General features: G+C 42.4%; 26 protein-coding genes and 2 pseudogenes. 10 read left to right on the top strand and 18 right to left on the bottom strand.

What is annotated here, in order from left to right; genetic code table 11:
- Positions 1 to 581: 581 nt before the first annotated feature.
- From V7K40_RS01445 to V7K40_RS01505, 13 genes and pseudogenes are all read right to left on the bottom strand, one after another.
- Positions 582 to 4,877 carry an amino acid adenylation domain-containing protein gene (locus tag V7K40_RS01445; protein WP_334956046.1) on the bottom strand — a complete coding sequence of 1,432 codons (4,296 nt, stop codon included), beginning with the start codon at positions 4,875 to 4,877 and terminating at the stop codon, positions 582 to 584.
- A complete protein-coding gene (locus tag V7K40_RS01450; protein ID WP_334956047.1) occupies positions 4,874 to 8,140 on the bottom strand; it encodes an amino acid adenylation domain-containing protein in 3,267 nt (1,088 codons plus the stop codon). Before V7K40_RS01450 ends, V7K40_RS01445 begins: the two co-directional genes overlap by 4 nt.
- 544 nt (positions 8,141 to 8,684) lie before the next feature.
- The gene (locus V7K40_RS01455) at positions 8,685 to 9,344 is read right to left on the bottom strand and encodes an acyltransferase (protein ID WP_334956048.1); all 660 of its coding nucleotides are present in this window, start codon (positions 9,342 to 9,344) and stop codon (positions 8,685 to 8,687) included.
- Between the two features lie 310 nt (positions 9,345 to 9,654).
- Positions 9,655 to 10,614 (bottom strand): TIGR04325 family methyltransferase, encoded by a 960-nt coding sequence (locus V7K40_RS01460; protein WP_334956049.1) that lies wholly within the window; start codon positions 10,612 to 10,614, stop codon positions 9,655 to 9,657.
- A gap of 59 nt (positions 10,615 to 10,673) precedes the next feature.
- Positions 10,674 to 11,645, bottom strand: a complete 972-nt coding sequence (locus tag V7K40_RS01465) for a hypothetical protein (RefSeq protein ID WP_334956050.1) — start codon at positions 11,643 to 11,645, stop codon at positions 10,674 to 10,676.
- Between the two features lie 56 nt (positions 11,646 to 11,701).
- A complete protein-coding gene (locus tag V7K40_RS01470) occupies positions 11,702 to 16,612 on the bottom strand; it encodes an aminotransferase class III-fold pyridoxal phosphate-dependent enzyme (protein ID WP_334956051.1) in 4,911 nt (1,636 codons plus the stop codon).
- Positions 16,613 to 16,624: 12 nt separating this feature from the next.
- Positions 16,625 to 18,715: a non-ribosomal peptide synthetase gene (locus tag V7K40_RS01475; RefSeq protein ID WP_334956052.1), complete on the bottom strand. Its 2,091-nt coding sequence runs from the start codon at positions 18,713 to 18,715 to the stop codon at positions 16,625 to 16,627.
- An 872-nt stretch (positions 18,716 to 19,587) separates the two neighbouring features.
- On the bottom strand, positions 19,588 to 22,263 hold the full coding sequence (locus V7K40_RS01480) for an alkaline phosphatase family protein (protein ID WP_334956053.1): 2,676 nt from the start codon (positions 22,261 to 22,263) through the stop codon (positions 19,588 to 19,590).
- Positions 22,264 to 22,692: 429 nt separating this feature from the next.
- Positions 22,693 to 25,794 carry an esterase-like activity of phytase family protein gene (locus V7K40_RS01485; protein ID WP_334956086.1) on the bottom strand — a complete coding sequence of 1,034 codons (3,102 nt, stop codon included), beginning with the start codon at positions 25,792 to 25,794 and terminating at the stop codon, positions 22,693 to 22,695.
- A gap of 1,020 nt (positions 25,795 to 26,814) precedes the next feature.
- Positions 26,815 to 32,253 (bottom strand): phytase, encoded by a 5,439-nt coding sequence (locus V7K40_RS01490; protein WP_334956055.1) that lies wholly within the window; start codon positions 32,251 to 32,253, stop codon positions 26,815 to 26,817.
- Positions 32,254 to 32,957: 704 nt separating this feature from the next.
- Positions 32,958 to 33,734, bottom strand: coding sequence for a COP23 domain-containing protein (locus V7K40_RS01495; RefSeq protein WP_334956057.1), 777 nt, complete (start codon positions 33,732 to 33,734; stop codon positions 32,958 to 32,960).
- A 124-nt stretch (positions 33,735 to 33,858) separates the two neighbouring features.
- Positions 33,859 to 34,155, bottom strand: a pseudogene (locus tag V7K40_RS01500) (M48 family metalloprotease); the annotation flags it as partial.
- Positions 34,156 to 34,417: 262 nt separating this feature from the next.
- Positions 34,418 to 35,296, bottom strand: coding sequence for a phosphodiester glycosidase family protein (locus V7K40_RS01505; RefSeq protein ID WP_334956059.1), 879 nt, complete (start codon positions 35,294 to 35,296; stop codon positions 34,418 to 34,420).
- A gap of 285 nt (positions 35,297 to 35,581) precedes the next feature.
- On the opposite strand from V7K40_RS01505, the gene V7K40_RS01510 reads away from it, so the two are divergent.
- Positions 35,582 to 35,905, top strand: coding sequence for a hypothetical protein (locus V7K40_RS01510; protein WP_334956061.1), 324 nt, complete (start codon positions 35,582 to 35,584; stop codon positions 35,903 to 35,905).
- Between the two features lie 282 nt (positions 35,906 to 36,187).
- Here the strand turns inward: V7K40_RS01510 and V7K40_RS01515 are convergent, their stop codons facing one another.
- Positions 36,188 to 38,356 carry a PAS domain S-box protein gene (locus V7K40_RS01515; protein WP_334956063.1) on the bottom strand — a complete coding sequence of 723 codons (2,169 nt, stop codon included), beginning with the start codon at positions 38,354 to 38,356 and terminating at the stop codon, positions 36,188 to 36,190.
- A gap of 297 nt (positions 38,357 to 38,653) precedes the next feature.
- Positions 38,654 to 39,213, bottom strand: a pseudogene (locus V7K40_RS01520) (Uma2 family endonuclease).
- A 595-nt stretch (positions 39,214 to 39,808) separates the two neighbouring features.
- Here V7K40_RS01520 and V7K40_RS01525 point away from each other — a divergent pair.
- The 6 genes from V7K40_RS01525 (at position 39,809) to V7K40_RS01550 (ending at position 45,570) form a co-directional block, all read left to right on the top strand.
- Entirely contained in the window at positions 39,809 to 41,152 is a 1,344-nt protein-coding gene (locus V7K40_RS01525) for an adenylosuccinate synthase (RefSeq protein ID WP_334956065.1), read from the top strand.
- Positions 41,153 to 41,366: 214 nt separating this feature from the next.
- Complete coding sequence (locus V7K40_RS01530) at positions 41,367 to 41,984, top strand: 50S ribosomal protein L25/general stress protein Ctc (protein WP_334956067.1); 618 nt, start codon at positions 41,367 to 41,369, stop codon at positions 41,982 to 41,984.
- Between the two features lie 74 nt (positions 41,985 to 42,058).
- Positions 42,059 to 43,603, top strand: a complete 1,545-nt coding sequence (locus V7K40_RS01535; RefSeq protein ID WP_334956069.1) for an AAA family ATPase — start codon at positions 42,059 to 42,061, stop codon at positions 43,601 to 43,603.
- A 13-nt stretch (positions 43,604 to 43,616) separates the two neighbouring features.
- Complete coding sequence (locus tag V7K40_RS01540; RefSeq protein ID WP_334956071.1) at positions 43,617 to 44,123, top strand: hypothetical protein; 507 nt, start codon at positions 43,617 to 43,619, stop codon at positions 44,121 to 44,123.
- Between the two features lie 306 nt (positions 44,124 to 44,429).
- Positions 44,430 to 45,221, top strand: a complete 792-nt coding sequence (locus V7K40_RS01545; protein WP_334956073.1) for a YdcF family protein — start codon at positions 44,430 to 44,432, stop codon at positions 45,219 to 45,221.
- A gap of 127 nt (positions 45,222 to 45,348) precedes the next feature.
- Positions 45,349 to 45,570: a hypothetical protein gene (locus V7K40_RS01550; protein ID WP_094329446.1), complete on the top strand. Its 222-nt coding sequence runs from the start codon at positions 45,349 to 45,351 to the stop codon at positions 45,568 to 45,570.
- Positions 45,571 to 45,575: 5 nt separating this feature from the next.
- On the opposite strand, the gene V7K40_RS01555 is transcribed toward V7K40_RS01550, so the two are convergent.
- Positions 45,576 to 45,818, bottom strand: coding sequence for a ferredoxin-thioredoxin reductase variable chain (locus V7K40_RS01555; protein WP_334956075.1), 243 nt, complete (start codon positions 45,816 to 45,818; stop codon positions 45,576 to 45,578).
- A 790-nt stretch (positions 45,819 to 46,608) separates the two neighbouring features.
- Here V7K40_RS01555 and V7K40_RS01560 point away from each other — a divergent pair.
- Complete coding sequence (locus V7K40_RS01560; protein ID WP_334956077.1) at positions 46,609 to 46,731, top strand: hypothetical protein; 123 nt, start codon at positions 46,609 to 46,611, stop codon at positions 46,729 to 46,731.
- Positions 46,732 to 46,773: 42 nt separating this feature from the next.
- Here the strand turns inward: V7K40_RS01560 and V7K40_RS01565 are convergent, their stop codons facing one another.
- Positions 46,774 to 47,070, bottom strand: a complete 297-nt coding sequence (locus V7K40_RS01565; protein ID WP_334956078.1) for a hypothetical protein — start codon at positions 47,068 to 47,070, stop codon at positions 46,774 to 46,776.
- A gap of 168 nt (positions 47,071 to 47,238) precedes the next feature.
- Entirely contained in the window at positions 47,239 to 48,363 is a 1,125-nt protein-coding gene (gene bchI / locus V7K40_RS01570) for a magnesium chelatase ATPase subunit I (protein ID WP_334956080.1), read from the bottom strand.
- A 459-nt stretch (positions 48,364 to 48,822) separates the two neighbouring features.
- Between bchI and V7K40_RS01575 the strand changes: the two genes are divergently transcribed.
- The gene (locus V7K40_RS01575; protein WP_334956082.1) at positions 48,823 to 50,046 is read left to right on the top strand and encodes a glycoside hydrolase family 10 protein; all 1,224 of its coding nucleotides are present in this window, start codon (positions 48,823 to 48,825) and stop codon (positions 50,044 to 50,046) included.
- A gap of 220 nt (positions 50,047 to 50,266) precedes the next feature.
- Positions 50,267 to 50,548 (top strand): NB-ARC domain-containing protein, encoded by a 282-nt coding sequence (locus tag V7K40_RS01580; protein WP_334956084.1) that lies wholly within the window; start codon positions 50,267 to 50,269, stop codon positions 50,546 to 50,548.
- Positions 50,549 to 50,790: the final 242 nt, after the last annotated feature.

Consider the following 50,790-nt stretch of genomic DNA (forward strand, 5'->3'; position numbering starts at 1 on the left):
TTGGATGCGGCAACGTTGGCATGAATTTAATCGCTTTCGTGATTGTGTCGATGCCGCATTCAAACAATGTCCTAACGTATTTGCGTAGGGCTATAGCACCCAAGAATGCAAAGTAAACCTTCGGATCATTATTGGCATTACTATTAATAATCGCATCGGGCATCAAATGTATATTATTAATCAAATTTATAGTGAGCTTTCAGTAAATACACTAGGTGAAAGCCAGTTTAGGATTTATGCAAAGGCTTGATTAGCGATCGCATTTACATATATATCAAGGTGTCAGTGGAAATTATAGCGGTTCTCACTTCGATGCAATACATTCTGAACCTCACCCCGTATTTGAGGCATGCAAACATTACCCTCTCCCAACTCACAAAGAGGGGTTGGGGATGAGGTTTAAAAAGTAGTACTTGATGCAAACGAGAACCGCTATATTACTCGTGAATAAAACAACCCCATCCCGCAAGCGAGATGAGGTTGCAAAGCTTTAACTACAGCATAATTCAGGATTCAAAGGTGAGAAGCAAAATGTTATAATCTTTGTGCCTGAATTACATTTCCTATAAGTCTAGAAATATTTAGGTTTTTGCAATAGTTTGATCTATGCAAGCTTTGATTTTTTCGGACACAGATTGTATATGGGGTTCTTTAAAAATGGAATTATGAATCCCAGAAATATCATAGATATCCACTCCCCCTAATGCCAATTCACTCCAACCCATTTTGGGATCAGCCTCCTGTTGGGCAATTACAAGACCATCTTCTGTTCGGAATACGGTTGCTCGACCTGAGTAAACTTGTAGAACATATTTTCTTAGCGCTTGTATGGTGGCCTCTTGTACCATAAATTTCCGGTAGGAGTAAGCTAAGGGGCGTCCAAAAGTCAGGTGAAACTGAAAGACAAACCGCCAGATCATCTCTTTGATCTGATACTTAAGCCGCTCTCTATTTCTTTCTACCTGCTTAATAACATAGTTAGATGCAATTGCTAAAAGACTCTTCCAATGGCGAGAGGCTGGCTTTTGCAAGGGCACAGATTCGCTTTTTCTAGAACCGTAAGTATCAAATAAAACTAGCAAAGCTACTTTCTTACCTTGCATAACCAATTGCCGAGCCATCTCATAAGCAATTATACCCCCAGAGGAGTATCCACCGATAAAATAAGGCTCATGGGGCTGAATAGTCTGGATTTGTTGAATGTAGTGCGCTGCCATGTCTTCAATCCGGGTATAAGGAAGCTGTTTTCCATCTAACCCTTGTGGCTGTAGTCCATAAAATGGTTGATCTGATCCTAAATGCAATGCCAATTCACGGAAACGTAGAACTTCTCCACCCAAACCATGTACACAGAAGAAAGGAGGCTTAGAACCGTTGGGTTGAATAGCTACCAAAGATGACCAAGGAATTGATGTTTCAGACTTTAGATCAGCTGTTGCCGTCGCTGCAACCCCAGGTTTTGAGCATCTTTCTTGCTCAACAATATTAGCTAATTGCTCAATAGTTGGGGCTTGCAAGAGGATAGATAGAGGTAGATTTTTGCCCACTATCTTTTCAATATAAGAAAACAGACGTACTGCCAGCAGTGAGTGTCCACCCAAATCAAAAAAATTATCTGTTATTCCAATCGGATGAATTCCTAAAATATTTTCCCAGATTTCTGTTAATTGAAGTTGTAATGGATTTTCTGCTGTGGCAAATATTTTTTCTATTTTAGAATTAGTTGGATTAAGCGCAGATAATGCTTTGCGATCAACTTGGCCATTAGCATTCAATGGCAGAGAATCTACTATGACAAAGGCAGAAGGCAACAAATGCTCAGGCAGCTTTTGCTGGAGAAAACTCAGCACTTGCTCACTCCCTAAAGTCTCTCCTTGTTTGGGAACAAGATAAGCAACTAAATGTTTATCTCCAGGAACATCTTTTTTAGTAATCACCACAGTTTTTTGCACACCTGGATATTGACCCAAAATTGTTTCAATTTCAGCCAACTCAATGCGAAAACCGGAAATTTTTACCTGATTGTCTAGGCGGCCCAGAAACTCAATATTGCCGTCACTTAAGTAGCGTCCTAAGTCGCCACTTCTGTAAAGGTATGCCCCAGATTCGCTGCTAAAGGGGTTAGGGATAAATTTCTCAGATGTTAAGTCTGGACGGTTAAAGTAGCCTTGTGCAACACCGATACCGCTAATGTAGATTTCGCCAGTAACGCCAATTGGCAGGGGTTGCGATCGCCGATCAAGAATGTAAATTTGGGTATTGGCGATCGCTTTTCCTATGGGAATTTCTGAACGAGTGTTACTGGCTTCAGTGGCAGTTTCCGGATCGTAAACCGTGGCGGTTAAAGTTGTTTCTAGTGATCCATAGGCATTAAGCCAGCGTACTTGCTTGCCAACTTTTTCTACCCAAGTTAAATAAGCATTACGTGAAACTTTTTCACCACCAACCATGACTAAGCGCAAGATGGCTGGCAAGGTTTGTAAAGACACAGATGGCTCTTTAACTAACTCATACCAAAAAGAAGTAGGTATATTAACAAGGGTAATCTTTTGTTGAGCAATGAATGGGAAAAACTGCGCCGCCGAGTTTTGTAGCTCTTGAGACTGGAGAATTGTGGTAGCACCAGTAATCCAACTGGGGAACAGTGATTCAATGAAAGTATCAGTTGTGATCCTAGATATCAGTAGTAGGCGATCGCTCTGGGTCAACTCCCAAGTTTCGCAAATTGCCAAGCTGTGGGTGACAAGATTACGGTGGGTAATGCCTATACCGTTGGGTTTTCCATTGTAACCGGACACATACATCACACAGGCGAGAGTCTGCTCTGTGGTATAATAGCCTGTATTTTCAGTAGCGTGTAGAGCGATAACTTCCCAATCACTATCCAAACAGATAACTTGTGCCTGATGCTCAGAGAGCTTCTCAATTAATGAGCTTTGGGTTAATACTAAGGATATTTGGGCATCTTCTAAAATGAAAGCCAGACCATCTTGCCCAGATGTCAGAGCTATGGATACGTAAGTTCCCCCAACTTTCAAAATACCCAACAGCCCCACAATCATCTCTAAGGAAGGCTCTATATAAAGACCGACGAGTACCCCTGATCCTACCCCTAGAGTTTGCAAATAGTGGGCTAGTTGATTTGCACGGTGGTTGAGTTCTTGATAGGTTAATTGCTGATTTTCAAAACTTACTGCAATATTATTTGGAGTTTGCTTGACTTGATTTTCAAACCACTGATGGATACAAGTATTCTGGGGATAATCAGCCTGATTGCCGTTCCAATCAACCAACAATTGATGTTCTTCACCTGCTGTCAACAAGGGTAATTCAGCAATCGGCTGATCGGGATTAGCGACAATACCTTCGAGTAAAGTTTTGAAGTGTCCCAACATCCGCTCTATGGTACTGGCATCAAACATCTCGGCATTGTAATCAAATACCATGCCCAGACCATTATCCTGTTCCCGCAAGACTAATATCAGATCGTATTTGGTTTTACCATGATAGATGTAGCCAAATAGAGAAGTGATAGTCAAATCAGGTAGTTCCACTGATGCCATACCACGACCATTCGACCAAGGAGGATTGAGGGAGAACTTTACCTGAAATAAAGGCGAACGGTTCCGGCTTTGTTGTTCTGGTCTAAGTTCTTCAATTAGTCTCTCAAAGGGTAGGTCTTGATGGGTATAAGCTTGTAAGCAATCCTTACGCACTCGGTCTAACAATTCTCGGAAAGTTGGGTTAAGAGCAAAGTTACTCCGCAGTACAAGAGTATTAGAAAAAAATCCAATCAACCCCTCGGTTTCAACTTGTCCCCGACCTGCACTTGCAAAGCTAATGAGTAGGTCTTCTTGTCCAGAATAACGGTAGAGCAATAGCTCAAACACTGTCAGTAGAGTCATGAAGAGGGTAACTCCCCACTTTTGACTCAGGTCTGTCAGGGCATGATTCAGCGCCTTTGATAGCAGCAGGGCAGCGCGATCGCCTCGATAGGTTTGCACACCGTAAGGACGGGGATGATCGTAAGGTAGCTCAATAATAGGTAAATTACCTTCTAGCTTTTGTTTCCAGTAGTTTACCTGTGACTCTAAAACCTCTCCCTGGAGCCATTGATATTGCCAATTGGTAAAATCAGCATACTGCACAGCTAAGGGAGGTAAAGGAGAAGCCTTCCCCGCCGACAATGCTTTATAGATGGTAGTGAGGTCTTGATAGAACAGATCGGACGAAGCTCCATCACAAACTATGCAGTGCATATTCCAGATCAGCAGATGCTCGCGATCGCTTAACTTCAGCAGTAACACCCGCAAAATCGGCCCCTTAGCTAAATCAAAGGGTTGATGAGCTTCTTTAATTGCCAGTAAGTGAGCTTCCGCCTCCCGTTGTTCATCTGGTACTTGCTGCAAGTCAATTATTGGCAGCGTCAAGGAAACATCGGTGGCGATGACTTGAGTGGGCTTTCCATTCACTGCTGGAAAAGTTGTCCGCAGGACTTCATGGCGGCGGACGACTTCTTTCAAACTTTCTTCTAAGACAGCAACATTGAGATTCCCCGTAAAACGCACCACAACAGGCATATTATTTGAGGAACTATCAGGTTCAAACTGATGGAGGAACCATAACCGTTGCTGACCAAAGGAAAGCGGCAAGTTGCCATTCCGTTCACAAGCGACAATTGAGGGAATCTGTGAACTGGCGGCTGTAGTAATTTGTCGCAGAAAGTTGATGATTTCAGCTTTTTGAGTTTTTAACTCGGTCAGCAATTCCGGCGTGAGACTGTCTTTTGCCGCCCGATAGCGTAAGCTTTCGCCCTCTAGCCAAAGTTTGACATCACGCTGACGTAGCTCAGATAGTAGTTCATCTAATGTTTTCATAGCTCACCTTCCTCGTAATCATCAGATGTTTCACCCTCAGCCGCCTGAATACCTTGGGTTGCCCAACGCAGAGTCTCCACTCGTTCAGCCAAATCTGCTACCGTTGGTAATTCAAATAAATTGGACATTAGAATTTCTACTTGCAAGGCTTGGCGGACTCGAGAAACCACTTGAATTCCTACTAAAGAATATCCACCCAATTCAAAAAAGTTGTCATAAATCCCAACCCGCTTAACATTAAGAACCTGCGTCCAGATATCTGTAATCTGCTGCTCAATGGGAGTGCGAGGCGCTACATAATTTGCCTCCAGTTCCGGGCGGGAAGCATCGGGCTTTGGCAATGCCTTGCGATCAACTTTGCCATTGGGGGTTAACGGCATAGCTTCTAGTGCCATAAAGATCGTTGGCACCATAAAATCAGGAAGCTGTTGTTTCAAGAATCGACGCAACTGCGAAATCACTTGCAAGCTATCTTGACCAGTTTCGGCAACAATATAACCTACTAAATTATTCTCATTAGAAGTGTCTTCTCGAACAATTACAACGCCTTCTTTTACTCCTGGATGTTGCAGGAGTGCAGTTTCAATTTCACCCAATTCTATGCGGAAACCACGCAATTTTATTTGATAGTCGATCCGACCCAAGTATTCAATATGTCCATCTGGTAAATAGCGAGCTAAATCTCCAGTTTTGTATAAGCGCGATTTAGGGTTTGGGCTGAAGGGATTAGAAATAAATCTCTCAGCAGTCAGTTCGGGACGATTTAGATATCCCCTTGCTAGTCCTTCGCCACCAATATACAACTCACCTGATATACCAATGGGAACGGGTTGTAAATGGGAGTCTAAAATGTAGATTTGCGTATTAGCTAGAGGGCAACCAATGCCTATTGCTTTATTTGCCGTTGTCACCTTGTAGCCTGTTGACCAAATCGTTGTTTCTGTAGGCCCGTAGAGGTTCCACAGACAAGCTCCCTTCGGTAATAATTGATTTGCGAACTCTCTAGGTAAGGCTTCGCCTGTGGAAATCATCTTAAGTTGAGGACTACCTTGCCATCCGGCTGCCAGTAATAACCGCCAAGTAACTGGTGTAGGTTGCATAAAGGTTGCCCCGGAGGTGGTTAGCGCTTTTAACAGTTGAGTACCATCAGCCGCAACTTCACGGCTCACCAACACCAACTTCGCACCTACAGACAGGGGTAGAAAAATTTCTGAAACGGCAATATCAAAGGATAGGCTAGTAACAGAGAGGAGAGTATCCTCAGCAGTTAAACCGGGTTCTTGAGCGATCGCATTCAGGAGATTAACAGCACTCTGATGTTGAATTTGAACGCCTTTCGGTTGACCTGTCGAGCCAGATGTATAGATTACGTAGGCTAAGTTATTGGAAGTGATGTTATGTGTTGGGTTATCCAACTCATAATCTATGGACTGCCAATTGGTATCAAGGCAAATAATCTCTGCTTGATGGTTGGGTAACCCCGACTTTAGCTTCTCCTGCGTTAGTAGCACTGACACCTGAGCATCTTGCAACATGAAAGCTAAACGTTCTTGAGGATAAGCATAATCTAACGGTACATAGGCTCCTCCGGCTTTGAGAATGCCTAAAACTCCTACAACCATTTCCAAGCTGCGCTCGACACACAGGCCAACTAGAACTTCTGAACCGACTCCTAAGCTTTGGAGATAATGGGCTAGCTGATTGGCTCGTAGATTCAGTTCGCGATAGCTAATAAGTTCTTCTTCAAAAACTACAGCGATCGCGTCTGGAGTTTTCTCCACTTGAGTTTCAAACAGCTGGTGAATGCAGATATCTTGGGGATAAGCTGTTTGAGTATTGTTCCATGTTGCTAATAACTGTTGCTCAACTGCTGGCAAAATTGGCAATTTAGCAATACTTTGATTAGGGTTAGCAACTATGCCTAATAATAAAGTTTCAAACTCTGCCATCCGGCGGCGGATAGTGTCAGCGTCAAATAAATTAGTGTTGTACTGACATTCCAGGATCAGTTCATCACGCAATTCTGTAGCATTGATAAACAGTTCAAAATTCTCGAATGCGCGTGGATTGGAGAAAAATTCTACCTCCAAGTCGATAAAGGGAAGTTGATCGCTGTCTAGAGCTTGATCGACATTAAATATAATTGGTACTAAGGGAATGCGGCTAGAATCCCGTGGTAATACTAATTTTTTGACCAGGCTGCCAAAGGTAAATTGTTGATGGTCATAGGCATCTAACACAGCCGATCGCCGCGTTTGCAAGTAGTCGCTGAAAGATTTTTCGCTATTAATCTGGCTACGCAAGGGTAGTAAATTTACACAGTGACCTACGAGATTATATTGCCCCAAAGCAGCTTGTCCGGCGGCTGGAATACCAACAACTAAGTCGTTTTGTCCTGTCATCCGGTGTAGCCAAACCTCAAATCCTCCCAGGATAGTAGTCATAAAGCTACAACCGAGTTTTGTCCCTAGTTGTTTAAGGTTGGCAACTAGTTCGGAGTTTAAATGCCAATCTTCACGGGCGGCGTTAAAGGTTCTGAGTGGTGGACGGGGGCGATCGCTGGGGAAATCTAGTACAGGTACAGAGTCAGCGAATTGTTTCAACCAGTATTTTTCTGTGGCGATCGCTTCTGGACTATCCGCCTCTTCTTCCTGTAAAGTCGCATATTCACTTAAGTGGTCTGGTTCTTCTAATTCAGGAACAATACCCTGTTGCAAGCCAGAATAAAGTTTACCCAAATCTGGCATCAGCACTGCCCAAGACCAACCATCACAAATAATATGATGGGCTGTCAAAATAGCTAGATGTTCTTGCAGCTGCAATTTGACAATTTTTGCCCGAAATAGAGGGCCATGTTCCAAATCAAAAGGTTGCTCTACCTCTTGTCGCAAGATACTAGCTAATTTTTCCTGTTGATCCTGTAGTTCCAGGCAAGAAAGATCAATAATTGGGATTTCAATTTCCCGAGAAGCAATAATGCAGAGTATATTGCCATTTGTGCTAAAAGTTGTCCGTAGTGCTTCATGACGTTGTACTAACTTTTCCACCGCAGACTGGAAAACTTTGACATCAAGTTCACCTCTTAATCGCAGAGATTGGGACTCGTTATAAGCACAATTGGCAGCATCCCCCATTTGCACAGAAGCCCAAATTTCTTTTTGTGATTCTGTGGCAGGGGCGGTTAAAAGTAATTCTCCATCTGCAAATGGATCAAAATCAACCGCAGTTAATCTGGATTGGGAATCTACAGGTGATAAGCTCATAAAACTCTATTATTTTCTCAGTTTATTCAATGTGGTTAAATTTAAATCTTTCTTGACAAACTACTGGCGTTCAATTCATTGTTTAGCGAAAATTGTAGACTTTAAATAATTACGCATAGAAACTTCTACAAATTTATATGTCAATGATGCATCCAATATGATGATCATAAGAAATACTCCTAGAGATGTCAAGACTTCATATTCTGTGAAGCTTTTGCCAAAAACATGGTGAAATTTATAAATCCAAAATGTTTTTAACAGTTCTTGAAACCAATTAACCATATAAATCGAATAAAATATAGTACCTAAATATAGCATTAACCGGGAATTTAAAATTTTTGATATCACATCATTATTGTTGACAGATACAGCTAAAACCAGTAGAGAAAAAGCTGGTCAAATTAGCCAATCATGAAGGCTACGCAAATGATTTCAGTAGTAATTCATAATTTGAATTATCCAAGTTATAGCTAAAATTGTTAGGAAATTAAGATTGAAATACTTTTTGTAATTACCTCTACAATAAATTTTGCAAATTATAATACTAAATACACACTTTAGCGCATCTAGCTATCGAAGGTATGCCAATAATACTATCTAAATTCCCACGGGTAAAAGCGATTAGTAGTAATATACTAAAGAGAGTAAAAATATAAATTATAAAATCATTTCTTTCGCTATTTTTTAATAAGAAAAGTAATAAAAATGGAAATATACAGTAAATAACAAACTCTACGCTAATTGACCAAGCTGGTTCATTCCAATAAGTATTACACCACAATAAAGGTGGGCAACTTAGGTCGAATGCTTGGAGAATAAAAATATTAGCAAAAAGGGCAGTTAAGTTAAATTTACCAGTGAAAGCAGAATTATTTATTAAGAATAGCTTTACAATTTCTAATCCAAAAAATAGAAATAAAACAAATATATGGAGAAGATAAATTCTGGCAAAACGCGAGAATAAATATGAGTGATAGTTAGATGAATTAACTCTTAATGAAAAATCTCCAATATAAACGTGGGTCATGATAAAACCACTCAGAATAAAGAAAAAATCAACCCACAAATATCCATTTTGAAAAAAATCGCTATATACTGATAAAGTGGAGCCAGTTTTGGGCAAAGTGTAATAGGAGAAATGGTGTACAACAACCAAAGCTGCAATACCGCGCAGAGAAGTGAGCGAATTGATTTGGTTATACATTATATTTTTGGCATTTAATGATATTATAAATACGAACAAATAGATATTTTAATGATAATTTTTATGGTTGTATGCGATTGATATTATGTCCGCTTAAAGACTTATCATGAAGACCGCAGGGAGCAGGAAAAACAGGGGTTTCCAGTTTTGGCACAGATGTGGTAATTATAACTAATTAACCGGACATAATATAATATCTGATTTTTGAAATAAAAGTATACTAAACATTATTTCCCAAATTATGGTTTTGGTGGGTAATGCTCATTAAAACCATAATAATTATTTTTTAGAGAATTGATATCATCAACTTTTACTCAATGAGCCGTAAATAAAAACCATAATAATTATGTACAAATCGGTCAGGATGAAATGGAATAGAACAGGTACGATTTAATTTCCAACTATCGATTAATTCATAGCCAATTGAAGTAAGAGAAGCAAGAAACTGAATCCGGTTCTGAATTTTATATGGACTGAAAGCATAGCCAATATTTTGCAATGTTATAAAAGATTCGCCTTCATAAAACGGTGTATGATTGATTAAGATATGCTTTGGCTTTACTTTAAGTTCTCCTAAAATATCAGCTAGTGATACTTCTAGATATTGCAAAGTGCCAACCGTCAGAAGAATATCCATCCCCTCCGCCTTAGCAAAATCCCTTGTAAAGGACAAACCTGGACTGTCAATCTCTCTGGCCAACTTCTCTCCTGCGATAATTAGCTCTGGGAGTTCGCACACCAACCAGCGAAGATTACTAGGGTATTGGAGATACTTACGGCAAGCATAATAGCTGACACCTACATTACCACCAAGGTCAAAAACGGTTGAACTATCATTGAAGGCTGACTTGAGCCAAAAGACCATTGGATAGTCAATAAGATCAAGCTTACCTAACTCGCGTCTAGTAGTTAACTGTGCTACTGAGCGATGATTGTGAATTTCAGGCTGGCTGTGGCTAATGCGAGAACCCGAAGGAAGGGCTTTCAAAGCTTCAGAATAGGTATTGAAAACCCCGCGATATGATAGATGACGGAAAAAATACCAGTAGTAGTAATAGTAATCTGAAACAATAGGGATATTTATCACTATCTTCGTAACAAACTTCTGTATTTTATCTGCCATCCTTTGGGTGAATTTAATCGGATCAATGAGCTTTTTAAAACTGGAGTAGAAGTGCAAATCGTCAGCCTCAGTGGTGCGATTAGAAGGTTTCTCGGCTAATGACTTGATCGAATTCTGCTTATTCGTGGATGATTTAGTTAGTGACATATCGAAAAACCTAATTTTAATCTGGTGTATGCTTTATTTTTAATAATTACGACAGATGATTATCGCTTTAGTGACCTCACGACCTCTTGGAAAAGTTTTGCTGGGGCAGTAATTCTTTTTATACCGGAGCGAAGCACTTCATCATGATTTTCTGGCTTTCGTTTAGAGAACATTTCGACAGCAAGAATTTTGGTTCTATCTCGTAATGCAGACTGGCCTGGAGGAGTTGGCAGCATACCTAGTTTTCGGAGATAATAATTAACCTGATAAATTTTGGCTTGTAAATCGCACGTCTTCAAACAAAAGTTAATACTTAGGGAAACAGAGTAATTATCTCTATTTTTAACCCAGTGTGGGGCTAGTACTGGATGGTGAACTCCTTTTCCTGGAACTAAGTGGTTCACACTTGCCTTGTTCTGGTTCTCCTCTCGGTAATTCGCTGATGAGATATGCCCTAAATAGAAATTCTCAATCTCTTCCTCTGTCAACACAGAGCGATCATTTTGATTGAACAGATGGACATCCTTGTCACCATGTATTTGAAATAAGAAATTACAATCATGGTCAATATGGTAGGGGGTGATTGAGTGAGGAGAAGAAACAATAATGGTAGCTATTGACCAGGTAATCTCTCGATGTAAAGGAACAGTTGTAAGCTCTTCAAGTTCAATCAAGGTTTTCTCTAGTAAAGCCTTATAGTTTGGGTCAACATGGGCGCTCTTAAACATTATAAAAGAATTTGATTTTTGAATGTTTAATATCGCTTCTATAATTTGTTTTTTCCTTGGTAATTGCTCCCATTTAATCCCAGGAGAGTTGCCGTTTTTACAACAAAAAAGTTGTCCTTTAGTAAAGAGGTTATTTGCCAGATCAACCAGACGAGGAAGCTCAAATAAAGGATGCCCTATGAGATTATGGGAGAACATAAATGGAGAATGGTTAAACTTCTCTTTAAAGCCTAGCGTATCCACCTCAATAATACGTTCAGGAAACGTCAAGCTGGGCTGCAAAATTATCGGAGATGAACTCATAAAATACCTTCAAATTACTATTATTTATACTTGCCTACTTAGCTCAAAAAACTATTTCAGGAAACACTTGCGACTTGTAAATATTTCCCAGGTCGCTCGGTATCGGGGATATACCAAGCGGGGTTCCCTTGGGGATCTCGTCCTAATCTGGCATCAGGTTGTGGAGGACGATTGCGTTCTACTCCATTGTGGCGATCGCAATTTGTTACTTCTATGGGCGGTGCAGACAAGAAGCCGGCAGACTGCATTTCGGTAATACTTTCTTTAAAGGCTGCCATTACGAAAGCCAGATCGGCTTCGGAATGGGCTGTCGTCAAGAAGCAAGGACGATGATCCCAAGTATGCACTCCCTTATCCCGCAGCAAGTAAAATAGCAAATCTCCGTAGGGAAACTCTGGTGCAGACTTCACCATGAACAGGGAGCCGAAATTATAGGCTGTAAACGGAGCCTGAACTTGCTGGAAATACCCCATAAGTTCCGCTACAAACTTATTGGTTCTTGCATTAAGATTTTGCTGCAAGCTAGGACCACAATGGAGCAAATGCTGAAGCACTGCTTTGGCTGCTGCTAGTGCTAAAGGATGGCGGACGAAAGTACCAGCAAAGTAAGTCACGCCTACCTCTGGAACTGAGTCATCCCCAAACTGCCAAAACCCACCATCTAAAGCATCCATATATTGCGATTTGCCAGCAATGACTCCAATTGGTAGTCCACCGCCCACAATCTTGCCGTAGGTTGCTATATCAGCTTTGATACCAAAATGCGCTTGAGCGCCACCCGGATGAATTCTGAATCCGGTAACGATTTCATCAAAAATCAGGGCAATACCAGCTTCCTCCGTAAAATCACGCAATTGCTGGAGGAATTCCTTGGGCTGGTATTCAGGGCGACGGCTTTGCACAGATTCAACCATTACTCCTGCTAACTCATCAGCCCGATTTTTGAGGATTTCTAGGGACTCAGGCGAATCATAGTCTAGTACCAAGATGTTCTCTACCATTTCCGGTGGGATACCGGGAGCAGCAGGAATTGACCGGAGTTTCTTTGTCCCCCGAACAATTACTTCATCCAAAATACCGTGATAAGCTCCAGAAAAGATGGCGATTAAGTTACGCCCTGTGATTGTGCGTGCCATCCGCATCGCTCCCAGAACTGCTTCTGAACCTGTGTTACAAAAGGCTGCTCGGTCAAAGTTGGTCAACTCACACATCAGTCGCGCCACTTCTCCAACTAAGGGAGTCTGGGGGCCAATTTCCATACCGAGTTTCAGTTGTGCTTCAATTGCTTCGGTAATGAAAGGTGGCGACCAACCAAACAAATTCAAGCCAAAGCCATTGCTTAAATCAACATATTCATTACCATCAACGTCCCAAAGTTTAGAGCCCGATGAACGAGACGCTACGATGGGGTAAACCATCTCTTTCATGGTCGGGTTAAACCCAGAAACAGTTCTTGGGTCTGCCAGATAAGGGCGATGGGATTGAGTATATTCTTTGGATTTTTTAGTCCGTTGTGTATATCTTTGGATAATTTTGTCTAGATGAGTTCGTTGGTGCGCTGTCAGAGTTTTAGTCTGGGTCTTTTCAATTCGAGCTGCTGCACCAAATGCCTTTTTAGCACCATTCGTCTCAGTGTCTACCGATGGAAGTGATTCTTTGCTCGTTTGGGTTGGGGGGATAGATACAGCGTTTTGTGGCTTGACAGTATTATTTTGAGGTGTCGCCGCAGGTACAACTGGGATTGTTACAGGTTGACTGTTGTTACCCAATAGCGCCAATTGCTGAGTCATGATTTGGAGCTGCTGATTAATCACATTTTCGAGGAAACTGGATGCAGCAGGTTGGAGAGAAATCTCAGGTGCAGATCCATTTGGATGAACTTCATGCATTACCAAAGGGGGTGATGTGGTTGCAGGTGCTGGTAATTGTACTTCTGGAGTGGATTCTGCAACGGTTTCTATTAATCCTAATGCGGATAGAGTTTCGGCAGACAAGGCTGGATTGATAAAGTCAGCCAGCGTTCCTAAATTGGGGTAAATTTCTAGTAACTGCCTAAGTGTGACCTTGACTTGAAATTTTTTCTTCAACGCTAGCCCCACTTGAGTCAGAGACAAAGAATCTAATCCCATTTCTAAAAACGTTGTTGAGTCGTCAACATTAGCAATTTCCAATCCTGAGGTTTCTTCGATAATTTCTTTTAGCAGAGGAATGAGCTTTTGCTGAGGGTATGTTTTCATAGTTTGGGTCTTTTCTAATGACTGGCGATTTGGAAGTTTAGCAGTTGCTGCACGATTGGGATGAGATGGAGGATCAATCCAGAAGCGTTGGCGTTCAAAGGGATAGGTAGGCAGAGAAATTCGTTGTCGCGTTTCCCTTTGATAGAAGTTGCTCCAGTCAATAGATACTCCCGCTAGCCACAGTTGTCCTACTGCCTTGAGTAATGCCGTCCATTCGGCTTCGTTCTGGGCGTTATCACCCAAAGAAGCGATCGCTATCTGTTGTTTAATATCTTTTGCTTGTTGCCGGGCTAGAGTCGTGGTTGTGATTCGTGGCCCCACTTCCAACAATAGGCGTTCTGGCTGCTGCCATAGGGTTTGTACGCCCTCGGCAAATCGCACAGTCTGGCGTAGATGTGTAGCCCAATACATCGGATCGGTTGCTTGCTGGGCTGTAATCCAGTCGGCAGTAACTGTGGAAACAAAGGCAATTTGGGGAGGTGATAATTTAACCTTCCCAACTACCTCAGCAAATGGGGCAATAATACTATCCATCATTGGAGAGTGGAAAGCGTGGGAAGTGTGTAAATTACGACAGACAACTTCTTCGCTTTCAAATTGTTTTTGCAGAGCCGCGATCGCCTCTGTGGGGCCAGAAACGACACACAGGGAAGGGCCATTAATTGCTGCGATCGCTAGTTCTGCGCTCAATCGTGGCTCTACTTCTTTGGCTGGTAGGCGCACTGAGAGCATAGCCCCTTCTGGTAATTCCCACATTAAGCGACCGCGATTTGCAACCAACATCAGCGCATCTTCTAAGGTAAATACACCTGCAATACAGGCGGCGACAAATTCGCCAATACTGTGACCAATCATGGCTTGGGGCTTGACTCCCCAACTTTGCCACAGTTGCGCTAAAGCGTATTCAATGATGAATAATGCTGGTTGGGTAAAACAGGTTTGCCGCAGGAAGGTAGCCGTAGTTTCGCTATCGCTCGGTGCAGGATACATGATTTCTCGTAAATCCCTGCCCAACAAGGGTTTAAGGATTTGAGCACATTCATCTACTACCTCCTGAAACACAGGTTCGCGGTTGTAGAGATTCAGTCCCATGTTCACATATTGCGATCCTTGTCCGGGGAACATGAAAACAACGGCTGGATTGCGGATTTCTGTATTACGGGTATTTACTTGATTTGGATCTAAAGATTGTAGGGCTGCGATCGCATCTGTTATATCGTGACAAACTACACTACGTCGATAGTTTAAGGCTTTGCGCCCTCGCTGTAGGGTATAAGCTACATCGGCTAAGTTAATTTCGGCATTGTATTGTAAATGTTGCTGCAAATTTGCTGTTGCAGCCTCCAAAGCTTTACTAGTTTTTGCCGAGAGCAACAATAGCTGCTGTGGGCGAGAAGATCCCGAATTTTGGATTTGTGGCGCTTCTTCTAGCACAATATGAGCATTAGTCCCGCCGACACCAAAAGAACTCACACCGGCTCGTCGTAAAGTTTCACCTTCTGACCATTCAGCTAGTTTGGTATTGACATAGAAAGGGCTGTTGGCAAAGTCAATCTTGGGATTGGGAGCCTCAAAATTTAAGCTAGGTGGAATCTTTTTATAATGTAGGGCGAGAGCGGTTTTAATTAACCCTGCTACCCCAGCCGCCGCAACTAAATGTCCGACATTGCCTTTAACAGAGCCGATCGCACAAAATTGTTTCGCGTTTGTATGCACACGAAATGCTTGCGTCAGCGCTTCAATTTCAATGGGGTCGCCTAAAGGTGTAGCTGTACCGTGAGCTTCAATATAAGAGATGGTTTCCGGGTGAAAATTAGCATCAGCTTGCGCCATTGCAATCGCCTCTGCTTGTCCGTCTACACTGGGAGCCGTAAAGCTCACCTTATCAGCGCCGTCATTATTGATACCAGAACCCCGAATTACGGCATAGATGCGATCGCCTTGATTAAGGGCATCTTCTAAACGCTTGAGGACAACCAATCCTGCCCCATTGTTAAACATTGTGCCCTGAGCGCTGGCATCAAAGGGACGACAATGCCCATCCCCAGACAGCATACTGCCTTCTTGAGCTACATAACCGCTATTTTGGGGTGTAGTCATAGATACACCACCGGCTAGAGCCATATCGCACTGATAGCTGTTTAAGGCTTGACAAGCCTGAATAATTGCTACTAAAGAAGTAGAGCAAGCCGTATTAACGCTGACAGCGGGGCCCTTGAGGTTGAGCTTGTAAGCAGCACGAGTGGTCAAAAAGTCTTTTTCATTTGCTAACATTGTCTGGAACTCGCCAATGCGATCGACAATTTCCATACGACCAGAAATGTGGTTAGCAAAATAAGTATTTTGACCACAACCAGCGTACAAACCAATCAAACCATCGAAAGACTCTGATTCATAACCAGCATTTTCTAGAGCTTCATGAACCAACTCTAGGAAAACTCTAGCCTGTGGGTCCATAACCACAGCTTCTAGCGGATTAATGCCAAAGAAGGCAGCATCAAAGGTTTCCCCCCCAGGAATGATTCCTCTAGCTTTTACGTAACTAGGATCTTTGCAAAGGTTCGGGTCAATACTAGAATCTAGCTCCTCATCTTCAAAAAAAGTCGTTGACTCTAATCCCTGACACAGATTGCGCCAAAACTCATCGACATTTCCAGCGCCGGGAAATCTTCCTACCATGCCAATAATGGCAACACCATCAATAGGATCTTGGTTATCGGATGCTTGCATATTTACCATTGCTTAAACACCTTGTTGATGATTACGGCGACGAGTCCGAGCTGCTTGTTGGCGTTGGGCACGATTTTGCAGCTTGTCATGAGACGGTTGGCTGTTCTGGTTTGAATGCAAATACTTTGCTAAAGAGCCAATCGTTGAATACTGAAATAGCTTCACAGTAGGTAGCTCAATACCAAGCTCCTGTTGCAACCGCATAGCAACTTGCAGAATTGAGATTGAAGTTCCTCCCAAATCAAAGAAATTATCATCAATCCCAACGCGATCAATTTTGAGCAGTTCAGACAAAATACCTGCAAGCAAATGCTCTAAATCGGTTTGGGGAGCAATGTAGGCTTGTTCCAGTTGCGGACGTTCTCTACTTGGTGCTGGCAATTTATGTCTATCTACTTTGCCATTTGCAGTTAAAGGCAATGATTCTAAGATCACAAACGCTGATGGCACCATGTAATTAGGTAGTCGCTGCTGTAAAAAATTACGCAACTTCTTATATATGTATGTACTGTTATAGTGAGGAACAATATAAGCTGTCAACTGTTTTTCACCTGTTTTATCCTGGCGGGCTAAAACGACAATTTCCCGAACATCAGGATGTTGTGCAATCTCCCGCTCAATTTCCCCTAGTTCAATTCGGAAACCGCGAATTTTTACCTGATTGTCAATTCGACCTAAGAACTCGATATTGCCATCTGGAAGATAACGAGCTAAATCTCCAGTTTTATAAAGGCGCGTTGCTAAATTCCTATCAAAGGAGTGAGAAATAAATTTTTCGGCAGTCAAGTCGGGACGGTTCAAATAATCTCTAGCTAATCCATCACCACCAATGTACAATTCGCCAGTTTCTCCAATTGATACTGCTTGGAGGTTGTGATCTAATATATAAACTTGGGTATTAGCAATTGGGTGACCAATAGGAATAGAGACACCTGGTTGCAGTGGTGCTGTTATAGTATGGCAGCAGGTAAAAGTTGTATTCTCAGTTGGGCCATAACCATTAATTAGCTGACATTTCTCTACTGTTTGGAGAAACTTCTGCACATGGGGAACAGATAAAACATCACCACCTGCTAAAAGTTGACGCAAAGATTTTAAAGCATCAATTTTTTCATCTACTATGAGATGGAATAAGCCGGCTGTCAGCCAAAGAGTAGTAACTTGATATTGTTGAATAATCTGCCCTAATTCTTCTAAAGATGGTATATTAGGAGGGCAAATTACTAGTCGCCCACCATTAAGTAAGCAACCCCAAATTTCAAAAGTTGAAGCGTCGAAGGAAATAGGAGCAAGTTGAAGAATTATTTCTTCAGCCGTTAGTTGAACATAATTAGTTTCTTTGACTAACCTAACTACACCACGATGGATAACGCTAACACCTTTGGGTGTACCTGTAGAACCTGAGGTATACATGACATAAGCCAAGTTGTCAGCAGTGATGCTAGTGCTTAGGTTCTCATTTTTATTTTGGGCGATACCTTCTGGTGCGTGCGCTACGCCTAGCTTGCTTTCCCATAGGGGTATGGTGGGTTTTGCCAACGCATTCCAATCTGCATTTAGGCAAATTACAAATGCTGTATGAGTAGGTAATTTAGCAACTAGTTCTTTTTGAGTTAATAGTACTGATACTTGAGTATCTGACAGCATGAAAGCTAAACGTTCTTGGGGATACCCTGGTTCTAATGGCACATAAGCTCCACCTGCTTTGAGGATAGCTAAAAGTGCTACAACCATTTCTAAAGAGCGCTCTATGCAGATTCCTACAAGAGTTTCTGTTCCCACTCCTAGCGATTGCAGATATTGCGCTAGTTGATTAGCACGACTATTCAAATCTCTATAGGTGAGATGCTGATTATTAAAGATTAGTGCTACAGCATTAGGTGTTTTCTCTACTTGTGCTTCAAACAATTGATGAATACACGCTTGGTGAGGATAATCAGTTTGAGTCTGATTCCACTCGATTAGCTGGTCTTTGTCAGAGTATTTCAAGATAGGTAATATTAAATTATCTCGTTCTAAGTTATTTTCTGATGATGAGGCTTGATACTCATTTGCCAACAATTCACTTTCATTTTGAGCTAATGAATTAGTTATTGATTCCATATTTAATTTCCGCAAAAAATATATCTTTTTGCAATCCGTGTAGTTTTTAAGTATTCCTACATTTTTAACTCAATAAATTTATGGGTTAGGGATGCAGTTAAGACTTTACAATATACAAAACAAGAATGAATAATTCCTGATAAATATTAAAGTGTGTTTTAAAATTCACATTAAAGATACTTTTGTATATTAACGATATAAATTTTTGGATAAACTAGTGAATCATATAAAATAGAGTATAATATTGGTCTGGATAAATAAGTTACGAAAATTTTAGTGTATTTAAGATGATATTGTTATTTTCCTAAATTAGGTATGAGGTAACCAACATAATGATGTATGACAATTAATATAGCTGCAACATCACGCAAGGATGTTAAAGCTTTTATATGTTTAATTACTGGTATTTTTATTTAGTATATATAGCAACATTTTTAGCTTTTAAATTATATTTAAAGACTAATTTCACAACAAATTATGCTGCAATCTTACAATGTTTGTATGAAAGGGCACTGACTCCAAGATTTAGTTCTCTTATTCTCACCTATTTCCTCAAAATCATAGTTATTTTCAATATATCTTCATTGAAAATTAAACTTTAGAGATGGTTTGCAATGGGAGTATTAAGAGTTTCAGAGAATTTTTGTGTAAGTGCTGAAGTTTTTTAGCACTAATCTAAGCATATTGGTCGATAAGTAAGTAATGGCATCTCTTCGGAGGTAGGTTGGACTCTATGACCAGCGAAATGATTGTAGGGTGGGCATTACAATGCCCACCCTACAATCACGAACTATTTGCTGTAGTCTACGCAATTGAAAACCGTTGTTTCAACTAGATAGTTAAGCTGCTACGCTGCACTACTGGCGTTTAGACTAAGGTACGACGCTAGCAGAGAAAACGAAGTCATTTGCAGTCAGGCTAGTTGAGGTAATTCCCAGCAATGAAACCAACTCTGTATTTCCGGTTTTCACCAGAGTGGTACTACCCTGTTGCAATAAGGTTAAAGCACTAAACTGAGTGACGCCAACACCGCCAAGCCCGATTTTATCAATCCCGACTGTAAAGTCAGTAATAATGTTCTTGCTAGTTTGCAGATTGGCGTTAGCAATCCAGAATTGATCAGCACCAGCACCGCCACTGAGGCGATCGCCACCCCCTTGACCAGCAAATAGCACATCATCACCATCGCCACCAAACAGAAAATCATTGACACCAGAGAAGAGTTTATCATCACCATCACCACCGTAGAGACGGTTATTGCTACCTTGACTCTTGAGGGTGTCGTTACCTGAGCCACCGAAAGATAATTGATGCGAACCTTCAACTACTGTGAGAGTATCAGCACCTGCGCCTCCGAACAAATTATTACTACCACTGGCTTCAATTACGGTAACTTGGTCATCACCATTGCCACCATCGACACTCGTGTTGCTAGCAGCACCATTTTGACCAACAAAGATATTATCATTACCATCCCCTGTGGACACTGAAGAGTCACTGCCAACCAGCACCGTATCTTCACCCCTTCCAGTCTGGATTGTGTTACCCTTAGTACCTTCTACAAAGTCTGCTCCGTCACCTGTGAATAAAGTTTGATTTGGCTTGAGGGTAACATCATTACTAGTGGTAGAACCAAATTGAATATCTAGTGTTGTTAGTCCAACAGTGCGACCAGCAAACCCTGCTGCTGTAAAGTACTGAGTATTACCTACACTTTGAGAATCCAGAATAGTTGCTTGACCATTAGTAGTTTTTTCCGAAGTTAAGACTTCTTTAGTGGAGGGAACTACATCCGGGCCTCCCACCAGTGCTTCTGTTATGGCACGACCTTTCAAATCGCCATTAGTGGGAATTTTTAACCCTAGAATACTAGCAAGTGTAGGCGTTACATCAGCATTACTGACGGGTGCATAGTCTACATAGCCTTGTTTAAAGTCAGGGCCAATAGCCTCCATGTTATTGAAGGTGTCACCTCGACCAAAGCTGCCATGCATCCCCTGCCCTTGCTGCAAAGTTGTGTCAGCAATTTCTACCTGAGCTTGAGGGTTGTTTGGGTTATTTGGGTCTGTGCTAAAGGTTTTGAAATTGATCACAATAGATGGAACTGGTGTTTGAGCATCACCTTTTAGCCCGATCGCACTCAGTGGTAAAGCACCTGGAATAGTTCCATAGGCGTCGTCTACAAAAATACCACTGATGTAGTCTTTTTGCGAGAGCAAATTCACTACCTGTTTGGCTAGGTCAGCATTGCCATTAGGTAGATAAATTAGGTCAGATCCCCCATTCGCAGCTACAACTATCTTTGTGCCTGAGTCAAGTTGGCCATTAATTACCTGACCTGTACCACCAATTACACCATTCCCAGAAATAGGACGTTGACCTTGTGTGGCATCAACAGTCGCATACTGGATGTGCTTCAGGTCTGGGGGGAGGGTCGTAGGGTTAGGATCGTATAGGGGTAGACCTAGATCATGAGCCAAATCAATCGCAACAAAGCCTGCTGGTAGAAACCCCTGATTTACACCGGCGTATGTTTGAGTGGCAGCATAACTTGTTGTTTTTGTGCCTTGGCTATCAATAACTTGTTTACTGATGGTAGAAAAACCGTGGTCGGAAGTAATAAAGACATCAGTAGTCTTGTCCAAGCCTGTACTTTTGAGATAGTCAAGAAGTTGCTTTAAATTATCATCAGCATTTTTGACCCCAGCTTTTGAAGTAGCACCATTGATACCTGGTGTCAAGGTATTTAAGCTATCACCCTGATTGTGTTGAGTACCATCGGGATCTCTTGACCAGTACACCAATGCGAATGGTTTACCTTCTTCCTTAAACTTGGGTAAAATTACTTTAGTAGTGGCATCTGCAAAGTATTGTTGTTGAGCCACATTGGCATTCAGGGTGCCAGGAGTTGTATTGTTACCAGCTGGCTGGACTCGCAATGTCGGTTTTACATCTAGACCAGCGGCTTGTAAGCGATTAACAATATCTGGAGCAAGTGGAACAGCAGAAGGTGAACCAGCGGCTGTAATAGGTGGTGTTGCACCATTTGTGCTGTCATCAATAATTATTGTCTTCGGAGTAGGAATAGTACCTGTAGTACCACCTTCTCGGTTAACTTGTGTAACATCTTGGATGGCAACGGGGCCTAATTTACCAACTGCTGCTGTGTTGAAACCCTGCGATCGCGCATAAGCTAGGAGTGACTCTTCATCTAAAAAGTTGTTACCGGGAAACTTTTCGTCAATATCCCCCAGAACAGAATCATTTTCAATGAATGGCGTGACGCTACCATTGGCATTGGGACTAGGAAAACCAGTGTAGACAGTGTTACTAAAGTCACCTGTATCACCGAGATAATGCCCCGTTGCGATCGCAGAAGCATTCGGGGTGGTAAATGTGGGAAACAGCGAATGACTATTGGCAAAACTTACTCCCTGCTGACGGACACTATATAAAGTTGGGGTATCAGTGGGGTTTACAGAACCGTTACGCAATCCATCTGCAACAAAAATAATGACATTTCTACCGTTGCCCTTTGTATCAGCCATACCGACTACTCCTTAAGTATTGTAAGCTACGATTAATCACAGCAATTGTGTGTCTGTATGAGCGATTAATTACACTCAACCCAAGCGAAAAATTCTTGACTACAAAAACCTGAGTAGTATTTCCTGACAAAAGATTTAGTGTCCACATAAATTGGTGGAGACAATTAAATGAATATAACTCTGGTCACTGGCTCAAAAGATAGTTGTTCAATGTTTAAGGAAGGTTATAAGCAAGTTAAAATTTTGGACAAAAAGCAGAAGGTTCCTTACGAATAAAAAGATCCCCGACTTCTTCAAGAAGTCGGGGATCTGAGCCTTTCGGTGGAGAGCAAATCAAATATGATTGCTATACCATTCCCATGCATTAGCAAAATCGCAACAGGTTAACTAATGAATGAATGTTGAATCTAAGCTGTAATCATCTTTCGGTTAAACGACACTAGCAGAAAAAACGAAATCATTTGCAGTCAGGCTAGTTGATATAATTCCAACTAATGAAGCCAACTCTGTATTTCCGGTTTTCACTAAGGTGTTACTACCCTGTTGCAATAGTGTCAGGGCACTAAACTGAGTGACACCAATACCACCAAGCCCAATTTTATCAATGCCGATCGCAAAATCAGTCACAATGTTCTTGCTAGTTGGCAGACTGGCGTTAGCAATCCAGAATTGGTCAGCACCAGCACCACCACTCAGGCGATCGCCACCCCCTTGACCAGCAAATAACACATCATCACCATCGCCACCAAATAGGGAGTCATTGACACTAGAGAAGAGTTTGTCATCGCCAGAACCACCATATAGACGGTTATTGCTACCTTGACTTTTGAGGGTGTCGTTACCTGAGCCACCAAAGGACAGTTGACCAGTACCTTCAACTACTGTCAAAGTATCATTACCTGCTGCCCCAAATAGATTATTACTACCATTGGCTTCCACTACGGTAACTTGGTCATTACCAGCACCACCATTAGCACTAGTGTTGTTAGCAGGGCCATTTGCGCCAATTAAAACTTGATCGTTACCGTCTCCCGTGGACACTGAGGAGTCATCACCGACCACCACTGTGTCATCACCTTTGCCAGTCACAATTGTGTTACTTTTAGTACCCTCTACAAAGTCTGCTCCGTCACCTGTGAGTAAGGTTTGATTTGGCTCAACGGTAATATCATTGCTGCTAGTGGAGCCAAAATTAATTTTTTCAGCTTCAGGTTGACCTAAACCAGGAGCAAGGTTAAGGGGCTTTTCCAACTTCAGCAGTAGAATTTCATTGTTGTCTATTACTGGATGCTGAGGATCATTGCCAGGACGACCTGTAGAGAAGGGATAATTGTTGTCATTAGCTACCAAAATGGTGTTTTTGTCAACAACCAGAACATTTTCAATGGTTTGGAATGGGAAGTTGAAGGTGGTCTTACCGTCCCCATTCAGGTCGTTGGGGTCTTGGATGTTTAACAAGTCTGCAACTTCTTCTTTAGCTACATAGCCATTAGAATCTGTTTTAGACAGGTCTACTTTGTAGATTTTCTTGAATTTAGCCGCAGCCCCTTGATTGTTATCCCGTTCAATGACTAAGTACTCATTATCATTAATAACTGCTAAATCCCCAATCGAATTTGAGGGATTTTCCAGTTTGTAGTAGCGTGGTTGATCACTGTATTTGTGGCTAGCAATGTCAAATTCGTTAATCCGCAAAGCGCCAGGAGTATTGCCCTGAACAGTCCCCTCTAGCAGTAGGTAGAGCTTAGTTTTGCTGGCGTTGATTGCTCCACCCTCAAAACCTTTAGAACTACCCAAGTTAGCAAAAGCATCTCCTGAGAGTACATCGGGGTTTTGTGGCGATCGCACCACATTATACTGAGGATCATCTCTGAGTTGATCTCGTACTTTATCGCCAATATCTGGAAAGTCTGTAAATAGCGCATCTACCCCTAATTGATAGAACTGCTGAATTTCTAGTGCTAGCTTGCCTTTGTAATCTGCTGCTAAGTATTGATTTTCTGCACGGAAGGTGTAAGGGTGAACCTGCAAACCTGCGTTGTGAGCATCTTGAATTAAGGTAGTGGGAGGTAACGTTGTCTCATCAGCCTCATTTACTACCCCGTCTCCATTCACATCATCAGCTTTGCCATCACCATTGGCATCAGTACCTTTGACGCTAACAATCATCCGCTTCCAAGGACCAATGCCATCAGCATAGGTGGCAACTTCAGTCAAGCCTTTTGGAGTTCGTAAGTCGCCATAGGTGCGAGTGTCACCACTAACCTTCAGGTCATAAGGCTGACTTTCTATGATTTTACCGTTGATGTCAATGTCACTTGCATCTAGAAGTTGGATAAGTGGAATATTCACGCCTGCCGCAGGCATAATGCTATCATGCAGCTGTTTGAGATTACCCACTTCAAAGGATTGGATGAAGATCCGACTAGGATCAGTGAAGTTATTTGCCTTGAGTGTATCGATTAGTAGCTGACTAATGTTTCGGTTAATTTTATTTGTCGTGCCTACATAGGTAGCTTCTTGAGCTAAGTATGTCGGGTGCTTAGTTTCAGGATAGATACCAATCTTTTTACCTGTTGTCGCTTCTACATTCTTAACTAGATTGATGATTTCCGTGAGGGTAGGAATTTCAAATTGATCATCGAAAGAATGATCGCGGAAAGGTAGACGTTCTTCTGCACGTAAAGTCTTGATTTCAGCTAAAGTGAAGTCTTCAGCAAACCAACCTGTAATTGTGTTTCCATCTAAACTTACTGTTTTCTTGCGATCGGCAAACTCTGGATGTTTGTAAACATTTGTGGTTGTGTTGTTGAAATTGACAGTGCCATCAGCGTTCAAAACTGCTAAAGCCGGCTCATGGCGAGCAATTAACACGCCATCTTTTGTAACTACCAAGTCAGGCTCAATGAAGTCAGCACCTCTTTCAATTCCTTGCTTATAAGACTCTAAAGTATGTTCTGGACGATAGCCAGCTGCACCTCTATGACCAATAACTTTAGGTGCTTCTCCATTTAGAGTCTTGAATTGGTCAGGTGTAGCAATGGGAGCCTCTAATAACTTACCAGTGGCATCAAAATGTAGCAGGTAGGGGCCAAACTCGTCTCCAACCCAGATTGTCCCGTTTTTATCAAAGACGAATGACTCTACATCAAAGTCTGCACCAGTCAGTAATCTTCCAGTAGTTCCCTCATTCACAATTTTGAAAGGAACTTTATTGTTAGGGTCAGACAGTTGAATGTAATCTAAAACTTTAACACTACCATCTCCATTCTCTGTTCCCTTAAAATTCGGGTCTAGACGATTGATTCGCAGTAGAAAATCTGCACTATTATCTTTGCTACCGTAACCATTGTCTGACAGGAAATAAAAAGAGTTATTGTTAGCGAATTGTACACCACTGAAGCCTTGAATTGGCTGTCCTGGGAAAGGCCCCGTTCTGCCATTGGCTGAGATTTCCTTACCAGAAGCTGGGCCATCACTAAAGGTATCAGCGGGTAAAGAGGCAAAGCCTACTAACTTAGTTGCCATAATTAGAATGTTTTTTGGTAATTTTGATTTAACTGGATCACAAACTATTCAAGTTCTCTCATTACATTAGTTGTGGGAAAAATAACTCATGTTCTCACGCTAAAAACCGGAATTACGGGTAAATTGGAGAATTACAAAAATATAGGTCGGGCAAGTCCGTTAAGTCCGATTTTGTCTGAACGCCGAGAATACATTTACAAAAAACATATTTTTTCAGAGTTATTGAAAGCTTGAGAACTGATAATGTAACGTCAACTACTAATCTGTGTTAGTGAGTCAAAAGTGTGGAAGACTGAGATTTTTAATTTCAATCTGTCGATAGTAGTTATGACAAAACTTAGCTAGCACTAAAGATGTTTCCATGAAAAGATTAAGAGAAGAATAAATTAAACAGAAGAAATGATTAAAATCCACTCTCATCAAAAAAATAATATTTGTTAAAGTTTATAAACTTTATTTCTAAAAATTATATAGCAATCCTAAATGAGTTGTAAGAAAATTCACCCCTCGGCTAACACCGTCCCCCGAATGCTTTGAGGGTACTACAGGGTGGTTGCAACAATTTGCAATTTTCACGAATGATTTAGGACTGCTATACGCTAAATATTTATGCTTTGAGATCCAAACTATTTCTGATAATTATCAAAAGAAAAAACTTGATTTTTTGCAGTTTGAATTGGCTAGCGCTCGCATCAATTTTACAGGTACTCGTAAGGCAATACGCCTGGAATGACGCTAGGCGAACAAACTAAGTACAGCATTTCATTAATTCGTAGCGAATTAAATTTGGCAATACCTTGCAATGCCAATGCGTCCCCCTGCAATGCCAATGCGTCCCAATACAATGTTAATGCGTCCCCTTACAATGCCAATGCGTTCCCTACAATGCCAATGCGTCCCCCTACAATGCCAATGCATCCCGATACATTGTTAATGCGTCCCCCTACAATGCCAATGCATCCCAATACATTGTTAATGCATCGGGATACGTTAAAAACGCTACGCTTATTACGCAACAGTGTATTAAGCCATAACACTAGCAGAGAAAACGAAGTCATTTGCAGTCAAGCTAGTTGAGGTAATTCCCAGCAATGAAACCAACTCTGTATTTCCGGTTTTCACCAGAGTGGTATTACCCTGTTGCAATAAGGTTAAAGCACTAAACTGAGTGACGCCAACACCGCCAAGCCCGATTTTATCAATCCCAATTGTAAAGTCAGTAATAATGTTCTTGCTAGTTGGCAGACTGGCGTTAGCAATCCAGAATTGGTCAGCACCAGCACCACCACTGAGGCGATCGCCACCTCCTTGACCGGCAAATAGCACATCATCACCATCGCCACCAAACAGAAAATCATTGACACTGGAGAAGAGTTTGTCATCACCATCACCACCGTAGAGACGGTTATTGCTAGCGCCACTGCTGAGGGTATCATTGCCTGAGCCACCGAATAATGATTGACGAGAACCTTCAATTACTGTGAGAGTATCATCACCTGCCGCCCCAAACAAATTATTACTACCACTGGCTTCCACCACGGTAATAACATCATTACCATTACCACCATCTGCATTGGTATTTTGAACTGGGCTGTTTTGACCAATAAATATCTGATCGTTACCGTCATTCCCGGATACTGAAGAGTTACTACCTGCAAGTACTGTGTCATCACCGTTTCCAGCCAAGATTGTGTTATCTTGAGTGCCTTCTACAAAGTCTGCTCCGTCACCTGCATTAAAGAATTGTCCTGGATCAAGATTGACAGTATCGCTGTTATTAGAACCAAAACCGTTTGGGAAGGTAGGCTGTACACCTGTCAGGTTATTGGGTAATTCGAGAATGCCGAGTTTTTCAGCAGCTGTATTACCCGTAACGTTGAAGTCATTGTCGTTAATTAAGGCTAGAGTGTTGGGTGCTACCAGTGCCAAACCTTCTAATTTTTCTACTCCGGTATAACCTAATTGAGCAGCATTAGCGATTAGGTTCTTAGTGACAGGGGTAATATTAGCAGCAGCTAACTCAGCAGTGGTGAGTTGTTCAATGGTCTTACCAGCTGGCAAGGTAAAGTTAGCAGGGTTGTTGATGTTGGTCGCCCCGGCTAAATCAATTTGGTAAATTAGTTTATTGCCAGCAGATGTAGCATTGTCGTCTCGCTCAACTACCGCAAATTTGCCGTTAGCCAAAGAGACTGCATCACCAATCTTATCGGTTCCTGGTAAACCTTGTAGGCGATATAAATACTCTCCTGTCACTTGCTTGCTGACAATATCAAACTCCAGAATTCGCAGGTTGAGAGAAGCTTTGGAAGTCGCATCATTAGCGACATCGGGATTATCGATCGCACTCTGAATAAAGGCATATAATTTATTACCTTCTAGGGCTACAGCTTCAAATCCCCGGTTATTGCGGCGTTGGGCATAAACTGCTGGCAATACCTCAGTCCCAAAAGTTCCAGCTGGTTGATCTGGATTGGGTGCTGTGGCAGTTCCCTTGGGAATAAAGCGGTCAATCAGTTTACCATTAATATCAAAGTGGTAAATTGCCGGACGATATTCATCTACCATCCAGTAATCTCCATTTTTTGCAACTACAATTCCTTCTAAATCTGCACCCAAAGGATCGTTCGCTAGGGGTTGGTTGTCTAAGTCCACGCCAATTTCATCAGTATAAGCTGTACCATTTGCCCCTGCTTGCAAATTAGGCAGTCCCGTTAATGGCGTCGTCCCATCTTGGCGAAATAGCTTTGTTCTGTTGGTAATGTTGATTTCACCTGTGCTGCGGTTGAGTTCAAAGCTGACTACTTCTGGCTGGAAGTTGGGTAAGAAAAATGGTCTGTTTGAACCATTAGATTCTCCATTGGGGCCACGGTCTGTATTAGTGACAAATTTCAAGTTGCCATTTGCTGCAAACCCTTGGAAATACAACCCGGAGAAACCACCCAAGAAAATATCTTGACCTTTAGAGGTTGTTCCTAATTTAGGTAGGTTTTCAAATTCATAGATACTCAGCTTGGGTTGGGCAACAGGATTGCGGGGATCGTAACTTGTGGTGTCAATATTTAGAGAATTGGGGAAGGCATTGGCTATATTCTCCCAAGGCACCAGCTTAAAGTTAGAGCTAACGTTTTCTTCACCATCGATTGGCTTAGCAGGTTCATTAGAGCCATCTTGAGTAACAAATAAACCAAATGGGAAGTTAGGCCCCAGTGGCACGTTAATTACATCTGCACCGTCTGACTCTTGTACACTGTCGATTGACCCATTGTTACCAATGGCAAAGTTACCCACATATTCGTTATTGCCTTCACGGGTGTAGGCAACAAAGGTGCTATCGCCTTGGCTGGATGCTAGCAGATAACCTGTGCCGTTTTTGCCATAGTAGATGGTCAACCCTTCTGCGTCATCGGTAAGGTGAGAACCACCCTCAAAACGGACGCGATCGATCAGCTTGCCTGTTGTGCCACCATCCGGTTCTGCCTGGAATTTCCAGATGCCTACATCTTCTTGGGCTACATAGAGAAAGCCGGTTTCTTGGTCAACTACCATACCCTCTGTTTGGGGAGAACGCTCTGCTGTCGTCGGTGAGGGGATGGTGAACTCCCGCACCAGTTCAGTGCCAATTTTGCCATTACCTTTGTCAATTAGTTTCAACTGAGCTATATCTCCAGTTTGGCGACGACTGGTAAAGACATAGTAATCATTAGTTACAGGGCTACGGTATAAGGTAAGTCCGTAAGAACTGCGAGTTGATGCGGAATAGGGAGGTTCAAAAGGTGAGGCTTGGAAGATAGTGCCAATATTGCTATCGGTGATATCTTCCAAATACTGACCAGGGGTGCTGGGGTTGGGGTTAATTTTGAAGATTGCTAGTTTATCATTGCCGCGATCGCTAGCTACGGCAATATCAATAGATTGATTGCCTAATTTAAAACCGTATTGCAGGTCAATGTTGTTGTAGCGAATACCACCGGGATTAAGCGTTTGTAACAAATTACCAGACAGGTCATAAACCCTCAGTCCAGCATTTTTTACTGAGGTTAAGACTAAACTATCAGCAGCATTTGTGGCATTAACATAGATAGCAGGGTCATCAGCATCAGCCCGTTGAGATGTGGGGAGCGCCGGATCATCAAATAAATCAGGACGAGTTTCTACTGTAGGTGCAGCGGTGGGAACTAAGTCTGCACCTAAAGTGAGGATTTGGGTAAATTGGGTGCTACCAAAGTTGTTGTCACTCACTAGCACAATCGACTGACGACCATCTGCTAGTTTGGGGCCAAAGGCAAGACCTTCAATGTTATCTACTCCAGTGGGGTGATTAGCATCAGTAGGCAGGTTCAGGTCATTTAAATTCAACAAAAGACGTTTTTGAGCGGGTGCGATCGCTGCTAGTTGTTCGGCACTTAAATTATTCAGAGAATCGTAGAAGCTAATATCAGTTGCACCTTGCAAAGAAACTTCGTAAATTTTGATGGTGTCGCCTACACCTTGGGCAAAGGAGCGTTCTAACGCAAGGAAAGTACCACGATTATCTATTGCCAATAAATCCGCCAAACCATTGTCAGCGGAGGCTGTGCTAGGGTCGGGTGCTTGGGCGATCGCATCGGTGATGTAGAGGTATTCCTTTTCTGGCTGTCCACTAACCAGATTGTATTGCAGAATCCGAGAAAGGCTGCCACTGATGAGTGAAGCTTTTAATCCATCTTGGGATAGCGCGTTTTCAGTAGCGGTGAATAGGGTTTTCTGGTCAGGTGTAATTGTGAGGCTTTCAAATGCCAAATTATTATAAACACCTGATATCTGCGTATCACCTGCATTTACAATACCATCGCCGTTAGTGTCTTTTACTACTGGTAGGAATTTTTTGGGGATAAGTAGCGAGCGTACTTCTTGTCCTGTTGTCAGGGAAAATTCCTTAATAAAGGGATTAGTAACGCGACCCGCAGTAGGATTAACTTCGCCTTCTGAAGAGATGAAGACTGTCCCATTATTGGTTAAAGCAATACCTTCAGGGTCGAGACTGTTGGTTGCAAAAAAGTTGCCGTTGGTATCTTTTAGGGGCGTGACATTGGTAAAAGTCACTCCAGTATCAGCAGTGAAGGTATAAAAACGGGCAGGGGCAACTTGGGAGCGATCGTCTGAGATAGCGTAGTAGCGGTTATTAACCGCATCATAAGTGACACCAGACAGTCCACCTAATGGAGTAGAAACTCCATTCACAGTTCCCGCAGGACCAGCAGGAATAAAGCTAGTAGCTAAGGTAGTCTGTCTTTCAAAGACCAGATTAGAAATGGTTTTACCCGCTTGAGTTGGTCTAGTTTGCACATCTGCGAATACCAAGCGATGGTCAGAACTGGGAAAGGGAAAAGTACCTACTGGGGAGAATGTCGGGTCAGTATTCAGCGGCCAAAATATTCCTGAGTTGGCAATTGTCAGGTCAGCGGAGGGTAGCACGTAATCAGTCCGTAGGTTTCCAGGGGTCGTATCAGCAAAGTCTGCGGTATCAAAAGCCGAATTGCCTTTTTGGCTAGCGTTTGCACCATCCTGTAAGCCTGCTTGTTGGGGCCCGCCAGGACTGGTAGGGATGACATTAGTATTGATATTGGGATTTTGCAACAGCTGGCGAATAGCGTTGTCAAAACTGTCACCATCTAATGGGTCAGCATTCTGGTCGCCCATAATCACAAAGCTTGAACCAGAATCAATACCGCCCGTTTTACCCTCATCATCGTAGATGTAATCGCCTTTACCAGGAGTTATGTAATCTGCCCAAAAGCGGATCTCATCATGGTTGCGCTTACCGTTGCGGTCTTCCACGCCATCAAAGGTTGGCGGTGTAGGGTGGCTGACGAGGACATGAATTGTTTCCCCATTCACCTGAATGGGTACATCCCAATGGCTCTTAGAGGAGAGGCGTATAACTTTGAGTTCCTGGTCAGAATACCAATCATTTGGCTGTGGTGTTGTGGAATCATCGGGAAGCAAAGCATTAGGCATATCCTTCCAGAGGAAGTTTTGGAAGGTGCGGATGTTGGCAGTGTCAATGGGATATTTGGACAGCAGCAACATCCCGTATTGACCAGGAAAATCACCGAATCCGAAGGCATCATCGCCATATCCTGATTTACCTGGGGTTGTAACTACTGCGCCGTTGTTGTTCAAGTCAAATCCAGAGGTAATTCCCGTGTTGGAGGGAGCGATGTAAAAGTAGGGGTAGTCAACGGGAGTCGCACCGTTTTGGCTGATGGCTAAATAATTTTGCCGGAATAGTTTAACTGCCTCTTGGGAGTAGTCAAACTCATTAATTAGCAGCACATCCGGGTTGTTACGCTGGACTATTTCCGCAACAGCTTTTGCCTGAGCATTATCGGGGGTTGACAAATCGGTCACTAATTGACCTTGGGTGCTGCGGTTTAAGGAAGCATTGAATTGGGAAAAGCGGATTGTATTAGTAGTTACCATAAGTTAGTTCTGGAGTAGATTCAAAGTGGTAAAGATGAGGATACATTTGAGGCTGAAGAAATGATACTTATTTAGCTCTAACTCCCAATTTTGTCGGTATCAATAATTAGTCTGTAAGCGATTTAGTAGTGCTGAGAAACAAACAGCATCAAAAGTCTGAGGGCTAGTACTGGTAGTGTCAATTCCACATTCAAAATCCGAAACGTGAAGAAGTTGGAGTATAAATGTCATTTTTATTGTCAGTGAAAGACCGTTAACTGCAAAGATGTACTTTGCAGTTAAGAGTGATAGCTATGCCAACACCCTCTGGTGCGTCCGCTACGCGTAGCTTATTTAAGAGCAGGGGTACGGTGAACGCAATATTAATATGAACAAGATAAAATACGTCTTCCAAACCACTATTCTTAGAGCTTGTTAGAAGACAGCTACATGACTTTTTAGTATTAGTTCTTAATTGGGCACCCTCAAACTATCCCAGTTAGATTAAGAAACAGCTAGCAAAAGGTTAAGAAAAAAAATAATTGCAGGTTTGGGGATGCTTTTGTCCCACAGCAATTATTCTCAGCGTGACACTCGCAATCACAGGCAGATTATAAGTAATTTCCCGGACATGATATTAATCAGCGGTTTTCGATCAGATTTAAATTAAGGTGCATAACAGCCCACCTTAATTTAAATCTGTATCTCAGTATTTCGGTTAGATATTAGCGGAAATTTTGAGGATTTAGACGAGCACCGTTAGGCTGAGACTGACGACGAATTGCTACTCCACCCCGCAAATTGTTTCCGGTACCGCCATCTTTGCGATCAAGGAAAGGTTTCAGATTAATCCCACTTCTAGATGAACTAACCCGATTATTACCACTGCCTAGAAGTGTGCGTCCTAAATTATATAATTCGTTGCCTCCACTACTGCGATCGCCATAAGTGTCAACGGCTATGGTCTGCTGTCCACTGTCAGCAGTAGTCAAGTTCTGGAAAACGCTATTGCGGATAACATAGGGGTCTTTCCCAGGCGGTACTGTCAACACAATTCTACAGGTTGGGTTAGCTTCAGTTGTGACGCAGACAATATTTTCGTTATTTTCTACAGCTGTCTGGAGTTCTTGTAAGCCATCTGGGCGATAAAGTTCTAAACGACTGGCAATTGCTGCACAACGCCTTTGTGCATCCCAACCACCGCCCAAAGCCGCAGGTGCCGCCCAAGGAAAGAATTGTCCGGATTGACTTTGTGGCTGATACATGACAGTATATTGACCATTGTAAGTCTGACAGCTAAACCGAGTTGTACCGTCAACTGAAGGTGGTATGCCTGTCGATGTATCTATTGGTACTGGTGCTGATCTGCCGCCTGATGGTACTGTTGGTACTACTACACCTTCGCCAGTAGAATCATATTGCGCCATTGCTGCGGAATTGCCCAGACACAAAGATAAGCCAAGACTGCCTAAATATATAAATCGCAGTAGTTGTGATGACATAAATCATCCTCCAGTAGAAATAGATAGGGAATTGATAGTTTAAATGACGAAATAATTCTGTTTTTTGATTCATCAAAAAGGCTATTTTTTTCCTCTGTTGATTTTTTCTTTTCAAGTAGCTTTTTCACAGTGCTTGAATTTCTGCATGATGCCCCACTTCTTCATAGGCGTAACGATTGTAGTTACTACGAGTAATGAGATTTTCTAAATCATTAACTCGTTTATTACCACCTGGGTGAGAAGATAATCAACTAGGAGGAGCATTTTTTTGTTGTTTTTCTAACGTTACCATTAAGTTACGCAAGCCAGTGGCAATAATTAGGCGTGTGCCGAGTGTATCTGCCTGATGTTCCATGTTGTGGTTGTAACTGAGTGGAAAGAGTTGACTGATGGTTTTGCCTAGAGGGAGATACTGGGTTATGAGGAATCCCCAGTGATACCAATTCTGTATGAAGATGCACCATATATGAGGAACGAACCGCAAAGAACGCATAGAAACGAAGTGGCTTCCCGCAGGGTAGAACACAAAGAAAGAAATAAGAAGCTAAGAAAATTTAGCGCAGCCTCACAAAGAAATGGTATGAGTAGACTGAAATAACGCATATGGGAAAACAGCGTCCATTAGCCAAAATTTTAAATTAAGAGTGAAAGTAAAGATTTGCTCCCTCAGATAGCGTTCTATACTAGTTTTCCTGAACTAGCAAAACTGACTTCACGGGACGCTTGATAGGATTTCCCTCCAAATCAACCTTCCCGTAAAAGGTTTTGCCATTGTAATAAAGCGAAGAGGAACTCCCTCCATCTAGATTCATCGCTTTATCAGCACCAAGGGTTTTCATCAAATCAGCTAATGCTAGTAAGGACACCCCAGAGTTCGCGGAAACTAAGGGTTTTTGAGCCACCATAACTAAAACAACGCTGCCATCACGGGTGATACCCACGGCAGTTCTGGCGTTGGGTTGGTTGCTACCAAGTGCATCTCGTCTATTGGCATTATCCACAAAGCCCTCTTTTACTAAGGTGAGTTCTGGTAACAGGCGTGGGCCTGCGCCTATGGCATCGACTAATTGACAACCTGCTGGTGGTGACTGACTGTGTAGGGCAATCGAATAGCGGATAGTTTGCCCACATAAGTAGCGGCGGAATTCTGTGCGATTGAAAATTTGACTCAGGTAAGGTTTTAAATTGGGATTGTTCACTAGCCGCTCGTTTTCCTTGGGGTTAGCTACCAACTTCCCTTGTAGGACAATATATGATGTAGATTTTTGGTTGGCTGGGTCAAAAAAGCCTGCGTTCAAGATAGCTACGGCTCGATGCTTCTGGGCAAATTCCTCTACTGTAGCTACCTTCTGTGATAGTGCAGGAGTTACCAAAAATCCGCTATTAGCTGGAATTAACAGGATATGAGCGATGCTTTGAGGCAAAGTGCGCTCGAAGTAGCGGATAGTTTTTGGTGGTGAAGATGCAACAGTCGGTATTGACAGTGTTGAGGAACGCAAATTAAACCACAACACCATTGCCAAACTAATTAATATCAAACCTAGTAGTTTAATTTTTCTCACATTTAAACTCACTTGCGGTTAGCTCAAACAGGACTTACGAAAAATACCTCTCAAACTCTTATTTCTCCGTGTTCTCTGTGCCTCTGCGGTTCAATTTTTGGTTACCTGTGCGTAAGCAATATGGTTGAGTTAAGGTTAGCACTCTTTGTCAAAGTCATTTTTTTAACGAACCGCAGAGGCGCAAAGTGCATAAGATTAGGGTAAAGTTGCAAAACACCTATTCTTCATAGGGATTGAAATGCTTGAAACTTACTAAAATCCCTATTGGGAATTGAAATTAAGACCGTGTTAGAAACCAAAAACTGGAAAAATATCTCCAAAAAATTCGCTATAGCCAAAAATTGTGCTTCTTTCAAACAAAATAAGGCAATGAGAGCTATTGCATATAGCATAGATTTACTACTCCCTAGTTTGTATATATGGTTACTTGGTTTTAGTTTTCGCATTGGTGGGAGCGTACCAGATAATAATATTCCCTATAAATATCCCGATAAAATTCACAGTTACACTGGAATTGCTTTAGTATTACCAGGATATAGAATTTTTACGACTTACCAGGGTAGCTATGACCCTAAACAGACATCAAATACAGGGGATAACAGCTTTTAATTGTACGGTTATCGACTCAAATACTTTTGAAACCTTAATGACTCAGGCAGGATATTCAATCTCAGGTAGCGTACCTGCACAGTCTAATAAAATAAAAGTATGGTGGATTCATAACGAATACCCAAGAGTCGAATCCGTATAGCGTCCAAACAAAAGAATAGTGACAACGGCGTATCATATTAACTGATATTTTTTATTTCTATTAACTAATTTCCCAGATGGGCAAAAAGTTTTGGTTGATAGGATTTTTGTAGTTTGTGATAGTTTCACCACCAAAATCAATTAGCCATCTGTTATAACCGATTCCAGTTCTTGAGACAGCGAATGTGTGTCTCTGGATGTTGAGGCAGGCAAGTACACTGTAAATTGAGTACCTCTACTTACCTGACTATAAACATTGACAAAACCACCATGATTCTTAATGATGCCCAATACCGTGGAAAGTCCTAAACCTGTACCTTTGCCAACCTCTTTTGTGCTGAAAAATGGTTCAAAAATCCGTTCTTGGACTTCTGACGACATCCCCATACCAGTATCTGTTACCACGATCGCAATATAAGAACCCACTTTAGCATCAATATTTATCTGGGTAGAATGTTCACCAATCACCACATTTTCCGCCACAATCCTGAAGATACCGCCATTGGGCATAGCATCACGGGCGTTGATTACTAAATTAATCAGCACCTGATGTAGTTGAGTTGTGTCTCCACAGACGTTCCACAGATTTTTGGGGATATCTGTTTGATAAATGATGGATTTAGGGAATGTTTGAGCGATAATTTGCTCAATTTCTGCCATCAATGGCTGAATTTGGACAATTGTCTGTTTACCTTCGATGCCCCGTGCAAAAGATAACACTTGCTTGAGCAAATTAGCGCCACGTTTAACATTATTTTCTAAAGTTTGCAGTATTTGCTGACTCTGCGAATCAGGCAATTTCTTCTGCAAGAGTTGAACTGACATTAAAATTGGGGATAGTATATTGTTGAGGTCATGGATGATACCACTAGCTAAAGTGCCGATACTCTCCAAACGTTGCGATCGCAGAAGTTGAGCTTCCAGTTGTTTCTGCTCCGTAATTTGGGTGTTCACACTCAAGATGGATTTGGGTTGTCCATTATCATCTCGGATCAGTGTCCACCGACTTTCAACGATAATTACTTTACCTTCCCTTGTCAGTTGATGCAACTCACCCCGCCACTCACCCGTATTCATCACCCTTAAGTAAGCATCTTCTACCTGTGGTGAAATCTCTTTATCCAAAAGTTGCAAAACATCTTTACCCACAACTTCCTCAGCCTTCCAGCCGTACAGACGTTCAGCACCTTTATTCCAAAATAATATTTCGTTGTGGATATTTCGCACCAGAATCGCGTCAGTTGATACATCCAGCAACGCAGCTTGTTCACGGATTTTCTGTTCTGCCTGTTTTTGCTGGGTTATATCTCGCGTCAGTGCCAAATAGATGAATGTACCATCAGATTCATTACGCAATGGTACAGCATAGGTTTCCATGTAGCGGTGGGTGCCTTTAAATCCAACGATTTCAAACTCCAAAGTCCCCTTGTTACCTTGGCAGATACTTTTATGCAAGTCGGCAAAGGCTGCTCTATACTCTGGTACAATTACGGTATCGATTGGTTTACCAATCAAGACATCAGCACTTTCCACTTCCATCATTGCCAGCCCATAGGCATTAATTTCTAAAAGGGTGCCATCCCTGGCAATTAACTTGATGCATTCTGGTTCTGCATCTATCATGGCTCGTAAACGATTTTCGCTTTGGCGTAGGGTCAGTTCCGTCTGCTGAAGTTGCCTGATATAACGCCACAACAAGTCATACAGCAGCGTCACCAGCACCAAATCTACAATAGCAGCGATAAAAAATGTAACTATTGCCTTTTGGGAACTTGCTTGTAACTGCTGCATTCCCTGCTGTAATAAATTTTGCTCCGTCTTTAAAGAGTCATGAATCAGCTGTTGGATTCTTTTGCCGATTTGCTTGTCTTTATCAGATAATATTTGCTGCCGAACTGCTTCTAATCCCTGCTTTTGTCTGAGGTAAATTTCTTGTTGCAGAATGTTGAGCCTATTAGTAATTTTCGGCTCCAGCAAAGAAATCCACTGCTGCTTTTGATGGTTATCAGTAGTTAAATTGCTGAGAATCTGAATATTGCTATTAGTTTGTTGATAGGCTGCAAGATAGGTTTGTAGATCATCTGCATCTGCTGTAATAAGGTAATTACGTTGTGCTGTTTCACTATCTTTGAGTAGAGATTGGATACTTTCAAGTTGGGTAATAACTTCATAGGAGGATATCACCCATTGCTGATTGTGAATCAGCTTAACAGTATTGCTATAGGAGACTACAGCATTAGTCAATACAACTGCCAATGCTAGGATAAATATTGCTTTCAGATTTTGAACTCTATACCATTTTTTGATCATGCGATCGCCCTTTATGCCGCAGATGACCTCCATCAATTAAGATTAAAGATTAAAAACAAATACTGAGAATATTTTAAAGTTTTTGATATCACGGGTAACAAAATACAATCTGTTATAATTGTAAATATCTGGATTGATCGGGATGATAATTTATACATAATAATCACAAATAAATCCGCTAATTTTTAATATAAATTCATTTTTAACAGTAGTATAGTTAATGCAGTTTGGTTCAAAGAATTTGCCTATGCATAGCATTTGTAGTTGCAATGCTACGTCTCTTGTTTGGAATTGTAATTAACCCCACACTATCCCTAAATCCAAAACCAGGTAATATATTTTCTCCAGACAAGCTGGTGAGAGACTCTAATACTTCTTTTGGTTGTCATTATGTATAAATTTCGAGATGTTTTTTGAAAAATTAGCCAACCAAGTCGCACTTTTGCAACCGTATATTCGCCCATCTTGGCTTACATCTCGCTTAAACTATCAGATGGGGATTAGCTCTAAAACAAAATTAGGAGCGATGGGAGGAAATTTCTCGTGCTGTTCGGTACTTAGTGCATTCCATCTTTATAATTGTATCCAGGATACATCGGGGGAACGGTTGGGGGGAAGTTTAAAGCAAGTGGAAAAGTCGAATACTTCTCCAAGTTGGGTTTGTTCGTTCCACAGAATAAACCGTGTAGTCAGCTTGGCATTGCATTTTCCAGTTTCTCCCCCGTTGCTGGCATTACAATTAATTCTCCCTTGGCGTTGCGCTTGAATTTGACATTAGGATTATCCCGACACAGTTGGTAAAATTGGTCGTTGGTAAGTTTGACGACGTGATTAAAGTTGATGGTAATCGCTGTCATAGTCAAATTACATGATAAATCTACAATGGAATTTGCCGTAGAATTGCACAGATGTGGATACATGTAAACTTAACGTGAAAACCAAGTCTGATAAGTATTTGAGAGTTTTTCTCGTCTCTTCACGCTCTGCCTCATAATGCCTGTTGTGAGGCTTTGCCTTAAGACTTGCGCCAGCAGCCCAATGAGGCGCATTGCCAGACTCTGGCTTTTAACGAGGTTTAAAACCCACGGAGGTGGGTAAAGCCTCGTTAACAGCCAGTCGCTCATGGGGAGCCGCGCTTTTACAGGGGGTTTCCACGCCACTTGACGGCAGTTGCTTCTCATAAGGGTAAGGCTCTTGCTAGCAAGATCCCCGTAAGAGTACAAGTCGCGAAACCGCAAGGGCGCATTGCCTCCTTTATGCCGGGGAACCCGTTGGCTCCCCATGAGCGACTAGCGTCCCGCGAGCCACTCTTATTACAACTTGCGTGTGGTTTGTAACCGCGCTTTTAACTCAATTGAAAACAGCAAAGTTATTCTGGAATAAGCTTGACATGATTCAAGCAATATGTTAATAATTATAGTTTGTGGAAACTTTACTTCTTAATATAAGCTCTTGGCTAACGTCATTGTCATAGGTGCCCAATGGGGCGATGAAGGAAAAGGTAAAATAACTGACTTACTCAGCCGTTCGGCAGATGTTGTAGTACGTTACCAAGGGGGTGTCAATGCTGGACACACGATTGTAGTAAAAGGTCAGACTTTTAAACTGCACTTGATTCCCTCTGGTATTTTGTATCCAAATACCGATTGCATTATCGGCTGTGGAACAGTCATCGATCCACAGATTTTGATCGCAGAAATCGACCAACTAAAAGAATTAAATATTTCCACTGACCACCTGCTGATATCTGAGACAGCCCACGTTACCATGCCTTATCATCGGTTGATTGATCAGGCATCGGAAGAACGACGTGGAAGCCATAAGATCGGCACAACAGGTCGGGGCATTGGGCCGACTTATGCTGACAAATCTGAACGTACAGGTATTCGAGTTTTAGATTTGATGGACCCTGATGGGCTACGTGAGCAGTTGGAGTGGACGATTAATTATAAAAACGTCATTTTAGAAAAGCTTTACAACTTGCCACCTCTAGATGCACAAGAGGTGATTGAACAGTATCTGGGTTATGCAGAACGTTTGCGACCTTACGTTATTGATACATCGTTAAAAATATACCATGCGATTGGGCGACGGCGCAATATTTTGTTTGAAGGCGCACAAGGCACGCTTCTGGATTTAGATCATGGAACTTATCCCTATGTCACCTCCTCTAATCCTGTGGCCGGGGGGGCTTGCGTTGGTACAGGGGTAGGCCCGACAATGATTGACCGAGTAATTGGGGTATCGAAAGCCTATACGACACGAGTGGGAGAGGGGCCATTTCCCACCGAATTGGATGGAAAGTTGGGAGAATTGTTGTGCGATCGCGGTGCCGAATTTGGCACAACCACCGGACGTAAACGGCGCTGTGGCTGGTTTGATGCCGTCATCGGTCGCTATGCCGTGCGGATTAATGGTATGGATTGTATGGCGCTCACCAAACTGGATGTCCTCGATGAATTAGAGTCAATCCAAGTTTGTGTCGCCTATGACATAGATGGCGATCGCACCGAACACTTCCCCACCAGTTCCCGTAAATTTGCCAGATGTCGCCCCATCTACAAAACTTTACCAGGATGGCAAGTGTCAACAACTCACTGCCGCACCCTAGAAGACTTGCCACAGCAAGCACTGGACTATCTAAAATTCCTCGCTGAATTGATGGAAGTCCCGATCGCGATCGTCTCACTAGGAGCTAGCCGTGATCAAACCATAATCGTAGAAGACCCCATCCACGGGCCCAAACGCGCTTTATTGCAGGCCGACGGCACACCTGCTACCTTGCTAAGTGCTTAGTTAAAAGTTAAGAGTGAAGGAGTTAACAGTTAAAAGGGAAGAGTGAAGAGTGAGTAATTAAATCAAAACTCCTAACTCCTAACAGACGCGATTAATTGCGTCTCTACTCCTAACATTTTGTACAGACGCGATTAAATCGCGTCTCTACTCCTAACATCCTGTACAGACGCGATTAATCGCGTCTTCTAATTCTAATTAACAACTAACAACTTCTATGGCTATTACAGTCGAATCTCAAAAACGCCCAGAAGGCAGTAAGCCAAGAGCTTTGCGCCGTTCTGGACTAATACCTGCCAATTTGTACGGTCACAAGGGTACAGAGTCAATTTCTTTGACCATTGATGCCAAAACTGTTGAACGCTTGCTCAAAAGAGCTTCTGTCAACAACACCTTGATTGAGTTAAACATTACCGATGCACCTTGGCGCGGTAAAACCTTGCTGCGGGAACTTCAGATTCATCCCGCAAAAGGTACGCCTTACCACCTCAGCTTTTTCGCAGTTGCAGGTCACGGCGACACCACTGTAGAAGTACCGCTGCGTTTTCTGGGAAATGCTGTTGGTGTTAAACAAGAAGGTGGTTTTTTAGACACTGTTATCACTGAATTACAAGTGAGTTGTGCACCAGAAAACATCCCTGAAATAATTGAAATTGATGTCTCTAACCTGCAAATTGGAGATAGCTTACGTATTCACGAGCTAGTCTTGCCTGAAGGTGTCACAGTTCTTGGTGATACGGAGCGAGTTGTAGTTAGCGTTTCGCAGCCACAAATCAGTGCTGCTGCTGAGGATGAGGCTGAGTTAGAGGGTGAACCAGCCTCTGAAGCTACGTAAGTGTGTAATAATTTTTGATGATAGCCAGGGGGAAACTCCTGGTTTTTTTGTTTTTGAACTCGCAAAGGAAAGAGATGACAGAAGCGACTCTTCCAGCTTTAATTCAGCAAATGTTGCAGCCGGGATTTTATACCCATGCGGTAACAGAACCCATTCAACTAATTCAAACCCACATTTCTTATGTGCTGTTAACTGGGGATTACGCTTATAAGCTGAAAAAACCTGTGAATTTTGGCTTTTTGGACTTTTCTACCTTAGATAAGCGGCAGCATTTTTGTCAGGAAGAGTTACGGTTAAATCAGCGGGGTGCTGGTGAACTGTATTTAGAAGTTTTGCCCATAACTCAGGTAAAAGAGCAATACCAGCTAGGGGGAACGGCTGAGGCTGTAGAATACGCGTTGAAGATACGCCAGTTTCCTCAAGAGTCGCTATTAAGTACACTTTTTGAACAGGGTAACTTAAATGAGACACGTTTAGAAGAGTTGGGACGGGTCGTGGCTCAATACCATGCCCAAGCACAGACGAATGATTATATTCGCAGTTTTGGTGAAGTGCCAAACGTCCGGGCTGCAATTGACGAGAATTATCAGCAAACTGAGAAGTATATTGGTGGCCCCCAAACTCAGGCGCAGTTTACAGAAACAAAGCAATATACAGATAACTTTTTTGCAGAACGTCCAGAATTATTTGCTAGCAGAATTCAGAACAATTATATTCGTGAATGTCATGGGGATTTACACTTGAGAAATATTGCGCTGTGGCACAATAAAATCTTGCTGTTCGATTGCATTGAGTTTAACGAGCCGTTTCGGTTTGTTGATGTTATGTATGATGTGGCGTTCACGGTGATGGATTTGGAAGCACCGCAGCGTCAAGATTTAGGTAATGCTTTTTTGAATTCCTATATAGAGCAAACTGGAGACTGGGAAGGTTTACAGGTGTTGCCCTTATATTTGAGTCGTCAAGCTTATGTTCGAGCAAAGGTAACTTCATTTTTGCTAGACGATCCGAGTGTACCTGCGACAGTAAAGGAAGAAGCGACAAAAACCGCCGCTGATTATTACAAACAGGCTTGGGAGTACACTAAACCAAAGCTGGGACAACTGATTTTGATGTCGGGGTTGTCGGGTTCTGGTAAAAGTACCACAGCAAGGTATTTAGCCCGTCAACTCGGAGCAATTCACCTTCGGTCTGATGCGGTGCGGAAACATTTAGGGGGAATTTCTCTGTGGGAAAAGGGTGGCAATGATTTGTATACACCTGAGATGACCGAAAAAACCTACACACGGCTGTTGTCATTGGGAATTATACTGGCTCAACAAGGTTTTTCAGTGATTTTGGATGCCAAGTATGATCGACAGCAGTTACGGCAAGAAGCGATCGCTCAAGCTACGAAGCATCAACTTGCCCTTCAGATTATCCAATGCACAGCACCCCTTGAAGTTCTAAAAAAGCGTCTGAATAACCGCACTGGTGATATCGCTGATGCCACCGCCGATTTATTAGACTCACAACTGAAACAAGCTGAACCCTTCACTGAAGAAGAACAATCTTACGTAAAGATTTGCGATACAACTCAACCACAACAGGCACAATTAAAAGTAGTAATTCCCCAATAGGTTTTTTTACCCTATGGCAGACAAAAAGAACGACTTTTTCAGTATTTCTCCCAGCTTCTTTTCTCAGCTGTTATTTGGGGCTTTTTTAACATTTATATTAATAATGACCGGCTCTGCACCAGCCCTGAGCATCTTCTTAGGAATCATGGGGGGTTTCATCCTCAGCTGGATCACAAATTTAACCAGTAATAGCGCCCAGCCCCCAACTGTAGCTTCTTCTGATGGCGTTGATACAGGACTGAAATACTGGTTATTTTTCATGCTTGGCTTTGTATATTTAGGGTATCCAGCACCCATGAGTATCTTGCTAGGTGGATTAGGCGCTTTAGCTGGAGGCTGGATTACTGCTTGGTGGGGAAGTAAGGAAGAAACTAGAACTCAGTTGCAAGTTGAAGAGTTAGAAGAGGGCGAAGTTGAAGCAACGAACGAAAGGATAAACAAACGGCAAACAAGAAGAACCGCTCGCCGTTACCGTCGCACTCCTGGAAGCAGTTTCAATTTCAGGTTTTGGGAAAAGTAATATTGGGCATTGGGGAGCCAGTGCGTTGCCAAGGTTCCCGACGCTCGTTCGCCTTTGGCGTCTCCCCTTGGGAGATGACTCGCTCTAAGCGAACGCAAGAGCGTCTCTAAGAGTTGCCATGCCGCAGGCTTTACGCTGCGCTATCCGTTGTTCGCGCAGCGTCTTTGACAGGAGAAACAGCAACTAGCGTCATTGGGCATTGAGAATTGGGCATTGGGCATTAGTCAATAGTTCTTTTATCCCCTACTCCCCTGCTTCTTTCTTAGCCCCCAGTCCTCGCCTATGCCTCATGCCCCATGCTCTAATATGTTTTTATATCTTTCTAAATTACTGCCACTATTCTTTTATCCACTAGGACTAGCCTGCGTGAGCTTGGTAGTAGCATTAGTCACGTTGTGGAAACGACCGTTCACTGCGGCGATCGCAATTGCCTTTGCCCTAACTTTATTGCTATTTTCTAGTAATGCTTGGATTGCTAAATCATTAGTGCGATCGCTAGAATGGCAAAATCTTCCACCCGCCCAAATGCCAGTTGCAGAAGCAATTGTGGTTTTGGGTGGCTCAACCAAATCAGCTTTTTTCCCAAGACCTACCGTCGATTTAAGTGAATCAGGCGATCGCGTGATTTATGCTGCACAACTATATCGCCAAAAAAAAGCGCCTATAATCATTCTCAGCGGGGGTCGGATTGATTGGCGTGGAAGTGGTTCACCAGAGTCGGCAGATATGGCAACAATACTCACATCTATCGGTATCCCATCTGAGGCAATTGTCCAGGAACCTGAATCTCTGAATACTTATCAAAATGCAGTGAATGTCCAAAAAATTTTGTCATCTCGTGGCATTCGCCAAGTATTATTGGTAACATCGGCAATGCATATGCCGCGATCGCTTCAGATTTTCCAGCGTCAAGGAATCAATGTCATTCCTGCACCCACTGACTTTCTTGTGAGTGAAGGTGAACTGCAAGAACTCGGCAGCACTCCCAAAGCCGCTATACTGAATTTATTACCTGATACCGACAACTTGCACGAATTTACCAGTGCTTTAAAAGAGTACATTGGTTCTTTAGTTTATCGCTTACGCGGTTGGCTTTAATAAAGTTATGAGTTATGAGTTATGAGTTATTAATTATGAAATGTAATAATTGCCTGAATTCCAAACTCTTAACTCCAAACTCCAAACTCCTAATCCCTAACTCCTAACTTCTAACTCAATTAACATTATGTCTAAAAATTTACCTTATATTATGCCATCCCCTCAACCCCAAGTTGAGGAAGCTTTTGCTGCTTACCAAACAACCCACCAGTTCTACCACGAAGTTCGGTCACGGTCAGAGTTTCAGCGTTATTGTGAATGGTATTATACAACAGCAGAACAGCATCGGCAAGAGCTTAAAAGAATGCGCGGCGAACTGAATATTTTCCAGTGGTTTCGCCGGCGATAAGTGATTTAGATGATTTCTAACTCATTTTCACGTAAATGGGCTTTAAACTTTTTACTAAACTGGACTACAATCGGCAGATTAGCGCTTATCGGTCTGCCTCGCCATTGGGTGGCAATACCTACCACATCACCTTCTGTGCCTTTGATGTCAAAAGCCTGACTCCGATGTTCAGGATGATGATACACTACTACCGATTCTTTAACACGGACGCGATCGCCAACTTTCATAACAACATTTACACCTAGCATTTGCTTTTCCACAAGTATCTGCTACAAAATATATGATTAAATCGCTTAAAATTTGATTTAATCAGTTATTTCTTGACGCTTCATCGGGGTAAGACGGCGCATTTAACCCTCTGCGTCCACGCAAGGCAACGCGTTGCGGTGAGTCCAGCGCTGTAGCGACTGCCGCACGTCTTAGCAGTCCGTGCGTACTTTTTTAAGTTTTTTGCCGCGTTAATATGTATCGCCCTTACCCTCCGTTTTTACCCCAAAAGCAGGGAAATGAAAGGAAATCAGGCGACATCAGATGTGTTTAGTACTTTGACAAGATATCTAACCCTTTTATCTTCACTCTAGGATGTTCCCCAGGTCAACTGTCTCACCAATTTTCGTACATAGCAGACGCGCTGTTATTATCGAATGCACTCTGACTCTGACCTCTCTCCGAAACGGAGAGAGGCTTTGAATCTTACTCCCCTTCCCTTATAAGGAAGGGGTTGGGGGTTAGGTTTCTATTGGACTCAACTGAGAAACGGTATAGAGTCTAACCAAAATTTACTTGCTTACTTAAGAAATCCCGGAAGTTGGAATGATAAAGACTGTAGCGGATTTCTCCATCAATTTGAGGCACTGCGCCCTTGCGGTTTCCCGACTTGTTCGCTCTTAGCGTTCCCGCAGGGTAGCAAGTGCCGTCCTGGAGTGTTAAAAACTCACGTCAATTTTCCAGAACTTCTTCAACATCGTATTCATCAGCATCAGAGGTAGAAACTCTTTATATCTGATGCGTGAGTCCTGCATTTTGTAGCTCACTTACTTGCAAACTGCTGTATCAACAGAGCATCCCATAAATAGCTTGCCTACGCAGGCTTGGTTTATTTTGGCAAAATTAGGATACTTCCGATGTGGTGTAGATTTATTTATGGTGCGATCGCCATAACATATCAACAGAACATCCCATAAATAACCCTAGTTGCATGTATTACTGTTGGTAAAACAATTCCCCGAATTGATAGAGGCTGATGATAAGCAATAGCGATGCTGTCAGTTGGGTAATTCGTGTCTGGGGTGAGGGGGCGATCGCTTCCCGTACTAAGATAGAAATAGATGCCCCAACTACTAGGCTCAAGCCTAAGATTAAATAGGGTCTGTCGGGTAAAATAGTGGCTATTGCTAGCATAGTGATCGCTAATAAGAGCATCAATAATTCTACAAACCTGGGCGGATTGTATTGACTAGATAGAACGAAGCTATTGAACCAAAAAGACCAAAATCTCATAGTCAGTGTTGAATGTTGTTAGCGGATAGCTATGGTTTAGCCCGTGCTGACTTAGGAGTTGTGAGTTATGTAGTCAGTGCTGAGTGAGGAATTAAAGTTGTGAGTTATGAAGCAGCTTTCCATTCAAAACTCTTAACTCCTGTACAGACGCGATTAATCGCGTCTCTTTTAACCCCTAGCCCCTAACTTTTGACCTGTGCCATTTTTTTGTGCAGTATCACTTTCTGGTAGTTCGACGCCAAAGACGCGGCTAAAAGCTTTGGCGACTTTGTAACCAGAATCAATCGATTCTAAGGGGTCTTTCCGCAGTCTGTGACGCAAGCATAGGGTAATTACGCGGTGGATATCATCAACTGTAACTTCAGTGCGTCCTTCATATGCTGTTAAGGCTTTGGCGGCACGGTTACTAACAATGTCACCCCGCAAACCATCTACATCCAGTTCAGAGCAGACTTCAGAAATTTTTACCCGCAGATCATAGTCAATTTTCACTTCTGGCAAAAGCTGTTGGGCATTGACAATTTGCTCTTGCAATGCTTCTTGTTCGGGTTTGTACTTTTCGAGAAATACTGGAGGATTTTGGTCAAAATCCGCCCGTTGTTCCACGATTTGCACCCGCAAAACTGGTTCTTTTACTGTGTGAATTTCTGCGTGCATCCCAAAGCGATCAAGCAGTTGAGGCCGCAGTTCGCCTTCTTCAGGGTTTCCAGAACCCACAAGAACGAAACGCGCTGGGTGACGGATAGAAATACCTTCCCGTTCTACAGTGTTCCATCCACTGGCAGCAGAGTCCAGTAGCACATCTACCAGGTGGTCATCTAGTAAGTTGACTTCATCTACATAGAGAATGCCTCGGTTAGCTTTTGCCAGCAGTCCTGGTTCAAAGGCTTTGACACCTTCAGATAAAGCTTTCTCAATGTCGATTGTGCCGCAAACTCGGTCTTCTGTAGCTCCTAGCGGCAGGTCTACCATTTGGACTTTTTTCTGAGCTACAGGAAATTCTGCCCCTTGTTCTAACAGTTGGCGGACTTCATCGCTCATCAAGTCGGGGTCGCTAGGATCACTACTGAAGGGGTCATTGGCAACCACGGAGATTTCTGGCAGCAGATCCGCCAGCGCCCGGATAGTTGTGGATTTACCGGTGCCGCGATCGCCCATGATCATTACACCACCAATTTTGGGATCAATCACGTTCAATAGCAGCGCCAGTTTCATTTCTTCCTGGCCCACAATTGCCGTAAAAGGAAATACTACGCGACGCGCACTTGCCGTGGATTGAGCAGTTGGACTCACTAAATTACCTTAACAATATTTTTCTTATTACAGTTCTTTATTGTGACACAGGTAGGGCGTGGGAGAAATCAATTCAAAATTCACTCATTCAAAATTCAAAATTGTACCCTTACAGGGATCTTGCTACGCAAAGCGTCTCGTAGAGAAGAAAAAGGCTGAGGGAGATGTAGCTTTAGCTTCGCCCAGGGTAGGAGTTCAGGAAGATGAAGTATAACCAATCCTCAATGCCCAATAGACATTGGGCACTAATGACTACTAGCTGCGTCAAACATCTTATAACTTTGCTAGGTCTGCTTTAGTTTTTCTGGTGCAAAAGTTCCATAAGCAGGGAATGAACAACTACCAACTGATCAATCCTGTAGTAAGCATAAATACTTGTAGACTATATGAATGGTTAGTAGATTCAATCATCAAAGCGAGCAATGGAGTGTGTAGGTAGCTAACGCATCATTCAAATCTATGAAATTACCTTTTCTTGTTCAAAGTTGGCGGCGTAGATGTATAGCAGCTTGTCGTCAGATATTGCTCAAGTATCTTTTTCCGATTCTCATTTTAATATCCTTTGTTACGGTATTGCTGGTAGACAACTTCACCCCTGCGATCGCACAGTTACCCCGTCCGGAAATTCGCGGGGTTTGGATGACCACCAATGATTTTGACACCCTCAAGAGTCGCGCCAAAGTGCAGGATGCGGTGAGTGAACTACAACAGATGAACCTCAACACAATCTATCCTGTAGTGTGGAATTCTGGCTATGTGATGTATCCCAGTGCCCTAGCACAACGTGCAGGTATTCAACCTTTTGTCTACAAAGGTTCAGATGGGCATGATATTCTGGCAGACCTGATTACCCAAGCCCATCACAAAGGATTGCTAGTAATTCCCTGGTTTGAATTTGGTTTCATGGCTCCCTCAACCTCAGAACTGGCACTGAATTACCCAGATTGGTTCACACAAAAGCGGGATGGTAGCCAAACTTCAATCAGTGCAGCTGGTGAGGTGATGTGGCTCAATCCCTTTCATCCACAAGTGCAACAGTTCATTACCAATCTCGTGCTGGAAACTATTACTCAATATGATGCCGATGGCATTCAATTTGACGATCACATGAGTTTGCCCTACGAATTTGGCTACGATCAATATACAGTTGCCTTGTACACCCAAGAAACTAATAATCCTCCCCCAAGCAATGCCCAAGATGCGGCATGGGTACAGTGGCGGGCAGATAAAATTACGGCGTTCATGGTACAACTTAACCAAGCAGTGAAGCAGAGAAAACCCCAGGCGATTTTCTCCGTTGCTCCCAATTACTATGATTTGGCTTACAAGTTTCACCTGCAAGATTGGCTGAGTTGGATGCGGCAAAATATTGTGGACGAGTTAATTGTGCAAATTTATCGTCCGAATCTGCAAAGTTTTGTGGCAAATATTTCTCGCGCAGAAATTCAAGAAGCGCAACAAATAATTCCAACTGGAATTGGCATTATGACAGGGTTACGAAATAATCCAGTTCCCATGCAGCAAATTAAGTCTCAGGTGCGAGCTGCCCAAGAACGCGGTTTAGGCGTAACCTTCTTTTATTATGAAAGTCTTTGGAACAATGCTATAGAATCCTTAAACGAGCGACAAGCTGGATTTGAAAGTCTCTTTCCATCTCCTGCACTCCGCGCCAAAATTGAATAATTTCTCTCTTGCAGATGAGGTTACTGTACTATAAATTAAGGTTTTTACACCTAATGGTAGTGCGATCGCCTGTTGTCCTAAAAGGCTCAAATTTAGCATTAAAAATTACAATGGTTCAATCTAATTTTTATAGAATTCCTTCAAATAGGCAATTTTAGATGTTGAATTCAAGTAGGAGTCGCTAAAATCTATACATCTGACCAAGTATTTCCATTGCCAGATGACAACTCCAACACCTTACTACATCTCTCGCAAACAGGCTCATGACTTTCTAGCTAAATTTGCCAAAGCACTGGTGGTATCTCCAGAGTCCAACCCACTGCTGTTTCAGGTTTATGGGTTTGGAGGAGTTGGCAAAACTACCCTCCTCAAACAAGTAAAACAGACGCGGGAATTGCAAGCTGACTTTGCAGAAGTCTCTTTTGGTCGTACACCAGGTATTGAAACGCCACTGAAGCTAATGGAAAAGATTGACCAACAAATAGGTATTAATCAGCATTAAGTGTGCCTATTTAATCGCTACATTCCTTATTTCTTCCACTAACTACAAACAATCAGTAAACAACCTCTAGTTCGGATTTTTGCGTCAAATGACAAACCTTTCTGACAATTCAAAAATCTACTCATCGTCCACATCTGCAAATATAGATTTTATAGCCCTACGCAAATACGTTAGGACATTGTTTGAATGCGGCATCGACACAATCACGAAAGCGATTAAATTCATGCCAACGTTGCCGCATC

Origin of the sequence: Nostoc sp., from assembly GCF_036917195.1 — a bacterium.
In the GTDB taxonomy this organism is placed as follows: Bacteria; Cyanobacteriota; Cyanobacteriia; order Cyanobacteriales; family Nostocaceae; genus Nostoc.

Bases quoted from the DNA above. Each gene is read 5' to 3' on its own strand.
- V7K40_RS01535 (WP_334956069.1), top strand. From the start codon at position 42,059: ATGACAGAAGCGACTCTTCCAGCTTTAATTCAGCAAATGTTGCAGCCG.
- V7K40_RS01545 (WP_334956073.1), top strand. From the start codon at position 44,430: ATGTTTTTATATCTTTCTAAATTACTGCCACTATTCTTTTATCCACTA.
- V7K40_RS01530 (WP_334956067.1), top strand. From the start codon at position 41,367: ATGGCTATTACAGTCGAATCTCAAAAACGCCCAGAAGGCAGTAAGCCA.
- V7K40_RS01575 (WP_334956082.1), top strand. From the start codon at position 48,823: ATGAAATTACCTTTTCTTGTTCAAAGTTGGCGGCGTAGATGTATAGCA.
- V7K40_RS01580 (WP_334956084.1), top strand. From the start codon at position 50,267: ATGACAACTCCAACACCTTACTACATCTCTCGCAAACAGGCTCATGAC.
- V7K40_RS01515 (WP_334956063.1), bottom strand. From the start codon at position 38,356: ATGATCAAAAAATGGTATAGAGTTCAAAATCTGAAAGCAATATTTATC.
- V7K40_RS01445 (WP_334956046.1), bottom strand. From the start codon at position 4,877: ATGAAAACATTAGATGAACTACTATCTGAGCTACGTCAGCGTGATGTC.
- V7K40_RS01470 (WP_334956051.1), bottom strand. From the start codon at position 16,612: ATGCAAGCATCCGATAACCAAGATCCTATTGATGGTGTTGCCATTATT.
- V7K40_RS01480 (WP_334956053.1), bottom strand. From the start codon at position 22,263: ATGGCTGATACAAAGGGCAACGGTAGAAATGTCATTATTTTTGTTGCA.
- V7K40_RS01540 (WP_334956071.1), top strand. From the start codon at position 43,617: ATGGCAGACAAAAAGAACGACTTTTTCAGTATTTCTCCCAGCTTCTTT.
- V7K40_RS01465 (WP_334956050.1), bottom strand. From the start codon at position 11,645: ATGAGTTCATCTCCGATAATTTTGCAGCCCAGCTTGACGTTTCCTGAA.
- V7K40_RS01550 (WP_094329446.1), top strand. From the start codon at position 45,349: ATGTCTAAAAATTTACCTTATATTATGCCATCCCCTCAACCCCAAGTT.
- V7K40_RS01475 (WP_334956052.1), bottom strand. From the start codon at position 18,715: ATGGAATCAATAACTAATTCATTAGCTCAAAATGAAAGTGAATTGTTG.
- V7K40_RS01455 (WP_334956048.1), bottom strand. From the start codon at position 9,344: ATGTATAACCAAATCAATTCGCTCACTTCTCTGCGCGGTATTGCAGCT.
- V7K40_RS01555 (WP_334956075.1), bottom strand. From the start codon at position 45,818: ATGCTAGGTGTAAATGTTGTTATGAAAGTTGGCGATCGCGTCCGTGTT.
- V7K40_RS01450 (WP_334956047.1), bottom strand. From the start codon at position 8,140: ATGAGCTTATCACCTGTAGATTCCCAATCCAGATTAACTGCGGTTGAT.
- V7K40_RS01565 (WP_334956078.1), bottom strand. From the start codon at position 47,070: ATGAGATTTTGGTCTTTTTGGTTCAATAGCTTCGTTCTATCTAGTCAA.
- V7K40_RS01490 (WP_334956055.1), bottom strand. From the start codon at position 32,253: ATGGTAACTACTAATACAATCCGCTTTTCCCAATTCAATGCTTCCTTA.
- V7K40_RS01460 (WP_334956049.1), bottom strand. From the start codon at position 10,614: ATGTCACTAACTAAATCATCCACGAATAAGCAGAATTCGATCAAGTCA.
- V7K40_RS01495 (WP_334956057.1), bottom strand. From the start codon at position 33,734: ATGTCATCACAACTACTGCGATTTATATATTTAGGCAGTCTTGGCTTA.